Here is a 57,671-nt window from a genome sequence, read left to right on the forward strand (position 1 = left end):
AAATGTAGTCCCAGTTCCAAGTAAATTTAGTTCACGTTTATAATGCTTAAGTGCATAGTATAGATATAATGAATCAATATCCTCATTAGGAATAATACTTTTAAAACCTTGATTGGTGCAAACCTCAATATTGGTAACCGCTACTAGCCCGATGGGTGCTCGTGAACTAAACAGAATACTTCCTTTTGGAAGTATTCTTGCCGAACAAGATTTATAGCCTTCTTCCGTAATTTTCTCTTGGCTATCATTTAAATAAGGTGTATCTAATCGAGTTAACTCTTTAGGGGTTACCCAAGGAATATTGCCGTTCCAATACTCTTTCGTTGATCGACTTGGCGTCGATCCTGATACTATTTGCCCAATATCTTTTATTCTTAATCTTCTCATTATTATTTTAAATAGCTCTCTAACTCGTTTAATCCGGCCATAATCTCAGTTTCCAGCATTCGCAAATTGGCCAGGATAAGATTGGGCGCTTTATGTTCAAAGGCTACATAATTATCTTCTTTGTATTTACTGAGGCTAAGGTCATAGTTATTCTCAGCTAATTCTGTTTTAGGTACCATAAAATATTGGCCTTTACGGTCTTTAGGCTGAGTCTGAATTCGTTCGCTGTAACATGCCACGATATCCTGCAGATCACCGTAATTATCGAGTTTGGCTCGCTTATCATCTAAAGTGCGACCATCAGCCAGCATTTCGTAGAACCAGGTTTGGGTGGTAGTTCTCCCTTTTGTGAAAATTAGTATGGCTGTACTCACGCCCGCGTAAGGTTTAAATACACCACTCGGCATTGTAATCACAGCTTTTAATTCACACTGATCCACCATGATTTTTCGGGTTTCCACAAATGCCTTGCCAGAGCCGAATAGTACGCCTTGTGGCACAATAATGGCCGCTGTGCCACCTATACGTAGCATTCGGTAAATACCTGCTATAAAAAGCAATTCAGTTTTTCTGGTATCGGCTATTTGCAACAGATCATAATTGATGTCATTTTTATCGATATTACCCGTGAAGGGTGGATTTGCAAATACAAAATCATAGCTTTCTTCTGCGTCATACTTATTAGAAAGCGTGTCTTGATACTTAATTTGAGGATTATTAAAACCGTGCATCATGAGGTTCATCAACCCCATACGTACCATTGTCTGGTCAATGTCGAAGCCATGAAAGCACTCGTGTTCCCAATTCGCTCGTTGGGCAGAGTCGGTTAGTTTATCAGCCCGTGTTCCCCTTACAAAACCATCTTCATCTTTTTTGCGGTGGGCATCAGATGTAAGTTGCGTCAGTATATAGACATAAGCTGCTACTAAAAAACCACCTGTGCCGCAGGCCGGGTCGGCGATAGAAGCACCAAATTGTGGTTGCACCAATTCGACAATCAGATTGATGATATGACGAGGAGTGCGAAACTGTCCATTCTTCCCGGCTGATGCAATTTCCGAAAGCAAGTATTCATATACATCGCCCTGAATATCTTGTACCGAATGACCTCGGCCATCAACAGCCGAGTCATGAGCAATCTTGATATAGATTTCATCAATAATTCTCACTGCGTCCACCATCAGGGACGGTTTTGGAATGATGAATACTGCGTTTTTCATATGCTCTGCGAACGGCGAGTCGGCCGGAGAGAGCGTTTTTAGAAATGGAAAGACATCAGTCTGTATATGACTAAGTAACTTGTCGCCAGGCATATCTTTGAAGTAGAACCAACGAAGCTCTTGGCTAGGGAAAATGCTAACGTAGGTGTCATCATTTGTCATACGTTCCGCATCGTCTTCGTCTAGCCGACGCATGAAGAGCAGGTAGGTAATTTGCTCAATGGCAGTAATCGGATTACTAATTCCACCTGACCAAAACTTATTCCAAAGTTGTTTAATCAGTTGTTTAATATCAGAATTTTGAAGCATTATCGAATGAGTAGTATTATTAACTCTAAGGTTACTTCGTCATAGAAATTTACATGACTAGCATTGCTATGCAACTTGTCAGACCGTACGCTTAAAAAAGAGCAATTAAGCCTAATCTGCCAAATATAAATAGAATCACTTGTTTGCCATTACGTGATGATCGAGTGATTTGGCACTATTTTCGTATCTGATTGATTTTAAAGCAGGTCAGTTTTAGGAATGGAGTGATTTGTATTTTCATATATTTGCTCATTCCGTACCTTGTTCAACAATGCTAATTACTGACCCGTCGTACACACTGCCACGACTGATAGCCCTACGCTACGACAATACATTTACAAATGGTGCCAATCAACCTGGATTAGTCGCTGCTCGCGACCAACAAACTCGACAATTAATTGACTGTGTTGTAAAGTTTCGTGGTGGTGAGCGTATGACACCTGAAGCCTGCGCTCGCGAATTACTGGCTGCCTTTATTGCTAAGGAATGGGGAATTCGGGTTGTTGAACCTGTTTTAGTGGATATATTGCCTGAATTTTCGGAACTCGAACGAGGTAAAGCGCATTATCAACTGCTGGCAAAAAGCATTGGCTTAAATGTTGGCTCGGTTTACATACCTGGCTATGATACTATCCCTGTTCATCAGCCCCTGAGTGCCGTAGAACTACCACAAGCACAGCACATTTTTGTCTTTGATGTGTTTATTCAGAATGCAGATCGGCGTGTTGAAAAGCCTAATTTAATGGGGAATGGACAGGAGTTGGTTATATACGACCATGAATTGGCCTTTAGCTTTATTCAGGCTTTATTCAAAAATAAGACGCCATATCAGCTCCGCGAACAGGATCGTGTATGGATAGAAAACCTATTTTTGTTGGCTAAAATTAAACGCTTCCCATTGCCAGAATTGGCCATTAAGCAGGCGTTAGACCGTTTGGATAACAAATTTTGGGATAGGGCGTTTGAATTGATACCCCCGGAATGGCGAACTGACCAATTGCCGGAAATACGGAGTTTTTTGACCCAGATAGTCAACAACAGCGATTTGTTTGTGCAATCCGTTAAACCATTTTTAGTATGAAAACCTACGAATATCAGGTACTACGTTACCTGCCCGACCGCGTGAGCGGGGAGTTTGTCAACGTGGGTTTAGTCTTGTTTCAGGCAGAATCTCGTTTTGTAAAGGCTGGATTTATTCGCTCAGTCAGTCGTGTAAGTTCGTTTTTTCCTGGACTTGACGGTCGCAATTTGCAGCGTCGATTGCGGCATTTGGAAGCCATGCTGGAAGGCTATGCTGATCGTCTTAATATCGACCGTCAGGTGCGTTTAGAACGACCAACAAACTTGGAGTCGGTTACGAATCGTTTTTTAGTCAAGGACGACACGGCCCTTCAATTCTCTGAAGTGAAATACGGGTTAGATGATGATTTAGAATTGACTTTTGACGAACTATATGACCGCATGGTCGAGAATTATACGCCAGAAGTCAGTGAGGATATACGTACCGATTATGACGTTTGGAAAAAACTTTACCGACCACTTTTTGAAAAACGTAATATCACGGATCGTTTACAAGCTCATAAAGTAACGACTGCAAAGGATGTGATCGAATTTCCATATGCCTGGAAAAACGAAATTTGGCATTGCTATGAGCCGGTTACGTTTGATTTGAAGAAATCGGATTCCGTAAAAAATAAAGTCTACCGTTGGGTAGGACGCCTTGATGAACTACGTACTGCTGAGGAGCCGATAACGCTTCAACTATTGGCGGCTTTACCTACCGATGATCCTGAACTTATGGCTTTTGTTTTGGATAAACTGGATAATAAAGTATTTGGCTCAGCTACGGTTTCGGTGGTCAAACAGCAGGAAGCCGAACAGTTTACAAGACAGGTGCATGAAGAAATAATAGAGCACGAAACTAAATAAGCGAATAAGCCCGACCAATTGGCCGGGTTTATTCGCTTTGAACCGAACTGAAGAAGGTTGACATGATTTTAGTCAGCCTATTAATTGTAGTTTGGCCGTTCAGTCGCTACTATTTACAACAAACTTTTCACCGAATTATGACTGATACCTTCGATGAACTGACTCCTGACGAATCGCTTCGGGCCGATAATCAGATCAAATTGCTTAAACTCGAACTGGAGCATAACGTGCTGTTTGAGTCGTTTGATGAGGCAACCCCACCCGAAGAAGTGAGCGACTTCCTGGATGGCATTCTCGCGCTTGAAGAGATGCAGAGAAATCCGAAGGAAATTACGGTTTATGATAAAGTTGGTAGACCTCCATTTCTGCCCGAAATCGATCTGTCCGACAATGAGGTGGCACAGGCACTCGATACGTTGCTTCGCCAAATGGGTGAGCATAGAGTGGCATTGGACATTCTCGCGCCAGACGATTACGACGATCGAACTATGTATCGCTTCGTTACTGATGAGCTATTCGCGCACGAAACCACCGATTTGGGTGGAGGCTGGACAACCAACTTCATCTACGAAGAATTTCATCCCAACCACCGGTACGACATAATCAATCATTGCCATGATTTTATCCGTATGTTGTCGGAAGAGCGGTTCGATACTCTTGATCATTGCTTAGATGATCGTTTTTTCGACCGAGATACAGAGTTGTGGAGTTCTAGCGCCCGTCCCGAAGTGACCACTTGCCTGACTGAGTTGATTGAAAGCTGGTGGCCCAGAACTTTGCGAGAAGGATCAGTGTCAGAGGTAACGATTGCTGACGATACTGAAACCGCATAAGCTACATTGGTCGTACATCTCGGGGTTGAAGGTAATTCCGAATCCATTATCGAAAAAGGAACTGCTTTGCTACGTCGGTCCTACGACTGGTGGTCTATTGAACGAATTACATTTGGGAACTGGGAGTTAGCATAATATTTTACTCCTATGTTGTTTGCCGAATAGCTGCTTTTAAATACTCCCTGGCTGTACGGCTGATTGTCTCCTCATCGACGTCAATGACCAACTCGCCCCGGTGTTCGTAAGGAAACACCTCGCCTGTTAACGCGTCGAAAATGCCATAGGGCAACAGGTCGTATTCTTCGTAGCCCCAGAATAAAAAATCAACTGCGTCGGCGGAATCATCGAATCCTACGGCGTAGCCAATTTCCTGTTGGGCGAAAACAACAATGTAGCGCATATACTTATATACGGACAGATTATGCGTATGGTTGCGTCATGTTTTGTGACTTGGTCACAAATTACGGGTCTTAAAAGACAAGGCTTTTCCACTGATGAGTGCAGCAGAAAAGCCGGAAAACATTTCTATAGACGAAAATTTATTAGACGGTAGGTAATCGAAAGGTTTTGATTTATAAAAAGAAGTTGACAATAAAGTGATCTCGTTTTTTTACTTATCAACTATAGCAGGCACTGATTTCTAGTAGACTGCTATCTATTTTCTGGTTGATCATTTTAGTTATTATGCAGTTTATTTACATTATCTATCTCCTTTTTTTAGGAATTATCACACTAAATGTCTTGTACTGGGTCGTATTTGCTGTAGCTGGTCGATTGGGCAAGGCAGATGATACGGATCAACTTGAGACACCGCTTTTTTTTAGGAAAATTGGCGTTCTGATTCCTGCGTATAAAGAAGATGCGGTTATAGTTGACTCGGTTACCGAAAATCTGAAACAGATCTACCCGGCAGACCGATTTGACCTGATTATCATTGCCGACTCGTTTCATCCTCAAACACTTAGCCAATTAGCTACTTTACCAGTTAAGGTGCTCCCTGTTTCATTTGAGGTTTCGACAGTGGCCAAGGCCATTAATTCCGCTTTATCCAGGTTACCGATTGGTCAGTATGACATACTAGTTGTGTCTGACGCTGATAACCACATGGCGCCTGATTTTCTGAGTCGGATCAATATTGCTTTTGCGCAGGGATGGAAAGCAGTTCAGGGGCACCGGGTTGCCAAAAACATAAATACCAGTGTAGCCATTCTGGATGCTATCAGCGAAGAAATCAACAATCATATTTTTCGGAAAGCAAGCCGGGTAGTAGGGCTTTCGTCGGCAACAATTGGCTCGGGTATGGCCTTTGAACCAGCGCTAATGAAAGCGGCTATGGCCACACAGCATACGATGGGGGGGTATGATAAAGAGCTGGAAACCAACATTGTACTGAGTGGCCATAAAATAGGCTACCTGGAGAATGCCTTCATCTACGACGAAAAAGTGGCTCAGCGGGCAGTTTTCGAAAATCAACGTACTCGCTGGATTGCCGCTCAGTGGCAGTTCCTTACCTATTATTTCTGGAGCGGTGTACGCGAACTCTTCGCCGGACGATTTGCCAGTGGCTTTAAAGTAATGCAGGCGCTAATCTTACCTAAAATCCTTTTACTAGGCTTACTGATTATCACTGTGTTTATCAGCTTTCTAACGGGTAAGCAGGCCGTGTGGCAAATTCCACTTATACTCTTGGTTTTGCAAATAGCCAGCATGATCATTTCGGTACCGGCTTATTTATGGAAACGGGTGAGCATAAAAGAGTTACTACTTATCCCTGTCTTGTTACTCAGCTTTGTTCGAGCGATGATGAATATGCGGAAAGCCTTTAAGCGGTTTATGCACACTCCTCATAACGGCTCGCCCGACACACAAGCGCCTTAGTATAGTGCCTGGCCGAATTGTAACGTGACTTCAGTGTGACAAAGTAGTGATAAAATAGTCAAAAGCTAGAGTAGTTAGTTGAGCAATCGGGTAAAAATGCCAATTAACTCGGAGTTAGGGGTTTTTAAGTAAATGAAATAATAGGTTATTGAATTTAGAAAATAAGAAACTTATTGGGTTGGTACTTGTGTGGAGCGACTTGCGTAAATTTTTTTAAGAATGAGATTCCATTTATTCCAATTAAACAAAATACTGATTTGCCGAATTAGTCTCCTTTTTGTAGTTGGAGTTTTCGCAGTAACTGTTTGCCACGGACAAAACCGGAGCGCCCGGGGTTTGGTCTCATTTGGTGCCTCCTCTGGCCTTGCTGATGACACCTTATATCTTGATATTAACCAGGATGTTGCTGTTCAACTCCTTCCGTTCGACGATATAATGAAAGTGGCCGTGGCTCACTCTCCACTTGTAAAGTATCAGAATGAAGTAGCTAATTCGCTGAATGAAGGTTATGAGATAGCCAAGGTGCAAATTTTACAAAACGTTGCTGGTTTTGGCAACTATTCGACTGGTAACCAGATACTTATTTCGTCTGGTGGGACAACATTACCAGGGCAGGGTACCCTTGGACAGATTGCTAACGGTTACCGTGTGGGTGTTGATGTGCGACTTCCGCTTTATGAATTATTTGGACGGAAGCATCAGGTACGACAGGCACAATCTAATTACAAAGCCGCTGTACATCAGAAGGAAGTCGTTGAGTTGCAGCTGAAACGTGACCTGATCGGTATTTATCAGGATATGATTACGACGCAGCAACTCCTGAAGATTTTGTTAATAGATGAACAGGCTTCGCTAACCGCAATGCGTGTTGGTGAAGTCGAAATTCAGAAAGGTCAGATAACGGCCGACGCGATGGCTTCGACAACTAGCCGCTATGTTCAGGCAAAAACCGCATCAGAACAGGCGAAAGGTAATTTCCTGAAGAATGTCCATTACTTTGAAGCATTGGTGGGTATGCCTATTCAACGGTTGAGACGTAACTAAACGAATTGTATGACAATCGAGGTTTTTTTGCGGTTACTGAAGCAGCATATACTCTGGTTCATTCTTATTCCCTGCCTGACAGCAGCGACCGCTTTTTGGGCGACCCGGAATGAAGCGAAAGTATATAAATCGCAGGCAACACTCTATACAGGATTGGTTTCGCGCTATTCATTACTATCAGATCGAAATAGTGCGTTTCAGGATCGGTCGGCTAGTGCTTTCGATAATATTCTTACGACCCTTAATTCGCGGGAAACCCTGCTTCAGATTGGCATTGGTTTGCTCACCGATCATCTTCGACTACGTCAACCCGATTCACTGGTCTTAGGCAATGCGGGCTTTCAGAAATTACATAAAGCCATTACACCCGGCTGGGAAAACCTGTATTACATTGCTGCCGACTCTGCGCTGCTGCATATAACGATAGATAGCTTAGCCAAAACACCAACTGACAACCCGATAAAAACCTTACTGCTGAAATCAGACTCGTATTATTCTATTCAGCATCTGGGCGATAATATAAAAGGGTCGGCCCGGAAGAATACGAATGATGTTCTGCTGATGGAGTATGAGTCAGACGACCCAGCCGTATCCCAACGCACGCTACATTATGCCATTGAATTCCTGAACAAACGGTATTCAACTCTCAAAACATCCGAAACCAATTCGGTTATTGGTTATTACGAAGCAAAATTAGAAAAGGCGAAGGCAAAACTGGCTCAGGCAGAAGCTGACCTGCGGGCATTTAGTGAAAAACATCAGGTGTTGGATTATGACGAAGAAGCCCGGAATGTAGCGTCTTCGCGTGAGGCTCTGAAAGGCGAATACAATCAGGAGTTAATGCGTAAAAATGCGGCAAAAGCAGCGCTGGACGCACTGAACGGGCGCATGGGGCAACAAGGGAGCATCCGCGAAGCCAATAATGACCTGGCCGAAAAACAAAAGAAGCTGACCGAAGCGGAGAATAAATTAGCCAATGCCCGAGCGTATGGTCAACCTCAATCGGTAATTACGCAGCTGCAGGCTAACGTCAAACAGGCTTCGGAAGATTTGAAAGTTAGTGCGCAGAAATATGATGCCGCTGCGAATTCGAATGATGCTATCCCTGCGCAAACGATGGCCAATGACCGACTAACAAAGTCGTTGGAATATGAAGAATCAACTGCCCGATTAGAGCTTTACCAAAAGCGGATGGATGATTATGCGGCTAAAACAAACGAGTATGGGCCGTTGGGCTCGCAACTTCGTCAACTGAATCGGAATTTGTCTGTTGCTGAAAAAGAATATTTAGATCTGATTCAGAATGTAGATCAGTCACGAACACGGCGTCAGGACGTAACTATTGGGGGCACATTAGAAATTTTAGATGCGCCCGATTTTCCTTTACAACCCCTGCCATCCAAACGCTTTCAGCTAATTTCTATCGGTTTAGGGGTCGGTATCTTTATCGCCTTATTGCTTACCGCGTTGCGTTTCTGGTTAGACAAACGCATTCAATCGCCTGAGCAAGCCGAAGCCATGATCGGGATGCCTGTTACGGCTTTATTTCCGACGGTTAGAAAACCAAAGGTGTTTACGAGAGCAACGCTGGCATCCCGGAGCATGTTTGAACAGCTCTTAAATGCAATCAATATTGAAGTTTCGCAGAACGTAAGTAAACCGTATCCGCCTGTTATAACGCTGTTTAGTATCCGGTCTAAACAGGGTAAAACCTGGATAGCCAATGGCCTGATTCAATTGTATGAAAATGCCGATCAGAAAGTAGCCTATTGTTATCCGCGGGCAGCCGCTAACGAGCAGCGTGAACTACGGCATGGTGTAACTTATTTCCCGTATACCATTCGTCCAGATTTTATGAATGTTACGGGAGTCGATTATCTGGTTGATTACAATCAGGGCTTCGATAGCTCGCAGTTCGATCGAATTATTCTTGAACTCCCCGCTTTGATTAACAATCAGATCCCGGTTTATCTGCTCAAAAGCAGCGCTTTATCCCTATTAATAATTGATGCCAATAGTCCCTGGGCAAGGGCTGAGAAACAACTGTTAAGCATGTATGTACGCGTAACAAACCAACCTATACTGACGGTATTAAACCGCGTAGAAGGCAATTACGTAGACGTGCCACGCAAAGCTGATGTAGTTCAGAACCCCATTGCTCCGGAGCATTCCCTGCAGTCGCAGCGGAACGTCCATTAGGTGTCAAACAGGTAACGGTTAGTAAACACGCAGGCAGATTAATCCATCTACCAATGGGTTGATACTATACCTGTGGCGTTAAACGAGTTGCTGATCCTCAATCAATTAATGGTATGAATGTCTACAAAGACATAAGCCGGGGAAGACTCTCCCCACAGTTCGTTCATCAGCTTGTTGAACAAGTGTCGCTCGAAAACCAGGATCGCATTGCTGTGATCTTTGGTGAAGTTATGCTTACGTATCGTCAGCTAAATGATCGGGCAGAGGCACTTGCTCAGGCCATCCTGGCCGCTGATTCGGATGCTGAACAGATTGGCGTAAGCACGACTCGTAATCTGGAGATGATTGTTGGTGTGCTGGCTATCCTCAAAGCCGGCAAAGCTTACCTGCCCCTTGATCCAGCCTACCCAGAACATCGGTTGCAACAAATTAAAACGGATTCAGCCCTCCGAACGTGTTTGGCTACGGCACAGGATCAGCCGTTATTCAATCGCTTAGGATTTCAGGTAATTACGTCAGATCAGGAATATACATATACCGACCAATCAGTTAATTATCAGACAAGTACCGCCTACGTATTATATACATCAGGTTCGACCGGTAAGCCCAAAGGTGTTTGCATGGGTCACGGTCCGCTCATGAACTTGTTGCAATGGCAGGCTAAGCACTCAACGGCAGGGCTTGACACGCGAACGCTTCAGCTGGCACCATTAAGTTTTGACGTTTCGTTTCAGGAAATTTTTGCCACATTGAGTACAGGGGGCACCCTGATGCTGATTGACGAAACGCTTCGGCTAGACCTGAACGCGCTGCTACGATTCATTGACGAACAGGCCATTAATCGATTGTTCCTGCCCTTTGTCGCGCTTCAATATCTGGCCGAAACTGCTGTAAGTACGCAGCAGTTTCCGGTGCATTTGCGCGAAATTATGACCGCTGGTGAACAGCTGAAGATTACACCCCAAATCGCACAATTCTTTTCGGCGCTGCCGGGCTGTGTTTTATTCAACCAGTACGGCCCTACAGAATGTCACGTTATCACACAACTAACGTTAACGGGTGACCCCACCGAATGGCCTTTGTTGCCGACCATCGGTCAGGTAATTGATAACGTCAGCGTAGTTATTGTCGATGATAGCCTCGCTATTCTGCCCGACGGAGAAGTTGGAGAGCTTTGTTTTGGTGGTTCCTGCCTGGCTGAAGGCTATCTGAATCAACCCGCATTGACCAGCGAAAAATTTATTGAGCTGGATAGTCCGAAACAGGGCCAAATGCGGATTTACCGTACGGGCGACCTCGGACGTTTGTTACCTGATGGAACAATCGAGTTTTTAGGCCGTCGCGACGATCAGGTTAAAATTCGCGGGCACCGGGTCGAACTGGGCGAAGTTGAAGTTATTATCAATCAGCTTAACGGCGTCAAACAGGCTGTTGTAGTCGCTCGTGAAGGTACAGATGGCCACAAGCGGTTAGTGGCTTATGTGGTGGCAACCGATGGTCACGTTGCGAAGTCGGGTATACGAACACAGCTTGAGCAGCAACTGCCCGACTATATGATGCCATCTGCTTTTGTCTGGCTAGACGAACTGCCTAAGACCACCAGCGGTAAAGTTGATAAAAAGCAGTTGCCTGCGCCAGAACAAAAACGACCAGACCTGGCAGTTGCCTACCGAAAACCCAGAACCGATCTCGAGCGGACAATTGCTGGTTTATGGATTACCTTATTGCAGCTAGATAAGGTTGGACTGGACGATAATTTCTTTGAACTGGGAGGCAACTCCCTTCTGGCTCAGAAGACCGTAGCCTTGTTAAAGCAGCATCAGCAAACGCTACCAGTTACGAAGCTGTATCAGTATCCAACGATTGCTGGTATAGCTACTTACCTACAGCCGCAAAAAACAGAAAAAGCGGCCCACTTGCCGACTGACGTTACCAAGGCTCAGTCGGAAAAAAAGACAGAGACAAATCAACGAACCGATGTGGCTGTGATTGGTATGGCAGGTCGTTTTCCGGGAGCAAATACCATTGGTGCCCTTTGGGAATTACTGAAACAGGGCAAAGAAACAACTCGCTTTTTTACCGATAGTGAACTAGACGCCAGCATACCGGACAGCCTTAAAAATGATCCACTTTACGTAAAAGCGAGAGGGGTTATTGATCAGGCCGATCAGTTTGACGCACAATTTTTTGGGTTAACTCCCAATGTGGCGCAACTGATGGACCCACAACAACGCATCTTTCTGGAAATTGCCTGGGAAACGCTTGAACAAACAGGCTATTTACCGCAGCATTACAGTGGTCGCGTGGGGGTATTTGCCGGTTGCGGAAATAATACCTATTACCTGAACAATGTACTTGGTCACAAGAATCTAATTGATCAGGTAGGGGCTTTTCAGGTGATGACCCTGAATGAAAAAGATTATATAGCCTCTCGAACGGCCTATCAGCTGGATTTGAAAGGCCCGGCAGTCAGTGTTTATTCGGCCTGTTCTACATCGTTGCTGGCGATTTCACAGGCTGTTCAGAGTATTCGCGATGGACAGTGTGAGTTGGCACTGGCGGGCGGTGCCAGTATAACAACCCCGCTCAATAGTGGGCATTTGTACCAGGAGGGGGCCATGCTAAGCCAGGATGGACACTGCCGTTCGTTCGATGCAGATGCACAGGGGACCGTGTTCAGCGATGGGGCAGGGGTCGTTTTATTGAAAAATGTAGAGGCAGCCCTCCGCGACGGCGATACGATTTATGCCGTGATCAAAGGCGTTGGCGTAAACAACGATGGCGGTGGGAAAGGCAGTTTTACGGCTCCAAGTGCCGAAGGACAAGCCGGAGCCATTGCTATGGCGATAGCAGATGCCAATATTGATCCGGCAACGATTAGCTATATAGAAGCCCACGGAACAGCAACTCCTTTGGGTGATCCTATTGAGATTGACGGCTTAACGCAGGCATTTGGCGAACAGGTCGAAAAACAATACTGTGCCATTGGCTCCATTAAAAGCAATATGGGCCATTTGACGCAGGCGGCAGGTGTGGCAGGGCTGATTAAAACTACCCTAGCTTTGTATTATAAGCAGATTCCACCGTCGATAAATTATGAGGCTCCCAACCCAGCTATTGATTTCGCTAACAGTCCGTTCTTTGTTAACACGAAGCTTACCGATTGGGCAACTGCCGAGTCGAATACAGCCGAGCAACATTCAGCGAATCCGCGCCGGGCGGGTGTGAGCTCATTCGGGGTTGGGGGCACAAATGTCCATGTCGTGCTGGAAGAATTTGACCAGAAGCCTCTCGTTTCGGACAGTGGCCGTCCGGTTCAGTTAATTACGTGGTCGGCAAAAACGCCAGTTAGCCTGGATGCTTACGCCCGAAATCTGGCTGATGAGCTTACTCAAACCGAGTCACTGAATTTGGCCGATGTGGCGTTTACATTGCAAACAACACGCGCCAATTTCAAACATCGGCGATTTGTCGTAGCAGCCACACCCGCCGAACTTCGCGATAAATTGCTGGTTGATCCGAAACCTTCATCGTCAAAAATAGCTGGCGAAGCCAAATCGACAGACCGACCCGATGAAGTAGTCTTCCTATTTCCAGGCCAGGGATCGCAATACCTGAATATGGGACGAGCCCTGTACGAACAGGAAGCTGTATTCAGGCAGGCAATAGACACCTGCGCCGAACTCCTGAATCGGCATCTGGATACCGATATTCGCCAGGTTATGTATCCCGAAATACTTACGTCGGAGGTTGAACAGCGGTTGAAAAATACACGCTATACGCAACCGGCGCTCTTTGTTACGGAATATGCGCTGGCTACGTTATGGATGAGCTGGGGTATAGAGCCATCTGTCTTCTGCGGACATAGTATTGGCGAATTTGTTGCCGCTCATTTGGCCGGTGTGTTCACGTTATCGGATGCGTTGACACTGATTGCCGCTCGTGGGCAAATGGTGAGTGAATTACCGCGTGGTAGTATGCTTTCTGTGCGGAGATCAGCAAAGGCAGTTATGGAGATGATGCCGTCAACGATTTCGATGGCTGCCATTAACAGCTATGCGCTTTGCGTTGTGGCAGGACCCGATGAAGATATTGCTGATTTCTCCCGTGTGCTCGACGAACGGGAAATTCCGAACCAGCCACTACAGACCAGCCATGCGTTTCACTCTGCCATGATGGACCCAATTGTGGATGAGTTTAAGAAAATAGTTGCGGGAGTTTCCCTGAATCGCCCGCAAAAACCGATAGTATCGACTGTAAGTGGCACCTGGTTAACTGATACACAGGCGACCGATCCGACTTATTGGGCTACGCATCTTCGCGCTACGGTATGCTTCTCAGAAGCCCTCAATACACTTTTTACCTTCGATAATCCGCTCTTACTGGAAGCTGGGCCAGGTCATGTGACAGCCACACTCGCCCGGCAGCAAGCGGGTAAAAAGCCTATTACGGTATTGGCTGGTCTGGCTAATCAACCCGATTGGTCAGCCACCTGTCAGGCCGTTTTAACAACACTGGGCCAGTTATACATGGCGGGCCTGGAGCCAGACTGGAACGCTTTTTATGCGAGCCAGCAGCGAATAAACGTGTCGTTACCAACCTATGCATTTAACCGAAAGCGCTGCTGGGTCGATCCGGTAGCTATACATATACAACCTGAAATGTCAGTACCCCCGCATTTACTATATTCTAATCAATCAATGTCGACGAACGGACATACGTTGCTGCCTAACCCATTACCAGCGAACGGATCGTTATCGATTCCTTACACACCCGAAACGCAATCTACAGCGGTCGCTATGAGAAAAGACACCCTACTCAAGAAAATTAACCAACTACTCGAAGACGCATCCGGTATTGAAATGGATGGCGTATCCGCTGATACGAGCTTCCTGGAAATTGGCTTCGATTCATTGTTACTAACCCAGGTAGCACTGACGCTCAAAAAAGAATTTGGCTTACCGATAACCTTCCGCCAATTAACGAGCGAATACACATCGCCGGATCAACTGGTCAATTATATCGATCAATCATTGCCTGCTGAAGTTGTTCAGCAACCAGCACCTGCACCAGCGTCAGTCCCGGCACCAGTGTCAGTGCCAGTCAATCAGCATATCATGGTTCAGTCTACCGCAGGAACGGCTACATTCAATCCGGCTTTGGATCTGATTGCCCAGCAACTACAATTACTCGCCAAACAGATTGACTTACTTCAGGGAGGAAATACGGCTGCATCTGTGCCTGCGCCCGTAGTGCCTGCTACCATAAAGTCCATTTTGACTTCGGCTAATGGAGCGGTAAATGGGAACGGAAACTCGAACGATCATCCGAAAAATGGTCATTCAAAAGTCGATACGGCCGACTTAACCCCTGAAGAAAAAATTGAGCTGAAAAAGCCATTCGGGGCAACGGCCCGGATTGATCGACAGGCTTCGGAGCTAAGTACCAAACAACAGAATTTCTTAGAGCAGTTTACAGAACGATATACCCAGAAAACAGGTAAGAGCAAGGCATATGCCCAGGAACACCGTGCTCAAATGGCCGATCCTCGGGTCGTGTCTGGTTTCCGGCCGCTGACAAAAGAGATTGTCTATCCGCTGGTTGTGAATCGTTCGAAGGGTAGCCGCCTGTGGGATATTGATGGTAATGAATACATCGACGCCCTGAATGGATTTGGCTCCAATATGTTCGGTTACCAGCCCGATTGGGTTAAAGAAGCACTGCACGCACAAATTGAACTTGGTTTCGAAGTAGGTCCACAGCATGAACTTGCGGGCGAAGTTTGCCAACTCATTTGCGAACTAACGGGCACCGATCGGTCGGCTTTGTGCAATACCGGTTCAGAAGCCGTTTTGGGTGCGATGCGGATTGCCCGAACCGTTACGGGGCGGTCACTGATTGTTGCTTTTTCAGGTTCGTACCACGGTATTGCCGATGAGGTTCTGGTACGAGGAACTAAAAAACTCAAGTCATTTCCGGCAGCGCCTGGTATTATGCCTGAGTCTGTGCAGAACATGTTGATTTTGGACTATGGTACCGAGGAAAGTCTTCAGATCATTCGCGAGCGGGCGCATGAATTGGCGGCTGTTCTGGTAGAGCCTGTTCAAAGTCGCCGACCTGAGTTTGTTCCCATTGAGTTTCTAAAGCAGGTACGCGCCATCACTGAAAAATCCGGCACGGCTTTAATTTTCGACGAAGTAATCACCGGCTTCAGAACACATCCCGGCGGTGCTCAGGCTTTGTTTGGTATCAAGGCTGACTTGGGTTCGTATGGTAAAGTAGTCGGAGCGGGTTTGCCGATTGGTGTCATTGCGGGCAAACGTGAGTTTATGGATGCGCTCGACGGAGGCTTCTGGCAGTATGGCGACAGTTCTGTGCCAGAAGTGGGCGTCACGTATTTTGCCGGAACGTTTGTTCGGCATCCATTGGCGCTGGCCGCAGCCAAAGCCTCGTTAACCCACATGAAAGAGGTAGGGCCGGGTTTGCAACAGGAGCTAACCCGGAAGACACAACGGCTTGCCGATGCCCTGAATGCAGTTCTACTAGAACATCAATTGCCTATCGCTGTTGTTAATTTTGGCTCACTTTGGAAAATAAAGTTTAAAGAAGATATAATTTATGGTGAGTTGTTGTTTACTTTAATGCGAGATAAGGGAATTCATATTTGGGATGGATTTCCGTGCTTCCTGACAGAAGCCCATACTGATCAGGAAATAGATATACTAATTCGCCGGTTTACCGATAGTGTTCGGGAACTGATAGATGCTGGTTTTTTTAAAAAAGATTCAAATTCAATAACCAGCACTGGACAAGCTGGTGCAAGTTTTGTAAAGGATATGCCCCCTGCCCCCGGTGCCAGATTAGGTCGTGATCGGGAGGGAAATCCAGCTTGGTTTGTACCGAATCCAGATCAGCCCGGAAAATACCTTCAGATTGAATTAAATTGACTACCGATGGTGGAAAGCATTACAAACGTAAATCTGATTGCTGTTGACTTTAACCCGTTTGATGGCCCGGATATCGTGCGGTTGGCTCCCGCCACTGAACCACAAACAGAAATTTGGGCAACCTGTCAATTAGGTGGCGACGATGCCAGTCGGTCATTTAATGAATCGGTTTCATTGCGATTTAATGGCCTCTTAGATAAACGTGCTCTGGAACAGGCCTGGCACGCATTAGTACAACGCCACGAATCTCTGCATTCTGCTTTTAGTGCCGATGGAAGGCAGATCTGTGTATTTGGTCAGCTTTCCATTGATCTGGTTTATCAGGATTGTTCCAATAAAACCCAGGCAGAACAGACGCAAATTATCGAGGAGTATGTAAAACAGGATGCCTTATACCTGTTCGATCTGCTCAATGGTCCTTTGGCAAAAGTCGGACTGATTAAATTATCAGATACGGTTCATCATTTCACGTTAACAGCACACCACATTGTATGCGATGGCTGGTCGCTGGGCATTATGCTTCAGGACTTAAGTGCGCTCTATTCTGCGTATGCCCAACATCGTGTACCAACATTGCCCGAAGCTCCGACCTATAGCCAGTATGCCGCCGATCAGCTTCAGTTTCTGGCGAGCAAAGAGTATGCTCAAGTTGAGCGATTCTGGGTAAATCAGTATAAGGATTCCGTTCCCGTACTGGATCTGCCGACCGATTTTGCCCGGCCTGCGCTCCGTACCTACAAAATCGCTCGCCGGGATTATCCACTGAGCGACAAACTGGGGCTGGCAGTCAAAAAGATGGGCGCAAAGGCAGGGTGTAGTTTCGTTACAACCCTGCTGGCCAGTTTCGAGGTGTTTCTGCATCGATTAACGGGGCAGGACGACATTGTGGTTGGTTTGCCAACATCGGGGCAGTCGGCTACGGGTTATCTGGGTCTGGTTGGCCACTGTGTCAATTTGTTGCCGTTACGAAGTTTCCCCCGGTCAGAATTTAGCTTCCTTGAGTTTCTAAAACAGCGCAAAGAGGACGTACTTGACGCTTACGATAATCAGCAGCTAACATTTGGTAGCCTGATCAAGAAAATATCTGTTGTTAGAGATCCATCACGCACAACGCTGGTGCCCGTTATTTTCAACGTGGACATGGGGATCGACGATGGAGTGAACTTTTACGGCCTCGATTATGAGCTAATTAGCAACCCCCGAGAATATGGAGCGGTTGACTTATTCTTAAATATCAGCGGATCATCTACGACCGCTGAGTTGGTGCTTGAATGGTCGTACAACACGCAACTGTTCAAAGAAACCACCATTGACCGGATGATGGGCGAATTTGAAAACTTACTGGAAGCAGTAGTTGAGAATCCGTCGATTGGCATTGAGGATATTCTCCTGGCCGATCAGTTCGAACAACTCCGGAAGTTAACGCTCTGGAATGATACAAAGGCTGATTATCCGCGCACGAGTTCGTTACATGCGTTACTCGATCAAACAGCGGCTACCTATCCAGATAAAACGGCGCTGATTTTTACGAAGGGGCAAACGTTAACCTATCGTGAGCTGAACGAACAGGCCAACCAGATAGCCCATGCTATTCTGCAAAATGGCCTGGGTGCCAATCAGCAAAAAGCGGTGGTAGGGGTCGTAATGGACCGGTCGCCCGAGCTGGTTATTACGTTGCTGGCGGTGCTGAAAGCAGGGGCAGCTTATGTGCCCATTGATCCGGAGTACCCGCACGACCGGGTTGCATTTATGCTGGCCGATTCATCGGCTAGTCTGCTCATTACGTCTAAAAAATACCATACGGGCGAACAAATCAGCCATCAGTCTACCGGACGACAAGCTACCAAGACGTCCGTTTTATTGATTGAGCAGGTTCTGGCTAAACTGGATACATATCCCAAAGAAGCGCCTAGTGTGCCAGTTACGGGTAGCGACCTGGCGTATATTCTCTACACGTCCGGTTCAACAGGTCAGCCGAAAGGTGTACTGATTGAACATCATAACCTGGTCAACCTGCTGTATAGCATGATCGCCTGGCCCGGTATAACGAAGGATGATGCCTTGCTGGCCGTGACGACGGTTTCGTTCGATATTGCAGGCCTTGAGTTATACCTGCCCTTATTAGTTGGTGCTACGCTGGTGCTGGCCGATGCCGAAATGACCAAAGACGGTCGGGCTTTATTGGAGGCTATTCCAACCTGGAAAATCAGTATTATTCAGGCCACTCCGGTTACCTACAAAATGATGCTTGCTGCTGGCTGGGAACAACAGCTGCCAGTGAAAATTCTGTGTTGTGGTGAGCCTATGTCGAAAGACTTAGCCCAAAAATTAACCGCACGATGTGGCTCGCTCTGGAATATGTATGGGCCAACAGAAACGACTATCTATTCGACCGGGAAGCAGATTCTGGCCAGTGATGAGATCATTACCATTGGCCGACCAATACAGAATACACAAGTATACATCCTCGATGAACACCTGAACCCATTGCCTGAAGGCAGCATCGGCGAAATCTATCTCGCCGGTGAAGGCGTAGCGCGTGGCTATCTCAACCGGCCTGAACTGACAAAGGATAAATTTGTCCTCAACCCATTTGATAAGTCCCAAAAAAGGATGATGTATCGAACGGGCGACTTGGGTAAGTTTATGGCTGATGGCGAAATTCATTGCCTGGGTCGTATTGACCAGCAGGTAAAAGTCAGAGGCTACCGTATTGAACTGGGTGAAATTGAACACGCGCTCATCACACAGCCGGGTGTAAGTGAAGCTGTTGTGGTTGCTCGTGAAGAGCGGATTGGTGATCAACGCTTAATTGCCTACGTTGTAACCAATCCCCCGTTGGATAATGCTGCCTTTATGCGTCAGGTACTTGTGTGGCGAACGAAATTGCAGGACGTTTTGCCGGTGTACATGGTTCCGACTGATTTTGTCAGCCTTCCACAATTGCCCATTACGCCCAATGGAAAGATTGATCGCAACGCGCTGCCTAAACCAGCCAGTATGCTGGTGGCTCAAGGCGCTGAAGCCGAACCGGTTACAGAGACTGAAAAATTGATTACTGCCATCTGGAAAGACGCGCTTGGTCTGGAAAAAATAAGTATCGACGCTGATTTTTTTGAACTGGGGGGGCACTCTATGATCGCTGTTCAGGTAATGGTACAGCTTGAAAAGGAAACAGGTAAACGCCTGCCTTTATCGAACTTACTAACCTACCCGACCATTCGAAAACTGGCCGAAGTTGTTCAGACCGGCGATAAGCCAACAAAATGGAAGTCGCTGATTTCCATTCAACCAGCGGGTAATAAGATCCCCATCTATATTGTTCATGGAATTGGTTTGAATCTGTTGAATTTTAGCGGGATACTCAGTCATTTAGACCCTCAGCAGCCCATTTACGGATTCCAGGCCCGAGGGTTAGACGGCATTGATGAGCCGCTGGATAATATAGAAGATATTGCCGCCTTCTATTTAAGTGAAATGCTGGAACAAAATCCAACTGGGCCGTATGCCATAGCTGGATATTCGTTTGGAGGGTATGTCGCCCTGGAAATGGCCCGACAGCTCAAAGCCATGGGCAAAGAGATGAAATTACTGGCTATGTTCGATACCAACGCTCAGGAGTCAGATACCAATCGATCGATGCTGGGCTGGCTGCAACGAAAAATTCTCCGGCAGTTTCCAAAATTTATGTGGTTTACGCGTTCTTTCCTACGTCAGCCAATCTCAACCCTCCGGTATCAGCAGGTATATTTCGAGCAGAAGGCAGATGCGTTGCTCAAGAAAGTGGGCCTACGCGAAAAGCCCCAACCCAAGGAAGGGCTTGATCTCTTTGAGCAAATTATGGAAAAACATGAACGTGCTTTTGAAAAATATACCATGAAGACTTACGATGGAATCGTGGATCTGTTTAAAGCACAAGTGCGCATTTATTTTGTTGACGATAATAAGTATCTGGGCTGGAAAAAATATGCCTTGAAAGGAGTGCGCGTGCATAGTGTTCCTGGCGATCACGAACAGATGCTTTTACCGCCTAATGATAAGGAGTTTGCGCAGGCCCTTCAACGGGCTCTCGATAATTCATAGCTAGTATAATATACTGCAAAAGAATAATAAGTTAACTGTATACTTCATAGTGTAAATACGTTAAGGTATCTATCTATAAAACTGCTTCTAAGGCAGACAGAGTTTTAATTATTTTTTAAGATAAAGTTGCTTTTTTTTATTTGGTTTTTTTATTTGGCTTCAGAATTTGTAGCGGTAGCTGAACTATGCCTCAATAGTCCTCCTCTACAAATTTATAACTGACGACTTTTCGGGGTTCGTCGAATGGCCTCTTTTCTGAGCGCCTGAAGATTATTCTTCTTTATTCTTAAGAAACTATTGTCTGTTAGTCAACTAGTAGTCAGCGTTTACTATTGCCCATTTTGAAGTATTATATATAAACTTTTATCCACTAAATTAATCTTCTTGCAATGAATACCGCTCTAAAAAAGAACGTTCAAGAGTTTAATCGAAATGTGCGTGAAAATGGAGGATTTCTCTACACCACGAATGCTCAATTCTCTTCTGATGTTGCCAACAAACGTATCTCAGATGAAATCTTCAAATTCATCAAACCTTCCTACAAAACACTAGTGGATATTGGTTGTGGTGATGGGATGTACACCAATAATATCAAACAGAATTTTCCTGAATTGGATGTACATGGATTCGATCCCGCCGACTCTGCTATTCAGATCGCTAAACAGAATTATCCAGATGTAAAGTTTGAGACGATTAACTTACTCGATGATCAGCTGATAGCGCCCGCCAGGAAATACGATGTTGCCGTTATTCGGGGCGTGTTACATCATTTGTCCGATCAGCAGAAGGCTATCACAAATGCGTTTAAACTGGCCGACAATCTGATTATCATGGAGCCCAATGGGAACAACCCTATTTTGAAAGTCATTGAACGAACCTCTCAATATCACATTGAACATGAGGAACAGTCTTTCTTTGAATGGCAGTTAAAGCGGTGGATACGGAATGCTGGTGGTCAGGTAACATCCTGGAGCTACGTGGGTTATGTTCCGTTCTTCTTTCCGACAGGACCTGCCAAAGTGATTTATTTTTTTCAACCCTTCTTAGAAAAAATACCGCTCTTAAAGCATATCTTCTCGGCTCAGTTTATTATATCCTGTTCACAACGTAAATGAACATGATAGGGCGCTTTTAACACCTTTATGAAATTATTCAAGCCGACGAATGCAATCCTGGCGGTGATTCTGGCCCTGGCCTTTGGCTTGCGGGTGTATCATTCCAGCACATATGGCATTTACCTCGATGAAAAATATACGCTGGTTATCTCTCAGGGCATTTCTATGGAAGGAGCCAACCAACGAGATGTGTTTTTTACACCCGGAAAGACCTATTTTACGCCCAAAGAATTCTGGAAAGAAAAGTCTCTTGACGATTTTATAGGTGCCAATATCAGGGGTGATATTGGTAACAGCCCCAGTTATTATGCCGTCTTGTGGGGATGGACCAAGCTGTTTGGGCTAAGCGATTTTTCGCTTCGCTTTCCTTCTGTCGTGTTCAGTACGCTACTTGTCGGCCTGGTTTTCCTGTTTGTACGTCGGCATTTTCAATCCGAACGCCTGGCCTTACTCAGCGCTTTTCTGACGGCCATTGAGCCCTTTTTCATTGCCTACAGTCATATGGCTCGCAATTATTCGATGAGCTTTTTTCTGACATTGCTGGCAACGCACTTGCTTTTAATAATCCTGGATCGGAATCGATTGGGGCGACCAACCGGCAAACTCCTAGTGGCTTACGGGTTGATATTTGTGATTGCTTTGCTCTCACACTACCTGACCATTACCGTTTTTCTATGTCATGGTCTCTATGCACTGATCTATGTACGTCCAGCACGCCGTTGGGTACCTTTTCTGGTAGTGGGAGTAGTGGGCATAGCGCTGGTATCCTTATGGTTTCTATTTGGCGGAGGAGCTTATACGTTTAAAACACTTGCCTATCAGGCACAGTTTTATCGCAACCTTGCGCTGACTGATCCTTATAAAAACGGGTTTGGGATCATTCTGCCAGCGACGTTCATCAACGTTGCCGAACGTTCGGCACCCATTTGGGCGGATCTGTTTATTGTCTCAAATGGACTTGGGCAATTCGATACTCTGGGCGTTCGAAATTTAGCCATAGCGGGATTTTTTGGTTTAATCGCAGCCTGGCTCTTCGTTCGCTACCAACAGAGGAGTCCGATTCCAGTATGGATCTTCGTGGCTTACTTGTTATTACTGGTAGCCGCTTTGCCGTTAGTTACGGTCGCGAATCTTCAATACGTAGTAGCGGCCGCGCTCCCTTCGTTTGCTTATAGTCTACTACTGGCAATTCGCAGACAGGCAACGGAGGGTCGATTACCTCTCCTGGTCTTCGTTAGTTTACTGGCCGTTGTGCCTACCCTGTTCCTGATCGTGATGTCGTTTCGCAATGGGCATACGTATGGAATTACGCAACGCTATTCGGGCTTTTCCTTCCCATTTAGTGTTATTCTGGTCGCCTTGCTATTGGAGCAGGTCATGCGCGTCGCAACTGTATTTCGAGAAATACTATTGGTAGTTTTAGCCATCCAAAGCTTTTTTGTTGCTCGATTGCTGTACACTATTTACCAAGATCAGGCGCCCAAATACACGTACTTCGCTAACCCCCGTGAACCCAATCCGTACTACCTGGTTGCCCAGAAAATCAAGCAGGCGTACACGCCGGGCGATACCGTGCTTTATCCGTCCATTCGGCTTCACCCTCGTGACGAAATCGAAAAAACGTACTGGCCATTTTCAATTCAGGATGCCCAACTGACAAATATGTATTTGCCCAAAGATGCAGCGTACATACAGCGGATGGATACTACCGAGGTCGACAAAATCAGGCTCCTCAAAAAGTCAGGGCAGAAGATCCTGCTTTTTGATCTGAAAGGCAGTACATATCGCTATTAGTTTATTCAGACTGTTGAATTGCCTGGGCCTGTTGTGCGTTGAGGACAATACCTCGTATTTCAGGATAGCGTTCATCGATGATAGTCAGCGCGTCACGTACCCATACCTGTTCATGGCTATCAGGTGAGACTGCTCCAAAACGTGCAATCAAAATGGGTTTATGACGGATAGTATAGTCGGCATGCAGGCGAATTGTATTGTGAAGCAATTGGTACAAAGCCGCAAATGAATGGTTTTGATGGTCTTCGTCCAGGGCTGGATTATTGATGATTTCGAGGCCAAGCCAATCGACATACTCATTGCCGGGGAAGTGTGACACAATGGTTGACGATTGAGTAGGATACCAGACCCAGATTACATTATTGACCTGTTGCTGCTGAAGCAATTTCACCATATACTGCCAGGCTTGCTGATAGCGTACCAGCGTGCTTTCCTGCTTTGTACCCCACGCTCGGGTTGTATCGTCAAATTCGGGTGCGAAACTGAGTAAAACGGGCTCCTTGTAGTGTTTGATCGTACCAATCAACTTCAGTATATCTCTATTGTAGTGGCCCTGTTTAAGGTTGCCTAGAAATGATTGCAACGTTGCTTCTGACTGATGTGCCTGGGCAGTTGTTTCGGCAAGGGCAGGTTCCAGATACAAGAGGGGCAATTGATTGGGAGTCGCTGCTAATTTGGGTAACGTAATCGTACTTTCATCGTTAGCGTTAACTGACCACATCAGATGTTGGGGAATAATCACCTGATTGGGCAGGACGACAGGCTTAGGAAGGTTCGTTGCGGAAGTTGACTGGTCTGTTGTTTCCAATCCATAATAGAACGGCTGAGTCGTTGCAAAGCGAATTTCGCGTGGGAGCGTTGACGTTTTTTTTCGGCCGGTATAGGCTACCAGACCGGTTGTTAAAATGACCAATCCACCAAACAACGGAATGGCTGAAAGGCGTATCCAGCTATATAGTCCGTAGCGCATTTGCCAGATGGCGATCCGTAGTGGCCAGACAATCGGCTTCTGAAATGACATTTTTGCGATCCAGTTTTTTACGCTGCCCAGTATTTTTTCCTGCCCGATCAATACATTCAGGCTCAATATGTATGCGTTCAGAATAGCAAACAGGATCATCAGCTCCGAGTAAATATTGCTAACGGCGAACCGGCCATAATGATACGTACTATAGCCGATAGCGCCTATCGTTATCAGCAACATCAGTATATTGGGCAGGCAGAGAATGAAGTTATTACGGGGTTGATCGCGTTTGGGCGTTGGTAGGTACGGGACGTCTACCCGGAAAATAGTGTAAATAAATCCTAAGGTATAAACCCACCAGGTGCCGCTACTAAGTATTCCCCCGAGCGTATGAAAGCCAGCTTCGTGTTTTTCAATTAGCCAGCGTTGCGCATATTGACGAATCAGAAAAGCGGTTATTAAGAGCGGTAGATAGGCGGTTCCAAATACGAGTAGGTCTAGTCGTAAGGGAAGTCGCATGGTTACCAGCGAGATGACTGGAATGAGGATATCAATCAGCTGAACAATACCTAGTAAATAATATAAGGGCATCGTCAGATAATGAAGCCGTTGCCGCCAGGTTAACTGACTAAATATCCTTGGATAGGTAGTTACCAGAAGCTCAAACGTTCCGCGTGCCCACTTGAGTTGTTGCTTATAATAAGCGGATAAGGTTGCTGGGACTAAGCCATAGGAGAGAGGAAGGGGAACATAAGCCGATGCCCATCCTTTGGCGTGTAGCTGCATAGCCGTGTGCATGTCTTCGGAAAGTCCGGCAGCATGTCCACCAATGGAATCAAGGGCAGCCCGACGAAATGTGCAGTTGGCACCAATAGCCTGAGCTGTTCCATAATTCCCCATGCAGGTCATCATGGGGCCATAAAACGTATACGTTTGCTCGGCTGCACCAAAAGCAACTAAGCTTTCCCGGTAATTATAATAAGCCTGTACACATTGCACAAAGCCAATGGAAGGATCTTCAAAATAGGGGAGTACATGATCCAGAAAGTCGGGTACTGCCACGTGGTCAGGGTCCAGAATCACACAGATTTCGCCAGTAGCCTGTTGCAGCGCGTTGTTGATGTTACCCGCTTTTGCATCTTTCTTGTCTGTGCGGGTTACGTGCCGAACACCCATTTGCTCGCAAACCTGGCGGAGGTAAGGGTCATTGGCCTCATCGCACAAATAGGTCGTATGTGGATAAGGAATCGCCTGAATCGCCCGGAGGGAATTTAGCACCATTTCGTAAGGTTCGCCGGGGCAGAAGGTCGTCATAATATCGACACTCCAGGTTCGGGTGACGGCCGGAGGGGTTACCGGAACGACATTCCAGTAATGATACCACTCGTGCAATAAACGAAGCAGCTTGAAACTGACGGATATGGTCAGCATGGCAAATAGCCAGGAATAACCCTGATTGCTCGGCTGGAGATACACCCATAAAAAAGCCACCATAAATAGGATACCAACCGAAATGAGTAGCCGTATTAGTCGTTTGTCGCTCTTTTTAAAGGAGAAGTTATAGGCTTCGTTGGGAGATGATTTAGTAAAAAGTTGCCAGTTCATGATGGGTTAGTACGTACTTAATTCTGGCGTCAGTAGCCTGACGGTAACATCAATCTGCCTTAATTGGAATGGCTGGATAAGCTGCCTTGACCAGTACATCCGTTTTATAGTCTGATGGGGATGTTTCTGAGCAGATGTTATTTAGACTTGATGCCTGCTATATGAGTCATTCTTTTTACTTCGAAAAGTTGAAGTAGTCAAAAAAAAATAACCATAAATTCTACGAGTAGCACTCGTTCAGACAAACAGTTAGCTGATTATGAAGAAATGACTACAAAAGCCCCTGTCGAAAGGCTTTTAGCTGGGCAAATGAGAGCTTGTAGGATAGCGTCAGAACGGCATAGGTAGCTCCGCCAAGTGCGACCTCCACTAAGGTATTGGCTAGACCGGTGTAGCCAACAAACGATTTATACAGGGCAATGATGCCGACCATGATCAGACAAAACGTAATTGGCTTCACTATGTTTTTTGAGAACTCGCCAATAAAATCACCGATTAGATAATGGACCATCCCAAAGTTAACGATCATATTGAGCAGGGTAGCCAGTAGAAAAGCAACAGCAATACCCGTTACCCCCCAATAAGTTCCGAGCACATAGACCAGGGGTATTTTCACCACTAACGTCCCTAAATTGAGAAAAAAGAGCAGGTTAGGTTTTCCTTTTGTGAATGCAATGGTGTAAAGGGGATGACTCACACAAATAAAGATTCCGACAAAGACGAAAATTCGGATGAGCTCGGTGGTTTGCTCCCAACCTGGGCCATAAATTAAGGGGACAACACCGTCGGCCGTAATGAATAAACCCGCCAGGAGGGGAAAGTTACAATAGCTGATAAAGTCCAGAATTTTCAGATAAGACTTCTTCAGATCGTCATTGTTCTCTTTCATTTTTGCCAGTATGGGATAAGCAACCTGCAAAATGATCGGGTTGAGTTTCATGATCGGAAAGACGCATAACTGATAGGCAATGGTGTAGTAACCAAGCATTTTTACGCCCAACATACCACCTAGAAAAATATTGTCGGCGTTGAACTGCACATAGCCTAAAAAGCCTTCGCCCATATTGAAAATTCCGAAACGAAGGTGCTCCTTGATATTGCTCAGATTAAAAAACAACTTAGGCGTGAACAGTCGGTGACCAAACGCAATTTGTAAAATTGCCTTCGTCAGCTGTGTGACTAATGAGCCAATAATTAATGATAGCTCATGGTAACCATTGTAAGCGAGAATAATCGTGACCGCCGAGCCGACGACCGTTCCGGTGATGTCAATAATAGCTACCGACTTGAACCGGAGTTCTTTCTCCAGCAAGAACATGTAGAGCTGGCCAAAGTAGACAATCAGAAAATAATAGGAGGACAGGTTAAGTACCTGTGCCAGCTTAGGTTCGTGATAGAATGAGATGATGTACGGAGAACTGATATGGATGGCGATAAAAAGGACAAAACCAACCAGCATATTAAGGTAATACAGGGTCGATAAAACGTTTCGGTCGCTTTCCTGCTTATAAATGATCGAGTTCGAAAAACCAAGGTTCGCGAAGACCTGGAAAAAAGCAATAATTAAATTGCTGAGACTGACAAGGCCAAAATCGGCCGGTGCCAATATGCGGGCGAGTACGGCTACCTGTACAAATTGAAACAGGGTTGAAACAATAGTGGAAACTGTGATCCACTTTCCCCCGTCCATTGCCTTTTGTGTATTACTCATGTGGTACGCTACTTCAATTACCTTGCTGGGTTACAAATCTATAGGGTCAATTTTTACCGGGCCCTCACAATTTTCCTGACAGTCCGTGCCTGTCCCTGATGAACGTCCAGTACATACGTTCCCTGTGGTAATGTACTTACGTCAAGCTGCGTGCGCAGTACTCGCCCCGACTTCGGCAAACTTATCTGCTTATGCCGCTGGCCAGCAGTCGTATATAAGCTAATTTCCAGTGGCCTCAAACTACTATTTTCGACTACTAGCTCTACATAATCTGCGGACGGGTTTGGGTATATCTGCAATGTACTCAAATCCGGAACTGCTTCTTTATTTGTTGCCGATATGGGTACTACGAATACCGGTGTTTCACCAACCGTAACGGCTATAGTACCTATTTGACTGATTTGCACCGTTCGGGTCATCTGATCACTGCCAGCAGTTGGCAAACAAACCTGCACGGTATCTCCTTTAGTCACCGGTAAATTATACGTACCTGTTCGACCTTTTTCATCGGGGATCACGAGCACATAAGACGAACGGCCATCTAATTCATAACGATCAACGATCAAATCATCAGGGCCGTCTGTAGGTTTAGGCGATTCTTTATACCGATAATCACCCAGTAGGTTCATGGCCTGATACAAATAATCGGCGGCTGGTTTACGGGTCTTATCTGCATTGAGTAAACCCATTGAGCTAAACTGAAGGGGATTTGATAGATTATCGTCGTAGGCCTGAAAGAAAAATACCCGATCGATACCGACCCGGCTGTATAGGAGTGCTGTTCGTAAAATCCAGTCAGCCTGTGTTTGTAGAGCTGATTTACTCCCAATAGGAATGGCATGGAATGGGCTTCCCTGATTAATATCGTAGCCGGTTTCGGTAATCCAGACAGGCATCCCGTTGGCATACTGGCGAGCCAGTTTCACAAAGGCTGCCGCCTGATCGCCAACCCCTGCCAGTTCGGGTGCCGCCCCCCGAGTTCCACCACCACCCTGCGACGATTGGGCATCGTTGGCGTACAGGTGCTGATTGATCACATCCCAGCAAAGATTCACAGAACCATCTGGATTATAACCCCTGAACTCTTTGCACCAGTCAATCATAGCCCGCACATAGTCGGTAGTGGCGGTCGACATTCCTCCGATGACAACGGTCACTGAAGGATCAGCGTTTTTAACCCCCACTCCAGGGCCGAGGGTATTTTTATGACCATCGTAAAAAGCAGATAGATTGGCAGCATACTCACGTGCCGACTGGTAGCCATTGCGCCCTTTCCAGGTCTTGTCGGGCTCATTGTTGCACTCAATGTAGCGAATCAGTCCTAAGCCGACCTTAACCGAATTGACCCCCGCCCAGGTAGTTACTGAACTGACAGATAATAAGGAAGGGGCAACCCGTTTATTATACCCGTAGCGAGCTATATATTGAAAAGCGACCTGTGCATGGGCGAGGTAAGATTTTGGGGAGGAGAGATCTGCGCCATAGGGTGCAGGAACATTGCTGTAATCGCGACCTTCCTCAGGATAGGTATTTTCCATCCATTTCGGGAGCGTTTGCAAACAGGCAAGTACGTCAATACCTTCTGCCTGTAGGCGTTCATACATGGCGTCGTAGTCCCAACTTCCGCTAAACGTAGGATTGTAAGTATAACTGCCCTGATCGGCTTCCAGCTTATCCCAGTCCATATAATGGCGCATCGATGAAAAGCTTTTCAGAGCGTTAACACGCGTATCGTCGACGGGCCGTAAGGCAGAGGGAGCATCAGGATTTTCGACGTACCACTCAAATCCATTGATGCCCAGCTTATTTCGGAAAGGAGTTGCTGACAGGGCAGTAAGTGCTGGCTCCTCTCCAGCCTGGTAAGTTCCATACAATTCCAGCTCAGTCGGGTAGTCTCCAGAAGTATTCAGCACTAGGTATCGAGCGTTGGAGATGGGTGTCTTGAGGTCAAATACAGTGGGCTGGTCCGGGTCTGGTCCAACCCAGGTCTGATAGTTGTCGCCGGTAAAGCGGGCAATCGGAATGCGTTCCCACTCATCTGTAATAATCGACAGGGTTACCGGCTTATCCGTATTGGTACCCGCCCCGTCGTAGAGACGAATGCTTTCGATGCTCATTTGTTCGCCTGCGAGTAGCGGGTAATAGGCATCATAATTTGACAATATCTTGCCCCAGCCTGTATTGACACTTTCGGTCGTTACGCCATCGAATAGAGCATCGAGTCCTGTTGATACGTTATTGACCTGATACCAGCGTTTGGGATCAATTGGTATTTTGGTAGAAGCGCTGTGCTGTAACACTAGTGTAGGCGATAGCGCACCACTACTTTCCTGGGTTCGGACGAAAAGTAGTAGAATGAGAAAGCCCCTTAATAGATTAAACACGTCTCTTTTCATGGGTTAGGCGACTTAACGAGCTCTACCTGCTAGTCAGATGATGAGTCAATCAAAGCCAGGACCGAAAAACGGGCCTTCAGCATGTCAACGCATCAGCAGAACATGGCCGGTCCGAACAATTTCATTCCTGGGTGATGTGCCTGACCGGTAGGCAATTACCCAGCTATAAGTACCCGACGCGCAAGCTACACCAGCATAGTTCCCATCCCACTTATGGGCTGGATCGGTGCTGGTGAAAATCAAACTTCCCCAGCGATTATATATTTTTAAGGAGAAAGAACTGGAAGCCGATGTACGAAGAAATATGGCTAATGTGTCGTTGATCCCATCGTTGTTAGGTGTAAATACATCCGGGACATACACCAATTCGGGCGGCCCGACACACTCACTACATTGTTTCACCTGTAAATCATCGATAAGCATATCATTTCCACAGCCCAAGTCACCCTGATTATTGATTAATTTTATGACCACTTCACCATCAGCAGTAGGGACAGTAAACAAAATAGAACAGCGACGCCAGGTAGGAATATCTGTTTGTTGAATTGGACCAATATTGGTCGATTGAATAATCAGTCCATCGTTCGTTTCTACATTTATTGACAGGTTAGGTATTAATGGATTCGAACAGGTTCCTGTTTTTAGCAGGTTTAGTACCCAAACCGAAACTTCATAACTTGTTCCTTTGCAAAGGCCAGAAACGGGTTGCCGATAAAAGATTCCGGCCTGGCTACCTCCGTTGATAACTAGCATATTACCCTGCACATCGCTGGGCGTATGATCTGTTGAAACAGCGTACCAGGTTGCATTAAAACAACTGTCATCGAGCACTGGTGCAATTGTATACTGGCCATCGCCGGGGCAATTTATTGGTTCATATTCGTACGGAGTTAAGCCTGCGATTGAAACCGGATTGCTGGCAGTGCCAAACGTTTGATTGAACACGAGTTCACCAGATGGGTCAGCACAGACTTGAGCAACAACGGGTTGGAAAAAGGTATAAAACAAACAGGTAACCAGGCAGATTGCTAAACGTAACTTGTTAGCTATCAGATAACTATTTCTGATAAATTTACGGATCGCAGAAGCCATACTTATTGCTTAAGACTAAAATTCCGCCCTTGGGTCACCATTTGTTTGATTGGGATGTCTAGTTGTAGTGATATGGCTTAACTTGGTAACTTGTCGATGCAAATAGTACATATGACAAGACCACCTATGTCTGATGTGATTGTAACCAATACGGTTTTGCCCAGTGTTTCGTGGCAACCGTTGTCTGTCTGTTCCTACAATGATCCAGTCGCTGTATTTCGGTTTCGAGTAGTGAGTAGCTCTCTCCCTGATAATCAGCAAACAGAACTACAACCTCACGAGATTAGTCAGGCACAGCGATACCATCGGCAGGAGGATCGAAATCGATATATCTACACTCGGCGTATGGTACGAATTCTGGTTGGGCATTATATCAACCAGGAGCCCAGTGAGATAGAATTTACACTAGGTATCAATAAAAAACCTGAAATTAACGGCAATACATCCTGGCACCTAAATGTGTCCCACTCAGGTGATTGTATTGTCGTGGCTATCGGAAACGCCAGCGTTGGAGTCGATACAGAGCGAATAAACCCTGATTTTATGTTTCAGGATATGCTGTTCCAAAGCTTCAGCCAGCCTGAACAGGCGTATATCAAAGCCAGCCACGACAGTCGTTTCGCATTTTACGACTTATGGACACGGAAAGAGGCTCTGGTTAAAGCGACTGCCAAAGGCCTGGATGATGATTTTCAACATATACCCTCATTGAATGGGATTCACCCAATTGGAAGCGATTTGATAGGGGCATCGGGCAACTGGACGGTTACAAGTTTTATGGTTTTTGATGAGTATCCGGCAGCGGTTGCCCATAGACCCATAGCCGAACTGCCTACCTTTTACACGCTTGATCACAGCGTGTTTGGCTAGCCTGAGCCATTAACCACACTACTTATAACCTTCGGTGATGCGCCAGAAGAACAGGGCACCCGTGCGCTTGCCAGAACCACAGTTGGATTATATTACGCCATTATTATTGACTTTTTGTCTATAATACTTGACAAAATGAAATGTTTACCTATCTTTGTGAGGAGCTAAACAAGTAAACATGATGGAACAATCTAAAAAAAACGCGAACCAAAACTCTGTTATCTTCGCTCTCATACACGGAGCCACCTATTTGCCAGCAACATGGCTGTTAAAACATCGTATAGTTGACCAGCCTGTTTCGGTGATTATTGCGATAGTGCCAATTATTACGTTCGCTATTTTTATTTTTAAATTAATCAAAGCCTTTTCGGTAATGGACGAAGTGAAGCAACGGGTCCAGTTAGAAGCCGTAGTTATCGGTTTTTCATTGACGGTAATGTTGATGATGCTTTTGTTTTTGCTTAGCCTGTGTGATATTTCGAGCCCGACCTGGTTTGGCTATGGGTATCTGGTGGCTTATTGCTGGGTCTTTTATTTTGTTGGTTGGTTCATTTCGAAACAAAAGTACGGGGTATGAAAAACACGATTAAGGTGGAGCGAGCTAAGAAAAACTGGACACAGGCCGACCTTGCCAAGCACATTGGGATATCACGACAGGGTTTAAATTCTATTGAAACCGGGAAATTTATCCCCTCCACTGTACTTGCCTTACGGATGGCGAAAGCCTTTAATACGACTGTCGAAGTTTTGTTTCAATTAGATGATATAGAGGCCTGAGGTCGCCAATAAGTAGATTTTTTAGCCACCTGGGACAGTGGGTTATGTGCGTAAAAAGCGGTAGCGTTCCTAGCCCCGACCATCCATTCCTTTTGGGAAAATATGTATCTTTGAAAAGTCGATAATTTAACTATTTCTAGTAATTATTAACTTTTACTCAGCAGCTTTTCCCATGCAACGACTAGCCTCCGCGCTAACCATCGGTATTGCTTTGATTGGTTTATGGGCATTCTCATTCGTAGATGATGCCCGGTTACGTAGCAATCTGTTTTCGGGAAAGCCGCCGGAAGAAAACCGATTTACCAAGGTCATAGTAGCCGATAAGCTGGACGAACCAATGGCCTTGACGACGTTTAAAGACGGTCGGGTGCTGTTCATCGAGCGAAAAGGAAAAATTCATCTGTTCAGACCAGCCACGGGGCAAATCAAACTCATTGCTACCATTCCGGTAAGCACGAAATATACGAGCAGTGAGGGTAAAGTTTCCGAAGCTGAAGATGGCTTGTTAGGTGTCGTTCAGGACCCGCAGTTTGAACAGAACCACTGGCTTTACCTCTATTATTCGCCTGAGGGCAGCGAGCCTAAAAATATATTGGCCCGCTATGAACTACGCGGGGATGCGCTGTTGATGGAATCCCGAAAGGTGTTGCTGGAAATTCCAACCCAGCGCGAACAGTGCTGTCATACGGGCGGAGGCATGGTGTTTGACGATTCGGGAAATCTATATCTGGCTACCGGAGATAACACGAGCCCCCGCGTAACAGGCTATACACCTATTGATGAACGACCGGGCCGTTCTCCCTGGGATGCCCAGAAATCATCGGCAAATACGAATGACCTGCGTGGTAAAATTATTCGTGTTCATCCCAACGCTGACGGACCTGCGGGCGCTCTCGCCTACACGATTCCAGAAGGTAATCTATTCGCCAAAGGCATGCCTAAAACCCGTCCTGAAATCTATGTGATGGGCCTGCGTAACCCGTGGCGGTTATCGATTGATAGTAAAACGGGCTACCTGTATTGGGGCGAAGTCGGACCTGATATGCGGGATTCGGTAACGATTGGTCCGAATGGCTATGATGATTTCAATCAGGCCCGAGCTGCTGGTAATTTTGGCTGGCCCTATTTCGTGGGCGACAATGCAGCTTACTGGGACCGGGATTTTGCTACTGGCAAATCAGGAGAACGTTTTGATCCGGCAAAGCCAGTCAATAACTCCCCCAATAACACGGGTCTAACACAATTGCCTCCTGCCCAGGGCGCGTTCATCTGGTATTCTTACGGAGCCTCGGAGAAATTTCCGCTCATGGGAAGCGGAGGTCGCAGTGCCGTGGGTGGGCCAATTTTCCACAAGGCAGATTTCAAAAACGCCCCGCGACTATTCCCCGATTATTACGAAGGTAAATGGTTCATCACCGATTTCATTCGGGGTTGGATTATGGCCGTTACTATGGATGAAAAGAGCAACTATGTGTCGATGGAGCGATTCCTGCCCAGCGAACGGTTCGATAGTCCAATTGATATGAAGTTTGCTGCTGATGGCGATTTGTACTTATTAGAGTATGGTAGCGCTTGGTTTCGGGGGAATGATAATGCCCGCCTGGTGCGGATCGAATACAACGGTGGCAATCGCAAACCCGTAGTGCAGGTATCGGCTGACAAAACAGGCGGGTCCATCCCTCTTCAGGTGAGCTTGTCATCGAAAGGAACAAAAGATTACGACGGGGATGCGCTGACTTACCAGTGGACCATTACGTCGAAAAACGGCCAAAACCAAACGGTAGCTGGTGCTAATCCGACGATCACGCTTGATAAAGCTGGCATATATACCGCTACCCTTACTGTAAGCGACGCCAAAGGGGACAAAAACAGCAAATCGTTGGAGTTGACAGCTGGTAATGAACCGCCTTCTGTATCGTTTGCCATTACGAAAGGGAATAAAACCTTCTTTTTTCCCGGTAAAACAATCGACTATACTGTTGACGTAACCGACAAAGAAGATGGCAGTTTGGCTGATGGCCGAATTGCATCCGCTCAAGTCGCGGTTAACATCAATTACGTGCCTGAGAGCTTCGATAAGGTCGAGCTAGCCGCTGGACACCGCTATGCCGATGCGACTGCTAATCTGGCTTCTACGGCGAAGCAGTTGATGGCGGCTAGTGATTGCAGGGCCTGTCATACGGTAGAAACCAAGTCGGTGGGACCAGCGTATAAAGAAATCGCTGAAAAATATAAAAGCGACAGAACTGCTTCGGAACGACTGGCGAAGAAAGTAATTGCGGGTGGTAACGGCGTATGGGGCGAATCGAGCATGAGTGCTCACCCAGGGTTATCGATTGCAGATGCTACCCAGATTGTCAATTATATTCTGAGCTTGTCAGAAGACAAAGCTGTTGTCAAGGCGCTACCCGCAAAGGGAAGCTATACGACGACCGTTCCAATGGGTGAAAGTGCCAAAGGGTCGTTTGTGTTGCGGGCCGCCTATACCGATAAAGGGAACGCCAGTTTGCCCGCCAGTATAGGGGAGAGTGTGGTTGTATTGCGTAGCTCGGTGCTGGCCCCTGAAACCGCCGATGAATCGAAAAGCACCGAGTTTATTACCGCACAAGGTAAGTCGTTCTATGTGGTTGGTTCGGGTGCTTACCTGGGCTATCACACCATTGACTTAGGCGGAATCAACCAAATTGATTTCATGGTTCAGGCTTCTCCTAAGGTCGATGCGGCTGGTGGTACGATTGAAGTTCGCCTGGATTCGCCGACGGGTAAACTCATTGGCGAAACGCCTTTGGTTGAGGTTCGGGACCCGGCTCGTTCAATAGCTTCTATAAAAGCGACGATCACACCTACGGAGGGATTCCATACGCTCTTCTTCGTATTCAAGAATACCAGAGCAAAGAGCAATCAGATTCTGATGCGGGTATCCGCCATTCAATTTGTTCCCGACGAGTCAACTCTTCGGTAAAGCCTCGACCCTTTTTATCCTATTCCTTATGCATTCATCAAGACGTGATTTTCTCAAAAACATGGGCCTGACCACTGCCGGACTTGGCCTATTCACTGGTCTTCCGATAGAAATAGCCAGCGCAGCTCCTGCCAAGAAGCTATTTTTTGAGATTTCTCTGGCTGAGTGGTCGTTGCACCGAACATTGAAAGAGGGCAAACTAAGTAATATAGATTTTCCTGCTAAAGCCAAAAACGACTTTGGTATTAGCGCGGTGGAATACGTCGATCAGTTTTTTAAGGATAAAGCGAAAGACCAGCAATACTTGAGCGAGCTAAAGAAACGTTCTGATGATTTAGGCGTTCGCAATGTGCTGATTATGGTCGATACCGCAGGGCCGCTGGCTGACCTGGACGATGCAAAACGGAAAGAGGGGGTAGAAAGCCATTATCAGTGGATTGATGCCGCTAAATTCCTGGGCTGTCATTCGATCCGGGTTAATCTTCGCGGAAAAGGTACCGCCGAAGAGGTTGCTAAAGCCAGCGTCGACGGTCTGGGTCGTCTGGCCGAATACGGGGCTAAAAATAAGATTGGGGTAATCGTAGAGAATCACGGCGGCTATTCGTCCGATGGGAAGTGGCTTGCCAATGTAATGAAGCAGGTAAATAATCCCTATGCAGGTACCTTACCCGATTTCGACAATTTTAAGCTAAACGAGACCGAGGTGTACGACCGCTACCTGGGCGTTGAAGAAATGATGCCATTTGCTAAAGGAATTAGTGCCAAGGCGCGAGATTTTGACGCGCAGGGGAACGAAACCACAATCGACTATACACGGTTGCTTCAGATCGTTAAAAAAGGTAAAACACTGGCTTTCAATGGATACGCAGGCATTGAATACTCCGGAAATCGCCTAAGTGAAGACGATGGAATTCGTGCCACCAAGCAATTATTAGAACGAGTAGGGCAAACTGTTTAATACAAGTTTTTTGACAGGATTGACAGGATGAACAGGATTTCTAATGGCAAAACCAATTCTGTTCATCCTGTCAATCCTGTCAAGAAACGTAATCTCATCGCATTTAAATTTTATACCAATTATGCAACGACGTTCCGTACTGAAAAACTTAGCCATGACATTCGGGGGCTTAGTTAGCCTGCCAGCCTGGGCCTCCGGCTGGACACCCGAAACCCTTGGGCAGATTTCTGGTCTGTCTGTAGATAATGAGGCCCTTCTCGGGGAAATTGTCGGGACAATTATCCCGGAAACGACTACGCCAGGAGCTAAATCGCTCAAGGTTCACCAGTTCGCGATGCGGATGATCAATGACTGCTACGGTGAGCCTGCCCAGACGTTGTTGGCGCAGGGCCTTACGTTGGCAGATTCAACCGCTCAGCAAACCTATAGCAAGCCGTTCACTGATTGCGACGCGCCCCAACGCATGGATATACTGGCTAAAATGACGGCTTCAACAGATCCAAATGGAAAATCCTTTGTCGACATGATGAAACGATTGACCATTCAGGGCTATACAAACTCAGAGTATTACCTGGTTAATGTGGCGAAGTTCAACATGGCTCCCGGTTTTTATCATGGCTGTGTACCCGTGCCCAAGTTGGCTGCCGATGGTAGTCGATAAACACTTCAACAACAAATTTTCAATAACTCAAATCGATCCTCATGTCTTTTTTAAATATAGATTCAGTTAAAGCCCGAACATTCGATGCCATTGTTATTGGCTCTGGAATTAGCGGTGGCTGGGCGGCCAAAGAGTTGACCGGTAAAGGTTTACGTACGTTGGTTCTGGAACGTGGTCGCGATGTAAAACACATTACCGACTATCCAACCACGATGATGCAGCCCTGGGAGTTTCAGCACCTGGGCCAGTTAACCAAGGAAATGAGAGAGGCTAACCCAATTGCCAGCCGATGTTACGCCTTCCGGGAAGATGCCACCCATTTCTTCATTAAAGACAACGAGCACCCCTATGTGCAGGAAAAACCGTTCGACTGGATTCGGGGGTATCAGGTTGGCGGAAAATCGCTGATGTGGGCACGGGGTACGCAACGCTGGTCGGATTTTGATTTTGAAGGCCCCGCCCGCGATGGTTTCGCTGTGGACTGGCCAATCCGGTATGCCGATATTGCTCCCTGGTATAGCTATGTAGAGAAGTTTGCCGGTATTTCGGGCAACAAAGATGGTCTGGCGACCTTGCCCGATGGCGAATTTTTGCCACCACATGAACAGTCCTGTGTTGAGAAGCACTTCACGGACGAAATGGCCAGACATTATAACGGTACGCGCCCCATAATCATAGGCCGTTGCGCGCACCTGACCAAGCCGCAACCCATTCACTATCAGCAAGGCAGAGCGCAATGTCAAAATCGCTCCTTATGTCAGCGGGGTTGCCCTTATGGCGGGTATTTCAGTAGTAACTCCTCGACCTTGCCCTGGGCTGCTAAAACTGGTAAAATGACTTTGAGGCCCGACTCGGTGGTTCATTCTATTATCTTCGACGAAAAGAAGAATAAGGCTACAGGTGTGCGGGTGGTTGATGCCCATACAAAAGAAACGACCGAGTATTACGCCCGAATCATCTTCGTTAATGCCGCCTGTTTGAACTCGAACTTAGTACTACTAAACTCGAAGTCAAGCCGTTTTCCGAATGGCCTGGGCAACGATAATGGGCTACTGGGTAAATATGTAGCGTTTCACAATTTCCGGACTACTATTTCGGCTGAGCACGAGGGCTTTCAGGATACGACTACAGAAGGGATTCGGCCAAACAGTAGCTATATTCCTCGTTTTCGCAACGTACATAAACAGGAAACAGATTTTCTACGTGGGTATGCAGCGGGTTTTGGTTCAAGCCGTGCTACTAACGTAGATACGTCAGGAATGGGCGAAGGTCTGAAATCGAGCCTGATGCAACCCAAATACGGTAACTGGCGAGTAGGGTCGCATATGATGGGCGAAACCATTCCGAAAGAAAGCAACTACGTAGCCCTCGACTCCAATCTGACTGATGCCTGGGGGATTCCTCAGTTGAAGATTTCGGTGGCGTATGACGATAATGATGAAAAGATGATCCGGGATTTTCACGAGCAGATGTCAGAAATGTTGACTGTGGCCGGCTTCAAAAACATTCAGACGCATGACGTGCCCGATAAAGCGCCGGGGCTTGATATTCACGAGATGGGTGGCGTACGAATGGGTAAAGATCCAAAAACGTCAATGTTGAACAAGTGGAATCAATTACACGCCTGCAAAAATGTATTCGTGACGGATGGGGCTTGTATGACATCGACCTCAACCCAAAACCCTTCCCTGACCTTCATGGCGATCACCGCACGAGCTGCCGATCATGCCGTAAAAGAAATGCGGAAGGGACTTTTGTAGGAGAAGCGTATTAACCACAGAGGCACAAAGAGCACAGAGATCTAAATAATTATTTACCTCTGTGCTCTTTGTGCCTCTGTGGTTAATAAACTAAGTGGCGCTACGTTTAACCAGCAACCGATTCGGTTATCCACGCATTCGGAACCTTCTGAATAACAGCCTCAAATTCTTCGGCCCGCCGGGTCCAGGAGTTATTCTTTGCCATAGTGATGCGCTCGTTCACCCGTTGGGGACTATCGTCGGATAAGGCACGGCGTAGTGCCTGAGCAAATTCTTCCGGACTTGCGGCCAAGTCAACCACTCCGTCAAAATCATCGAGAATAGAGAACGGAGTTGACACAACGGGCAAACCAGCCGCTAAGTATTCGTTGATTTTAAGCGGGTAAATGGTGTAAGTGTGTTCATTGCAGACAAACGGAATCATAGCAGCTTTCATCTTTGCCAGCAAAGGAGGGAGGTCTGCCGGTTGATGAGGAGGAGTGAAGACAATGTTTGGATAAACGGACGAGAGCTTGGTTAAGCCGGGTTCGTGAACTTCACCGATAAACTGAAACGTAACATCCGGCATCGTACGTACACAATACGCTACCAACTCAAGATTGACCCGGTTATCGGCAGTGCCCAAATACCCTACAATAGGGTTAATTTGTTGGGGTTGCTGTTGAGCTAATTGGTAAGCCTGATTGAATAAATCAAAATTGACCCCATTTTTTACACAGTACGTGTTTGGCTGTAGGATCGACTTCGACCGGCGCAGTGTTTCTGACGTTGTGACAACTGCATCGACACCACGAAGATAATCCGGTTCATAGCGACTGCCGTGTCGACTCATCCAATTGATAATCGTTATTTCGTCGAAACAGTAATAGATGGTAGCGCATTCATTGAGCTTGTGCAGCATAGGAAGGCCAAACACCGGATTGAGCCCATTGATCACGAGCGGCCGAATCATGTTCAACTTTCGCATCACGCGCCGAAGCCCTTTCACTAACCGATTTACATTTTGCTGAACAAGTAAGTCATGTGGTTTGGGCGACATCCAGTTGACGGGCAGCATAAGGGGAGGAGTCCATACATGAACCTCATTACCGTTCGCAACGATTTTTTTCGTGAGAGGATTCTGCAGGCGAATTGATTTCTGAACAGGCATATCCTGACGTCCGGCAACACCCATCGCCCAGTCTTTTACGGTATATTGATAATCTACATATAAAACCCGGTGCCGAGCCGATAATTCGGTCATCAATTGTACAACTGCTTTCTGGAAATCACCCTCCCAAGTTGTCTGGCCAAGGCAAACTATACTGTCAAATTGTTGCATGTAAGCAGGAAAAACGGCCTTTAGGATAAGTTAGAGTAGTAAGAAAAATTGGTTAAAAAGAGGAAGAGAGGATATGAGTGATGTACAGATTTCGTAAACGTTAGTGATTCATCGAATTAGCATACACCGTGAGCAACTTATTGGCTGTGGCTTCCCAGGAAAATAGGGCTGCCCGTTGCAATCCTTTCGCGCGTAATTCAGCTCGAAGGGCAGGTTGTTTTATAAGTCGCTCGATGCCGCTTGCCATTTCTTCGACCGAATTAGGGTCGACCAGCAAGGCCGCATCACCCGCTACCTCTGGCATCGATGATGTCGACGAGGTTAAAACAGGCGTTCCGCAGGCCATGGCTTCCAGAATTGGCAACCCAAAACTTTCGCGCAGTGAGGGACATAAGAAAATGGTCGCAGCATTATAGACCAGCGGCAGAATATAGTTCGGGATATAACCACACAATATAATGTCGTTAGCCAGTTCCTGCCCGTCAATTTCACTAAGCTGATCGGTTAATGAAGCAGCGGGTAAGTTCGATATGACCACCGGAAGCGTAAGTTTTCCTTGTTTTTTTAGCGCTAATAACGATTTCAAAACACCTTTTACATTCTTCTTGGGATCAGTGTTGCCCAGGAAAAAAATAAATTCTTTAGGTAGTTTATACTTTAATCGAATAAGCTCAACTTGAGCGGTATCCTCAATAACCCGAAACTGGTCGCTTACCGCATTCCAAATGGCCACTACACGCTCGGGAGCCAAATGTAGATGGTCGACGATACGTTGCCTTTCAAAGTGTGATACGGTTATAATGCGCTCACATTCTGTTACAATTCGGGGTACATTCCAGCGTCGGTACTGATTCCCAAAGCGTTGATACCAACTGCCAGCCAACAAGGGCTGTTTTTCCAGAAAAATAATGTCGTGGAGTGTTAGCACTAATGGCACTGGACAGTGAAGAGGAGCTGTATTCGCTGTACAATGCAGTAAGTCAATTCCATACTGTTTCACCGCCTTGGGTAAGGCATACTGTTCCCACACAGGATAAGGCCCACCAGCCAGTTCGACAATTTTCATGTTTGGCGTATTGGGCAATCCATCGCGGTCTGCATCAGGCTTTACAAAAACGATAAATTCGTGTTGCGAACAGGTAGCTAAAGCTCGAATAGTTTCAAGCGCTACGATGTCCATACCATGTTTATGAGGCCGTAGGAGACGTTGTGCTTCGATTCCGATTCTCATGCTACTTAGTTTTTGTATCCCACCGATCGCAGGTGGTAAACAGAAATGAATTGATAAACAGAATGGTGCTGGTTGGAAACTGACCAAGTATTGGGTTGGTATAGCTCACGACACAGATGCCAACGAATTCGGCCAGCAGTGCAATCATCATCGTAGATACCCAGGGGTCTTTCAGTTGCCAGACTTTAAAGGTGCCGATCAGTATAAAACCGAGCAGCATCAGTAAATAGATCGTAAGGCCAACAACACCCGTTTCAATCCAGATTTGAACATACCAGCTATCTGTGGGTATCTGGGCCGCAAAATAGTTTGGTGAAAAGCGTTGTCCGGCACCCGATGAAGTGCCAATTCCTGCGCCGAAAGGCTTGTCTTTCAGGAAGTTTCGTAGTTTCTGCTGATTCTCCAGACGAACGATAAATGAAGCATCTTCTGTCGGGTGAAGGGCAGACCGAATCCGCCAGATCTGATACACAGAATCGCCGATGTGCGTAAATAACAGGAGAGCAAGCAAAGGGCCAGCCACCATAAGTGCCCGAAAAATGTGAAGTAGATTTCGCTTCAGGGCTAAATAGGTTGGGAAACCAGCCAGTATGACAAATAAGGCCCCTCTGGTTCCAGAAACGGCAAACCCCCAGAAAGCAATAACAGCCAGGCATATATACACGGCTCGGTATAGCCACGAATTCGTCTCAAAAAATAAGATGAGACAAAGGAGGGTGATGCCAGCCATCTCGGAGCCAAACTGACCCGCGTCGGAGTAAAATGAGAAACTACGTAGTTGCCCCCATAGAATGTGTTGCTTCTCAGCACCTGCAGCCAGCCATCTAAGTTCGGCCTGTTCAAGACCGATGTACTGTTGCTTAAAACCCCATAAAGCTGCGAAGAACGACCAGACAAGCCATAGCGCGCATAGGACTTTAATATCGTTTTTTGTAATCGGGTTAACAGATACGACAATTGCGATCAGGAACCAGCTTAATGAAAAGGAACGAGCGTGGTAAAACCAGGAGGAAGGGTGAGGATGTTCAGGATTAAAGTATTCCAGAATCGTAAATGATAGCCAGACAATTAATATCCAGAAAGCGGGTTGACGGAGCCGCTTCCAGTTCATTCGTTTGCCATTCAGAAAGGTACTTAGTAAAGTCAGTACCAATATGCCGTCGAGTCCTGTACCTACGGCTATATCGACTGTAAGAAAACGAGTAAAACCAATTAGAAAGCTTAAGTTGAGGTAGACCAATAAACCGAGTTTCGGCTCAACTAATATGCCTACCATAAGAAGTAGGCCCACTGGTACACCCACGGTCATGAGGGCACCCATAACACCCCACGAGCCAATCAGCCAGCCAGCCACTAAGGCACACAATACCCCCAAAAGCGTAAACAGCCAACGGTTATCGCGCAATTGGTTAATGGATAGGGCGGTATGGTCAAGCATAATTTTCATCAATTCTTCGATTAGCTAGTCAGCACCGCTGATTAGCTTGAAATCTGGCACTCGGCTAAACGGCTTTTCGAGTAGTTTTAGACTGTACTCGAAAAAACGAGTCACTGAGTTATTGACTTTGGTTTCTGTATGAGCTGGGTTTTAGAGTTGAGTTTGGTCTGTTAGAGGATTATACAGGTGATATACTGGTTGATGTCAGGTGCCAGAATGCCCCCCGGAGGAATGCGTTAGCGTGCTTTAACTTGCCGGTAATTGTGTATGAGATAAGGTGCTTAGGCAATACAAAAGCACCGAAGTACATATAGAAGATAAAACGCTGAAACGACGAGCAATGCCGTCGCATAAACAGAATCCGATTGCGGGTCAGATAGTAGGTACGTAGTGGACTATCCTGCCCAACCGAGACCGACTCTTTGTGCAGAATAGACGCAGTCGGCTGGTAATAAATGACAAAACCAGCGTTTCGAATACGCTGTGACCAGTCGAGTTCTTCGTAATACAGAAAAAAACGATCGGCAAATCGGCCAACCTGGTCTACAACCTTCCGGCTTACCATCATGGCACATCCATGGGCAAAATAGGTAGGGTGAGGCTTGTCAAACCGCCCATCATCTTCCTGATTAAAGCCAATGGCTCTTGCTTGTCCCGTATACAGATTGATCGGATTGTAGCCTGCATACTGAACCCGTTGGGGTGCATCGAAGAATCTGATTTTTGGGCAGGTGACCCCGACCTGCTTCTGTTCGCTGAACGGCTTCAGTAATTCATCGAGTAACGTTGGCGATAGCTCTGTGTCGTTATTGACAATAAAGAAAAAGTCGCCCTTTGCTTTCTGTATTCCTAGATTATTACCACCCGTAAAACCTAAATTTACTTCACTCCGAATCAGCTGAAGATGAGGAAACTGGCTCAGATCGAGATAATCACTCAAAGGCTGAATGGACGCATTATCCACCACGATAAGTTCGTAATTCGGATAAATAAGGTGCTTGGTCGATTCCAGAAATTGACGGGTAATTTCAGCCTGGTTGTAATTGATCGTAATGATCGATACGAGACCGGGCCCATCGTCTATACGTTCTCTTTTTGCCATAAACTGAAAAAGGTTCTCCAGATGATCTGAAGATCCGTCTTAAAGGAAAAATTATTTGTGTATTCAATATCGAGCAGTGTCCGTTCCCGGTCCGACATTGGACCTTGCCCCTTTGCCCGTTTTTTTACCTGCCACAAACCGGTTAAGCCGGCTGGGCCAGCAAATCGTTTCGCAAATTCATCGGAGGTTAGCTTTTCGGCTTCGTAAAGCGGTAGCGGTCGATTCCCAACCAGAGACATATCGCCCAACAAAATATTGACTAGCTGCGGGAGTTCGTCAATACTACTGTTCCGCAGGAAGGTGCCTAATCGGGTGATACGGGGATCATTTCGAAACTTCATGAACTTGGCCGAACCCTCCGTTTCCTCCAGATACAGTTTTTCACAAATCGACCTGTTATGATCAATCAGTAAACGTTGGCAGGTCAACCCTTGCTCTCGGCAAGTGCTGCAAAGCTTCATCGCACCGTTACTGGCTTCTCCATTAGGTTTGGTCTGGGCATAAATGTTTTGAGAGGAAAGTTGATTGAGTAGCTGATCGGCTTCTACGCTCATGGTCCGAAACTTATACATGTCGAACACATGAAAATTGGCACCAGCCCGCTTTGATCTGTAAATGATAGGCCCTTTAGAATCCAGAAATATGAGCAATGAAACCAGCAGCATTACTGGAGATAGCAGAATCAATATTGTTAGTGAGACACTTATGTCGATAAAACGTTTCCACCAGGGTAGCTTAAAATGATGTATGGAAGGTATCGATTCAGTAGGACTGAAAGTTTGAACCTGGCTGTTTAAACCAAGGTAGTAGTCGATTTTTGACTGAAGTTTATAGTTTTCCTCGTTGATGACTAATATATCTGTAACTCCGGATACAAGCGTTGTTTTAAGTAAATGGGTTTCGCCAAAGCGGCAGGTAATTAGAAAGGGAACCAGTTGATAATCAGATTTATTTCGTACCATGGAGACCATGGCGGGACCACTATTTTTATCGGAAATTATCAAGTCTACTTTCTGGCTGTCGGTTAACCATTTTTCTGCATCTTTCTCGTCCCTGAATCGCACGATTGAACAGGTTGCACCAACGATGGTGGCAAGCCGGTTGGCGATCAGATCATCTTCCATTACCAATAAGACACAAAATGACAGCATTCTATCTTCTGAAAAAGGAGTTGGACAAACTTCAGATCGTTGCTAACGCATTGGTAGTATCGAGCTCAATAACGAATCGTTATCGGTTAGATACATCCTTGTCGTTCGCTTAGGTGATACTTAAGTTTTGGTGGCGTAATTCGTATTATTTCTTGAAAAAATCCCAGAATTGTAGATGTGCTTTTATCAGATTCAGCTGGGGAAGGCTTTTGTGAATTGAATTAATGGATAGGCATAGGTTTTTAACTAATTGAGTTAACTGATGCGTGCTTTTAATAACGTATCACCTCAATTAGTTAAAAACTACGCGCTTTGCGATAGAGAGTAGCTGCCGAACAGCATCGAAAGAATTCGGGATTTGGGCAGCCAAAACGGTTTTGTTTCGGGCTGCATCCCTACAGAAACGGGTCGCTTAAGTGTTTCTTCAATCGGAGAGTCGGCACGCCGTAATAAAGCATGTAGCTTAGCTTTAACTTCAAGCGGATTAAATGGCTTTGCAAGAAAAGCATCGACCCCTTGTTCGAGACACTGAATACGGGTGGCGCTATCGGGTACATTTGAGAGAATGACCACGGGTGTCTGAGACGCTAACCGACTCATTCGAATAAGCTTGGTTAATTCAAGCCCATTAAAAAAAGCCAGATCTAGCTCAGTAAGTACGCAATCGAACCGATTACCTTGGATTAACAAACGCGCTGCTTCTTGGCCTGTATTGGCCACTGTAATCTTAAAATCTTTGTTGAGCGTTTGTATCAGTATATCTACCACATATGGATTTTCATCCACTATAAGTAGGTGGTGCTTAGCGTTCATTTTATTTATATTTAGAATTACTTATGGGTTAGATTCTAAATTTTTAGACTAGTGGCTAAATATCTGGTTACTTTTTATAGTAAAAAAAAACCATGAACGAACGATTGCCATAACAGGTACATAGGCTAAACGATAAGTCTATTAAATTAAATTATATTGATATATTGGTTGTTTAAATTATTGATAATGAGAAGGTTGATTAAATTTTTCTCTTGACTTTAGAATTTCCTGTTGCAGATTAGTCGCAATTGAGCGTCTACCTAGGTAAAATCCAAAATTGATTAAGCGGTAGGTAACTTCAAGTGAAGTTTACCACATTTAGTCCTATAAGCCAGGAATTTCGCCTGCCAACAATCCTCAGCCATCCTATCCGTTTTGGTACAAAGCCGTATCTTTGGGCTACGTATCAGTTGATTTTATGAACCAACCAACCCTTTTTCAAAGCCTGCGCCCACACCTGATTGCCGTGCTGGGACTACTTGTGCTGGCTATTATCTATTTCTCGCCGGTTTTGTCTGGTAAAACCCTTTCTATGCACGATGTGCAGGAAGCCTCTGCATCAGCGCGTGAAATTCGCGAAATCACCAAGCAGACCGGTCAAAAACCCCTCTGGACTGATGCGGTTTTCAGTGGAATGCCAGGCTACATGATCGATTTTAATTACCCTTATATTCTGGTTTATAAAGCGGTAATGAGTGTCGTAGACATATTGCCTAATACGGCCAGTATCATTTTTATGGTGATGCTAAGTATGTATATTCTGCTGATTGTACTTGGTTGTAATTCGTGGCTTTCTGTACTGGGTGCCGCTGCTTATGGGTTTGGCACATTCAGTATTGTGAGTCTCGAAGCTGGGCACGTTTCCAAACTTTTCGCATTGGCCTACGGAGCAGGCATGCTGGCGGGTGTCATTCTGGCACTCAGGGGACGCTACTGGATTGGCGCTGCCCTGATGGGGTTCTTTATGTGTATGGAATTAGGAGCCAATCACATTCAGATTACATACTACCTGTTCATGTCGATTGGGCTGTATGTGCTCATTGAGAGCATTGCCTTAGTACGGGCAGGTAAAGGGCGTCAGCTTGTTCTTGGTCTGGCCACACTGGCAGTAGCGGTTGGCCTGGGAGCTGGGAGCTTCGGGAAGCGATTGCTCGTACTCAATCAATATACAAAAGAAACGATCCGGGGCAAGTCGGAGTTGACGGCTAAAACAACTAATCCTGATGGAAAGGCGCCGAGTAGTGAATCGAAAGGTGGATTGGATAAAGACTATGCGTTTACATATAGCTATGGTAAAGCCGAAACATTAACGTTGCTCATACCGAATGCGGCTGGTGGTGCTTCATCGGGAGGAGGTTTATCAACTGATTCGGAATTTTATAAGGCGATGACAAACCGGGGTATTGATCCATCGGCAGCCAAGCAAATGGCCGAACTGGGCGCGCCAACCTATTGGGGCGATCAACCAATTGTAGGCGGGCCAGCCTATGCCGGAGCAGCTCTCCTGTTTTTGTTTGTACTCGGCATGTTCGTGATTCGTGGGTCGATTCGTTGGTGGTTGTTAAGCGCAACCTTATTGATGATCATGCTGGCCTGGGGGAAAAATCTGTTGTTTTTCAATGAGTTTCTGTTCGATCATCTGCCTTACCTGAATAAGTTTAGAGCCATGACAATGGCCCTCTGTCTGGCACAATTGTTTATTGCGGCTGGTGCTGCTCTAGGTCTTCAGACGATTATTAATCAGAAATTGACCTTGCCCCAACTTCGGCAACCGCTGCTGATTAGCCTGGGGCTTACGGCAGGTGTTGCGCTCGTACTGGCTGTGCTTGGTGGTGCGTTCTTTTCGTTTCAGTCGCCAAACGATGGCCGAATTTTATCCAGTATCTTCGGCGAAGCAGGCAAAGAATTCCAGGGGGCGCTTATTAGCGATCGGCAAAGTCTGATGCGGGCCGATGCGTTTCGGTCGATTATCATGATTCTATTGGCAGCTGGTGCTGTGTGGCTGTTCATTATCGATAAAATCAAATCAGTGATCTTCTATCCATTGATATTGACGATCGTGGTTTGCGATTTGTTCTCGGTCGATAAACGCTTTCTGAACAGTGCTGATTTTGTCTCAAAAACAGTGGCAAGTGTGCTTTTTGAGCCAACTGCGGCCGATCAGCAGATCTTGCAGGATAAATCGTCAGATTATCGGGTGTTCGATGCGACGGGGTCTTTTATGGAAACCAATCGGACATCGTATTTCCACCGATCAATTGGGGGGTATAACACGACCCGACTACGACGCTATAATGAGCTGATTAATCACGCATTTCAATCCAATACGCTGCATATTCTGAATATGCTGAATGCCAAATACGTCATTCAGCCTGGCCAACCCGATCCAGCTAACCCACAGCAGCAGGCTGCTCCCGTCGCTATTCCAAATCCTGACGTAATGGGTGCGGCCTGGTTTGTAGGAAATGTGCAGCAGGTGGCTAATGCCGACGAAGAAATGGCCGTGATGAAGACCTTGAATCCTCGGGACTCTGCAGTGGTGGATAAGCGATTTGCGGCTGAACTCAGCAATCTGCCAGCCAAAATGGATCATACAGGTAGCACGATTCAACTGACGAGCTATCGCCCCGATAAATTAATTTATCAGACTAATGCGGCCCGTGATGGGCTGGCCATTTTCTCGGAAGTTTACTACAGAGGTAACGAAGATTGGCAGGCGTTTATCGATGGTAAACCAGCTCCACACCTTCGGGCCGATTATGTACTACGAGCCATGCGTATTCCAGCGGGGAAACACACCATTGAGTTCCGGTTTGATCCACCATTAGCGCATACAGGCGACACGATTGATTTGATTTGCAACGTATTACTGATTTTGCTTATTGGCTTCGTTATCTTCTATGAAGGACGTAACCGGCGTTCAGTGTCTTTATCTGAGCCTATTCCTGTAGTGCCTTCAGCACCAGAAATACCAGGTACGACACCCCAAACGAAAGTAACTCCAACACAACGCAAGACTGGTGGGACGAAAACCCGTTGAGGCTTAAAAATCTCCATAAAAAAAGTCGTTCATGATTCATGAACGACTTTTTTTATGGAGTGAAATTACACGTTTCCAGTTGGCTCTGGTTCTTTTTTCGGGACTGTTAGTCTGTCTGATGTGCGCGGGCGGGAGATGCCAAATGATCCCATCGAAATTTTGCCTTTACGAGATTTTTGATCGCCTTTGCCCATAATCGAATCGGTTTACGTTTAGTTTATCTCATTGATACATGGAAACCACCCCCTTTGTTCACTTTAGCAATCAGGTATGTTAGCCATAAAGACAACACCTGTTATTTTAAGGCCTGTGCCTTCACGCCTTCTACCGTGATTTTTACGGGTTTAATAGCCCCCTGTTCATCAAAATACATTTGATCGATACAGGTTTCCCGATGATTGCCGTCGGTTTCAGTTAATGGGCGCCGATGATAAACAATGTACCAGGTGTCGGCTCCGGGCACCTGAATGACCGAATGGTGACCGGCCCCGGTTGCTACAGCAGGATCTTGTTGTAGAATCTTGCCTACCCGTTCAAACGGCCCAAAGGGCGAGTTGGCAACGGCATAGGCGACAGAATAGTTAGGTCCAGTCCATCCGCCTTCTGACCACATAAAATAGTACTTGCCGTTGCGGACGAACATCGTAGGACCTTCCACATACCCTTTAGGCGTAATTTCCCGAAACATAGTGCCGTCGGGAAATGGAAGAAACCCCGTGAAATCGTCTTTTAGGCGGGCAATATTGCAGTGGCTCCAACCACCGTAAAGTAGATAATATTGTCCGTCTTTATCTTTAAACACAAATTGGTCAATGGGTTGCGCTCCATTGTGAATCTGTCCAACTAAAGGCTTTCCTAAGTAATCACGGAATGGCCCGGCTGGATTATCGGCAATGGCAACACCAATACCACCTACTTCTTTTTTATCATCATGAATATCGTTAGCCCCGAAGAACAAATAGTACTTGCCGCTCTTCTCAAGAATAGCTGGTGCCCACATCGCCCGTTTTGCCCATTTTATGGCTGTTGAATCAAGAATTCGGCTGTGTTTCGTCCAGGTTACCAGATCGGGCGATGAAAAGGCGTCGAAAAATACCTGCTGGTTGTACGGTGCCGAATAGGTTGGATAAATCCAGTACGTTTTACCAAATATAACCCCCTCGGGATCAGCATACCAGCCCGGAAAAACGGGATTGCCCGATTTCTTTTCTGAAGACTTCAGAGGCTGGGCTTGTAATAAAGTTGCAGATAGAACAGTAAAAAGAATGGGTAGACAGAGTCGGGAAAAAGACATAAGCTGATTAAGTTGATAAAACAGGTAGTAAAAGTAAGACGGAATCAGCGATTTGAATATAGTGAGTCTCAGCAGTTGATCAGCCTAAAAGGAGAAAAGTTGACCCCTAAAGTTTTGGATCTGGGAATGACGAGGATAGTTGGGTTTTAGCCTGATATTGGATACTTTTACGAGATACAGGATACATATTGGACAATCGATTCCGCTTAACATTTAGAATCGTCTGGGTAGTTTACCAACGACACTCAACTACTAGAAAGTCAACTTGATTAGTTTAAATTCAGAAGTAGTTTTATGGATTTAGCTGCCTTTCTGTTCGCTAATTTGCTGAAATAGTAAATAAATGTTGACAATGTCTTTTAAATTTAAATTTAATTACTTTTTTGGGTAGTTTTGTTACTAAATAAATGGACTAATCTGTGGTTGTGTATTTCTTATAAGAGATATTTATGAAGCTAAGGCAAGCAAAGTTTTCGAACAACAATTGGGAATCAATTTCTGAAACCCCAGGCTTTCTGCCTGAAAAAGCATCTTTGGTGTTGGCGTTTGGTGAACGAAAGCTCCTGGAAGCCACAAATACCTATGAGCAATTGTATCAACTATACCCCACCGCTCAGATTGTTATTAACTCCACTTCTGGAGAAATTATTGGCGACAAGGTCTATGATGACACAATCGTTATTACAGCCATTGAGTTTGAAAAGACAACCGTCCGAACTGTCCAGTTTGATATTAGTAATCATAAAGAAAGCTATCAGGTAGGGGAGAAACTAGCTCGCGCCCTGGATGAGGAAAATTTACTCGCCATTATACTCATTTCTGATGGGGGCGTAGTTAATGGTAGTGAGTTAATAGGCGCTAGTAATCGATGGCTAAACCGTCCTGTTCCCGTTATAGGCGGTCTGGCTGGTGATGCAGATCGCTTCGAACGAACAGTGGTTGGTGCAAATCAGAACCCAACATCAGGTAAAGTAGTTGGCATTGGGTTGTACGGCACTGACTTGAAAATTGGGCATGGTACAATGGGCGGATGGGATGTATTTGGCCCTGAGCGCGAAGTGACCAAGTCTGTCTATAATGAATTATACCAGATTGACGACCGGGACGCCCTGGATCTATATAAAGACTATTTGGGAAGATACGCTGAAGGGTTGCCTGCATCGGCGCTGCTTTTCCCCTTATCCATCCGCATAACGCCAGATTCTCAACCACTTGTTCGGACGATCCTGTCGATCAATGAGACAACAAAAAGCATGACGTTTGCCGGCGATATTCCAGAAGGAGCGAGTGTTCGGTTTATGCGGGCCAATCTTGATCGATTAGTGGAGGCTTCGGCGCTGGCTGCTCAGAATGCGCTTACGCAATTAGGGAAAACGCCCGAACTGGCAATATTGATTAGCTGCGTCGGGCGTAAGCTGGTCCTAGGGCAACGTACCGAAGAAGAAGTAGAAGTAGCGTGTGATATTTTCGGTAGTGCTCCCTATATGACTGGTTTTTATTCCTATGGCGAGATTGCTCCAGCAGGCCCGGCTTCGCCAGGCGAACTTCATAACCAAACGATGACTATTACTATCCTTTCTGAACAGTAAATTATGGAAGAGAGTAAGCTACATAAGATATTATCCCGTCAGATTCATCGGCACCTGACAGGAGCGTGTTTGCAGGATAAAGGCGTGCAACAGTTTATTCAGGCAGTAAATGAATCGTATCAAAATTTTGATCGTGATAAAGAATTGCTGGAACATTCAGCCTTAGTCAACGATCGGGAATACAGTGCAATAAATCAAAAGCTTAAGGAAGAAGTTAGTCAGCGACGTCAATCCGTTGAAAAGCTAATTGAGGCAATTGAGCTAATTGAAGTTCCAGAGGGTGAAGCCATTGCCGATTTTGACCTCAATAATCTGGTTGGCTTAGTCAATTTTCTACAACGGCAGATTGAACACCGAAAAACAATTGAAGCCGAATTGCGACAAGCGAAAGAAGAGGCCGAAAAAGCAACCCTGGCCAAGTCGGATTTCCTATCGATGATGAGTCATGAAATCCGAACTCCGCTAAACGGAATTGTCGGTATGACCTATCTGATGTTGCAGGAAGAAGTGCCACCTTCCATGAATGAAAACTTGAAAACCCTTCAGTTTTCAATTGAGCATCTGCAAGCCTTAATCAACGATATTCTGGATTTCAGCAAGATAGAAGCCGGTAAAGTTGAACTGGAAGAAGTTACGTTCGATTTCAAGCAACTGATTTCGAACATTAAACGGGCGCAGCAGGCAAAAGCTCAGGAGAAAGGCAATCGCATTCGGTTAATGATCGACGACGATATTCCCAATTCGCTCATTGGTGATTCACTTCGAATTGGTCAGGTACTCACCAACCTGGTATCGAATGCTATTAAATTTACCCTACAAGGCACGGTAACCATTGAATTGGCACTTGAGCATCGAACAGAAGAAATGGCTTCGATCTATGTGTCTGTGCAGGATACCGGTATTGGCATTGCCCCCGATAAACAACAGGCAATTTTTACCATGTTTACCCAGGCCAACTCGGCAACAACCCGCAAGTTTGGCGGAACCGGACTAGGTTTGGTCATTACCAAAAAATTGCTGGAACTGCATGGGAGTGAGATTCATGTGCAAAGCCAGGAAGGCAAAGGAGCTACGTTCTCATTTACATTGAACTTGCCGATCAGCCATACTGCTCCAGTAGCCGTAGTTGCACCAGACGCTGTCGATGAGAAAACATTGAAAGGGTTGCGTATTCTGCTGGTAGAAGACTATCCTGTTAATGTAAAAGTGGCGTTGAAGTTCCTGCATAAGTGGGGTATCGACGTAGATACTGCCGAGAACGGACAGGTAGCTGTCGATAAATGCCAGGTAGGGCAGTACGATTTAATATTGATGGATTTGCAGATGCCTGTGATGGACGGGTATACGGCAGCCGCTGAAATTAGAAAGATGAATGCCTCAATTCCTATTATTGCCTTAACGGCCTCCGCTACATTCAGTAATCGGGATCGGGCCGTTTTGGTGGGTATGGACGATTACGTGACGAAGCCGTTTAATCCCAAAGATCTATTTAATAAAATCGCTAAGTATAGCCAGCGCCAATTAAGTATTTAGCACTTGCTATGATTCTGTGGATTCTCGGATAGGTTTGAGAATCCACAGAATTTAAAATGGCCTATAAACTTGCTTAGTTCAATATAATTCATTCAGAATAAATAGTGCTTGACGGTTATGGCAGACTCAGACCCAGTTGCTTTGCATATTATTGATTACCAAAGACTTAATGAATTATATGATGGCGATAATGAGCAGATTGCCAGCCTCTTTGAGTTATTTCTTGATGAAGTTTTTCCTGATTTTGATGAAATAGAAGCGGAAATCGATCAGCAGAACTGGCCGGAAGTAGCTCAGATTGCTCATAAGATGCTACCCTGGGTGGGTATGGTTGGCTTAACGGCGTTAGAGGCTAAATTGCGTACGATTGAAACGCAAGCTAAAGCTGGTGCGAACACCGATGATATTATGGCTACCTGGAATCAATTTAAAACAGGTCTCGATCAGGCCACGCCCTTAATTCGCCAGGAGTTAGTCAAGCTAACCAGCTAGAGCTTGGGGTCCTTTAGTAGTTGTGCTTTCTGGTTTCTCTCTAGCCCTATTAAGCCTGCTTGGCAACAGAGTCTTCGTAATTTTCTTTCTCCTTTGTCGGGTCAACAGGTTCAGTATGTGGCGTGTGTAAGAATTTTTTGCCTGCCTGCCTGAAATTTAATAACGTGCGCATCATGCTAAAGATGAGCGAAGGCAATACCGAAAAGTCACGCATCGAAATTGTTTGCCACAAATACAGCGGGATTGACAAAGCCAGGCTTATCACCAAGAGTCCCAGCATGCCCCCAGCTACCAGTTGAAATGTGTAAGTGCCAATGAGCAAGGTTGTTGCCACAAACAGGAATACGGCTACCAACAGGAGCGTTCTTGGCAATAATAATGATTTAACCAGGGCATTGAAGGCATGTATATTCCCACGAACCAGTTGTTGCATGCCTATCGCAAAATATTCTTTGATGAAGTAGACCTGGGCCGCCGTCCAGCGCGTACGCTGTTTCTCAAACACGGCTATATTCTGTACTTTCTCATCAAAGATGAAGGCTTTATGTAAATAGCCTATCTTGATACCCGCGACCAGAAGCAACATTTCAAGCTCTTTATCGTAGCCACTAACGGTCTGAATCTGATTCATCGCACGCTTCATGAGTACTGGCTCAAACCCCATACCAGAGCCAATAAGCGTTGCCGATAAGCCCAGCGCCCGTTGGCCCGCCCGGAATAAATTATTGTTTACTTCTTCATTCATGGCATCAAAAATGGCCACACTCGTGTTGGTATTTTTCGCCACCCGATGGCCCTGAATTGCCTGCCATCCATTCTCAAATGCCTGATTGATTCGCTGTAAAAAATCGGGGGCCATATGATTATCGGCATCAGAAATGACGACAATGTCATAGGCGTTGTCAGGAAGTGAGTTTAAGGCATAAGTAATGGATTTCTGAACCGTCGATTGCTCAAACTGCACGGGTATAACTTTGATGGGATAGGTAGAAAGCCGCTCCAATGTTTCGGGACGGAAGGAATCGGCTATGACAATCAGATCATATGAGGCCGCTGGATAAGATTGCTTTAAATTAGCAATTACCGATCCTATGATCACACTGTCTTCTTTATAGGCTGGAATAAGCACGGCAATACGCCGTGTAGGTATATCCTGCAGGATCAGCGAGTCGTCGGCTTTCCCTAAACGACCGGAAATTGCCGAAATGAAAATATATAAAACATTGAATAACAGGTAAATAGCTATGATGAATAAAACCAGATTGACCATGACCTATTATTTGAAGGTGTATAATTTATTGATAGGGCGTCTAGTAATTTTCTACTAATTAAAGCCAAATTAGCATACAAATCTACAAAAAAGTTGGCTTTAGTTTATTTTATTTTGTTTGTGTAAATAAAAAGTAACTATATTTCTGATACGTAAAAATGGGAATATGTAATAAATAATCCCATTTTTGTATTTGTTTATGTTGATGAATGTGCTGATTATCTGGATAGTAGTGTCTCTTTTGCCAGTATTATTCTTCCTGATTATCGCAAAAAAAGTGCCAGAGTAACGAGTATAATCTACATTAGTTTAGCCGCCCAAATATCATTGAAATGAAAAAAATTCTATTTTTCATTGGCCTTTTCTGTGCCACAGCAACAGTTACGGTTCTATCAAATTCTGCCAGGTTTAACTACCTGACGAATAGATTAACAAACTTTCTCGCCCTGGTCGAACACAGCAATCAGCTAATCGTTAGTGCGCTGCCAGGGCATGTCGAAGCCGAAAGCTACGCCAGCATGCAAGGTGTCCAACTCGAAACAACCTCCGACGATGGGGGAGGCCAGAATATTGGCAATATCGATGATGGCGACTGGATGGATTATTCGGTGACTGTACCTCAAAATGGCGTGTACAGCTTTAAATTCCGAGTGGCCAATGGCTGGGGCGACGGCGCAAAATTTGAGCTGCGTCAGGTGGATGGTACGGTGCTGGCGTCGGTCGATGTGCCTCGCACCGGTGGCCTGCAAAGTTGGCAAACCCTTGGGGCTATGGCCCATCTGACAGCGGGTAGCCAGACAATTCGACTTTATGTAGTTAAAGGCAACTGGAACCTGAACTGGTTCGACGTGGCGGCTGGCCAGAATTTGCCTGGAAAAATCGAGGCCGAGAGCTTTGACGTTGCCAGCGATGTACGGCCTGAAGCAACTTCCGACGATGGAGGGGGGCAGAATCTGGGGTATATCGACGATGGCGACTGGATGGACTATAACGTCAATGTGGCTGCGGCTGGGGATTATGTCTTTAAGTTTCGGGTTGCCAATAGTTACGGGAATGGCGTCATTTATATTAAATCGGAAGACGGTACCACGCTGGGAAGTGTGAGCGTTCCCCGCACCTACGATTGGCAGAACTGGACCACCATCAGCACCACGGCTACCCTGGCCGCCGGTAGCCAGGTGATTCGTATTTATACTAATCCAGGTACCTGGAATTTCAACTGGTTCAGCGTTTCTCAAAATAGCACTCCATTGCCCGGTCATATCGAAGCCGAAGATTATGTGGCTATGCAGGGTGTCCAGACTGAAACAACTTCGGATGCCGGTGGTGGGCTGAACGTCGGTAACATTGACGATGGTGATTGGCTGGATTACACCGTTTCGGTAGCTACAACGGGCGCTTATTCGCTCAAATTCCGGGTGGCCAATGCCTGGAGTGATGGTGCAAAATTCGAACTTCGCAAAAGCGATGGCACGGTGACGGCATCGGTCGATGTGCCCCGAACGGGTGGCTTGCAAAATTTCCAGACTATTGGTGCCATAGCGCATCTGACAGCGGGCACCCAGAAACTTCGACTCTATATCGTCAAAGGCGGCTGGAACCTGAATTGGTTTGAGGGCGCCCCCGGTCGGAATCTACCTGGAAAAATTGAGGCTGAGAGTTTTGACGTAGCTACCGATGTGCGACCCGAAACGGCTTCCGACGATGGGGGAGGCCTGAATCTGGGCTATATCGACGATGACGACTGGATGGATTACAATGTTATTGTACCTTCAGCAGGGATATATACATTCCAATTCCGGGTGGCCAACAGTTACGGCAATGGTGTCATTTCCATTAAATCGGAGGCTGGTGCTACGTTGGGAAGTGTAAGTGTTCCTCGTACGTATGGCTGGCAGAACTG

39 protein-coding genes (1 of these 39 running past the window's edge) are annotated in these 57,671 nt (G+C 46.0%); 23 read left to right on the forward strand and 16 right to left on the reverse strand.

The genetic code is table 11. The annotated features are described in order from the left end of the window. A partial coding sequence (locus GO755_RS32210; protein WP_198174999.1) for a restriction endonuclease subunit S occupies window positions 1–387 on the reverse strand: 387 nt, incomplete at its 3' end. A 2-nt stretch (window positions 388–389) separates the two neighbouring features. Continuing rightward, the gene (locus tag GO755_RS32215; RefSeq protein WP_157589559.1) at window positions 390–1,916 is read right to left on the reverse strand and encodes a type I restriction-modification system subunit M; all 1,527 of its coding nucleotides are present in this window, start codon (window positions 1,914–1,916) and stop codon (window positions 390–392) included. A gap of 271 nt (window positions 1,917–2,187) precedes the next feature. On the opposite strand from GO755_RS32215, the gene GO755_RS32220 reads away from it, so the two are divergent. The 4 genes from GO755_RS32220 to GO755_RS41915 all read left to right on the forward strand — a co-directional run bounded on the left by GO755_RS32220 (window position 2,188) and on the right by GO755_RS41915 (window position 4,813). Beyond that, window positions 2,188–2,997, forward strand: a complete 810-nt coding sequence (locus GO755_RS32220) for a HipA family kinase (RefSeq protein ID WP_157589560.1) — start codon at window positions 2,188–2,190, stop codon at window positions 2,995–2,997. Further along, window positions 2,994–3,845 carry a DUF3037 domain-containing protein gene (locus tag GO755_RS32225; RefSeq protein ID WP_157589561.1) on the forward strand — a complete coding sequence of 284 codons (852 nt, stop codon included), beginning with the start codon at window positions 2,994–2,996 and terminating at the stop codon, window positions 3,843–3,845. The genes GO755_RS32220 and GO755_RS32225 overlap by 4 nt, the downstream gene beginning before the upstream one ends. A gap of 137 nt (window positions 3,846–3,982) precedes the next feature. Next, window positions 3,983–4,678 carry a hypothetical protein gene (locus tag GO755_RS32230; protein ID WP_157589562.1) on the forward strand — a complete coding sequence of 232 codons (696 nt, stop codon included), beginning with the start codon at window positions 3,983–3,985 and terminating at the stop codon, window positions 4,676–4,678. 6 nt (window positions 4,679–4,684) lie between these two features. Then, complete coding sequence (locus tag GO755_RS41915) at window positions 4,685–4,813, forward strand: hypothetical protein (RefSeq protein WP_262887035.1); 129 nt, start codon at window positions 4,685–4,687, stop codon at window positions 4,811–4,813. Window positions 4,814–4,823: 10 nt separating this feature from the next. Here GO755_RS41915 and GO755_RS32235 read toward each other — a convergent pair whose 3' ends face one another. Next, the gene (locus GO755_RS32235) at window positions 4,824–5,078 is read right to left on the reverse strand and encodes a hypothetical protein (RefSeq protein WP_157589563.1); all 255 of its coding nucleotides are present in this window, start codon (window positions 5,076–5,078) and stop codon (window positions 4,824–4,826) included. Window positions 5,079–5,362: 284 nt separating this feature from the next. Here GO755_RS32235 and GO755_RS32240 point away from each other — a divergent pair, with 284 nt between their 5' ends. The 7 genes from GO755_RS32240 to GO755_RS32270 all read left to right on the forward strand — a co-directional run bounded on the left by GO755_RS32240 (window position 5,363) and on the right by GO755_RS32270 (window position 23,738). Then, the gene (locus GO755_RS32240) at window positions 5,363–6,556 is read left to right on the forward strand and encodes a glycosyltransferase (RefSeq protein ID WP_157589564.1); all 1,194 of its coding nucleotides are present in this window, start codon (window positions 5,363–5,365) and stop codon (window positions 6,554–6,556) included. A 336-nt stretch (window positions 6,557–6,892) separates the two neighbouring features. Then, on the forward strand, window positions 6,893–7,600 hold the full coding sequence (locus GO755_RS32245; RefSeq protein WP_227687173.1) for a TolC family protein: 708 nt from the start codon (window positions 6,893–6,895) through the stop codon (window positions 7,598–7,600). A 9-nt stretch (window positions 7,601–7,609) separates the two neighbouring features. After that, complete coding sequence (locus GO755_RS32250; protein ID WP_157589566.1) at window positions 7,610–9,799, forward strand: GumC family protein; 2,190 nt, start codon at window positions 7,610–7,612, stop codon at window positions 9,797–9,799. 113 nt (window positions 9,800–9,912) lie between these two features. Further along, window positions 9,913–16,746 (forward strand): polyketide synthase, encoded by a 6,834-nt coding sequence (locus tag GO755_RS32255; RefSeq protein ID WP_157589567.1) that lies wholly within the window; start codon window positions 9,913–9,915, stop codon window positions 16,744–16,746. Window positions 16,747–16,752: 6 nt separating this feature from the next. Beyond that, the gene (locus GO755_RS32260) at window positions 16,753–20,829 is read left to right on the forward strand and encodes a non-ribosomal peptide synthetase (protein ID WP_157589568.1); all 4,077 of its coding nucleotides are present in this window, start codon (window positions 16,753–16,755) and stop codon (window positions 20,827–20,829) included. Window positions 20,830–21,218: 389 nt separating this feature from the next. After that, window positions 21,219–21,944, forward strand: coding sequence for a class I SAM-dependent methyltransferase (locus GO755_RS32265; protein WP_157589569.1), 726 nt, complete (start codon window positions 21,219–21,221; stop codon window positions 21,942–21,944). A 27-nt stretch (window positions 21,945–21,971) separates the two neighbouring features. Continuing rightward, a complete protein-coding gene (locus GO755_RS32270) occupies window positions 21,972–23,738 on the forward strand; it encodes a glycosyltransferase family 39 protein (RefSeq protein ID WP_157589570.1) in 1,767 nt (588 codons plus the stop codon). A 1-nt stretch (window position 23,739) separates the two neighbouring features. On the opposite strand, the gene GO755_RS32275 is transcribed toward GO755_RS32270, so the two are convergent. From GO755_RS32275 to GO755_RS32290, 4 genes are all read right to left on the reverse strand, one after another. After that, a complete protein-coding gene (locus GO755_RS32275) occupies window positions 23,740–26,307 on the reverse strand; it encodes a glycosyltransferase (protein ID WP_157589571.1) in 2,568 nt (855 codons plus the stop codon). Between the two features lie 271 nt (window positions 26,308–26,578). Beyond that, window positions 26,579–28,018, reverse strand: coding sequence for an MOP flippase family protein (locus GO755_RS32280; protein WP_157589572.1), 1,440 nt, complete (start codon window positions 28,016–28,018; stop codon window positions 26,579–26,581). A 53-nt stretch (window positions 28,019–28,071) separates the two neighbouring features. After that, window positions 28,072–30,414: a T9SS type A sorting domain-containing protein gene (locus GO755_RS32285; RefSeq protein WP_157589573.1), complete on the reverse strand. Its 2,343-nt coding sequence runs from the start codon at window positions 30,412–30,414 to the stop codon at window positions 28,072–28,074. An 84-nt stretch (window positions 30,415–30,498) separates the two neighbouring features. Further along, window positions 30,499–31,506 carry a gliding motility-associated C-terminal domain-containing protein gene (locus GO755_RS32290; RefSeq protein WP_157589574.1) on the reverse strand — a complete coding sequence of 336 codons (1,008 nt, stop codon included), beginning with the start codon at window positions 31,504–31,506 and terminating at the stop codon, window positions 30,499–30,501. A gap of 126 nt (window positions 31,507–31,632) precedes the next feature. Between GO755_RS32290 and GO755_RS32295 the strand changes: the two genes are divergently transcribed. From GO755_RS32295 to GO755_RS32325, 7 genes are all read left to right on the forward strand, one after another. Further along, a complete protein-coding gene (locus GO755_RS32295) occupies window positions 31,633–32,376 on the forward strand; it encodes a 4'-phosphopantetheinyl transferase family protein (protein ID WP_227687174.1) in 744 nt (247 codons plus the stop codon). Window positions 32,377–32,554: 178 nt separating this feature from the next. Then, the gene (locus tag GO755_RS32300) at window positions 32,555–32,953 is read left to right on the forward strand and encodes a hypothetical protein (RefSeq protein WP_198175000.1); all 399 of its coding nucleotides are present in this window, start codon (window positions 32,555–32,557) and stop codon (window positions 32,951–32,953) included. Beyond that, window positions 32,950–33,153 (forward strand): helix-turn-helix transcriptional regulator, encoded by a 204-nt coding sequence (locus GO755_RS32305; RefSeq protein WP_157589577.1) that lies wholly within the window; start codon window positions 32,950–32,952, stop codon window positions 33,151–33,153. The genes GO755_RS32300 and GO755_RS32305 overlap by 4 nt, the downstream gene beginning before the upstream one ends. A gap of 172 nt (window positions 33,154–33,325) precedes the next feature. Continuing rightward, the gene (locus GO755_RS32310) at window positions 33,326–36,115 is read left to right on the forward strand and encodes a PQQ-dependent sugar dehydrogenase (protein WP_157589578.1); all 2,790 of its coding nucleotides are present in this window, start codon (window positions 33,326–33,328) and stop codon (window positions 36,113–36,115) included. A gap of 28 nt (window positions 36,116–36,143) precedes the next feature. Next, a complete protein-coding gene (locus GO755_RS32315; protein WP_157589579.1) occupies window positions 36,144–37,073 on the forward strand; it encodes a sugar phosphate isomerase/epimerase family protein in 930 nt (309 codons plus the stop codon). A gap of 121 nt (window positions 37,074–37,194) precedes the next feature. Next, a complete protein-coding gene (locus GO755_RS32320) occupies window positions 37,195–37,734 on the forward strand; it encodes a gluconate 2-dehydrogenase subunit 3 family protein (protein ID WP_157589580.1) in 540 nt (179 codons plus the stop codon). Between the two features lie 41 nt (window positions 37,735–37,775). Further along, window positions 37,776–39,494, forward strand: coding sequence for a GMC oxidoreductase (locus GO755_RS32325; RefSeq protein ID WP_157589581.1), 1,719 nt, complete (start codon window positions 37,776–37,778; stop codon window positions 39,492–39,494). 106 nt (window positions 39,495–39,600) lie between these two features. Here GO755_RS32325 and GO755_RS32330 read toward each other — a convergent pair whose 3' ends face one another. The 6 genes from GO755_RS32330 to GO755_RS32355 all read right to left on the reverse strand — a co-directional run bounded on the left by GO755_RS32330 (window position 39,601) and on the right by GO755_RS32355 (window position 46,550). Continuing rightward, window positions 39,601–40,815, reverse strand: coding sequence for a glycosyltransferase (locus GO755_RS32330; RefSeq protein ID WP_157589582.1), 1,215 nt, complete (start codon window positions 40,813–40,815; stop codon window positions 39,601–39,603). A gap of 100 nt (window positions 40,816–40,915) precedes the next feature. Further along, a complete protein-coding gene (locus tag GO755_RS32335; RefSeq protein ID WP_157589583.1) occupies window positions 40,916–42,046 on the reverse strand; it encodes a glycosyltransferase family 4 protein in 1,131 nt (376 codons plus the stop codon). 1 nt (window position 42,047) lies between these two features. Next, window positions 42,048–43,493 (reverse strand): O-antigen ligase family protein, encoded by a 1,446-nt coding sequence (locus GO755_RS32340; protein ID WP_317166004.1) that lies wholly within the window; start codon window positions 43,491–43,493, stop codon window positions 42,048–42,050. A 169-nt stretch (window positions 43,494–43,662) separates the two neighbouring features. Then, on the reverse strand, window positions 43,663–44,586 hold the full coding sequence (locus GO755_RS32345) for a glycosyltransferase family 2 protein (RefSeq protein ID WP_157589584.1): 924 nt from the start codon (window positions 44,584–44,586) through the stop codon (window positions 43,663–43,665). Continuing rightward, window positions 44,565–45,737 (reverse strand): sugar transferase, encoded by a 1,173-nt coding sequence (locus GO755_RS42075; RefSeq protein WP_317166005.1) that lies wholly within the window; start codon window positions 45,735–45,737, stop codon window positions 44,565–44,567. Before GO755_RS42075 ends, GO755_RS32345 begins: the two co-directional genes overlap by 22 nt. Before the next feature lie 303 nt (window positions 45,738–46,040). Then, window positions 46,041–46,550, reverse strand: coding sequence for a response regulator transcription factor (locus GO755_RS32355; RefSeq protein WP_157589585.1), 510 nt, complete (start codon window positions 46,548–46,550; stop codon window positions 46,041–46,043). A gap of 418 nt (window positions 46,551–46,968) precedes the next feature. Between GO755_RS32355 and GO755_RS32360 the strand changes: the two genes are divergently transcribed. After that, complete coding sequence (locus tag GO755_RS32360; RefSeq protein ID WP_227687175.1) at window positions 46,969–49,590, forward strand: hypothetical protein; 2,622 nt, start codon at window positions 46,969–46,971, stop codon at window positions 49,588–49,590. 65 nt (window positions 49,591–49,655) lie between these two features. Here GO755_RS32360 and GO755_RS42235 read toward each other — a convergent pair whose 3' ends face one another. Both GO755_RS42235 and GO755_RS32370 read right to left on the reverse strand, forming a co-directional pair. Further along, window positions 49,656–49,784, reverse strand: coding sequence for a 30S ribosomal protein THX (locus tag GO755_RS42235; protein ID WP_157589586.1), 129 nt, complete (start codon window positions 49,782–49,784; stop codon window positions 49,656–49,658). A gap of 101 nt (window positions 49,785–49,885) precedes the next feature. Then, window positions 49,886–50,884: a glycoside hydrolase family 43 protein gene (locus GO755_RS32370; RefSeq protein WP_157589587.1), complete on the reverse strand. Its 999-nt coding sequence runs from the start codon at window positions 50,882–50,884 to the stop codon at window positions 49,886–49,888. A 449-nt stretch (window positions 50,885–51,333) separates the two neighbouring features. On the opposite strand from GO755_RS32370, the gene GO755_RS32375 reads away from it, so the two are divergent. The 3 genes from GO755_RS32375 to GO755_RS32385 all read left to right on the forward strand — a co-directional run bounded on the left by GO755_RS32375 (window position 51,334) and on the right by GO755_RS32385 (window position 54,498). Further along, a complete protein-coding gene (locus GO755_RS32375) occupies window positions 51,334–52,473 on the forward strand; it encodes an FIST signal transduction protein (RefSeq protein WP_157589588.1) in 1,140 nt (379 codons plus the stop codon). 3 nt (window positions 52,474–52,476) lie between these two features. Continuing rightward, a complete protein-coding gene (locus GO755_RS32380) occupies window positions 52,477–54,006 on the forward strand; it encodes an ATP-binding protein (RefSeq protein WP_157589589.1) in 1,530 nt (509 codons plus the stop codon). Between the two features lie 117 nt (window positions 54,007–54,123). Further along, window positions 54,124–54,498 (forward strand): Hpt domain-containing protein, encoded by a 375-nt coding sequence (locus GO755_RS32385; protein ID WP_157589590.1) that lies wholly within the window; start codon window positions 54,124–54,126, stop codon window positions 54,496–54,498. A 49-nt stretch (window positions 54,499–54,547) separates the two neighbouring features. Here GO755_RS32385 and GO755_RS32390 read toward each other — a convergent pair whose 3' ends face one another. Next, a complete protein-coding gene (locus GO755_RS32390) occupies window positions 54,548–55,768 on the reverse strand; it encodes a glycosyltransferase (protein WP_157589591.1) in 1,221 nt (406 codons plus the stop codon). 332 nt (window positions 55,769–56,100) lie between these two features. Between GO755_RS32390 and GO755_RS32395 the strand changes: the two genes are divergently transcribed. Further along, on the forward strand, window positions 56,101–57,671 hold the 5' portion of the coding sequence (locus tag GO755_RS32395; RefSeq protein ID WP_157589592.1) for a carbohydrate-binding protein. Its footprint extends 2,662 nt past the window's final position; the window shows 1,571 of its 4,233 coding nt (coding positions 1–1,571); the start codon lies at window positions 56,101–56,103; its stop codon lies off the right edge, out of view.

This window comes from Spirosoma arboris (assembly GCF_009754945.1).
GTDB lineage: Bacteria > Bacteroidota > Bacteroidia > Cytophagales > Spirosomataceae > Spirosoma > Spirosoma arboris.

Coding starts and splice junctions, on each gene's coding strand:
- GO755_RS32380 (WP_157589589.1), top strand. CDS start 52,477: ATGGAAGAGAGTAAGCTACATAAGATATTATCCCGTCAGATTCATCGG.
- GO755_RS32255 (WP_157589567.1), top strand. CDS start 9,913: ATGAATGTCTACAAAGACATAAGCCGGGGAAGACTCTCCCCACAGTTC.
- GO755_RS32260 (WP_157589568.1), top strand. CDS start 16,753: ATGGTGGAAAGCATTACAAACGTAAATCTGATTGCTGTTGACTTTAAC.
- GO755_RS32285 (WP_157589573.1), bottom strand. CDS start 30,414: ATGAAAAGAGACGTGTTTAATCTATTAAGGGGCTTTCTCATTCTACTA.
- GO755_RS32220 (WP_157589560.1), top strand. CDS start 2,188: ATGCTAATTACTGACCCGTCGTACACACTGCCACGACTGATAGCCCTA.
- GO755_RS32300 (WP_198175000.1), top strand. CDS start 32,555: ATGATGGAACAATCTAAAAAAAACGCGAACCAAAACTCTGTTATCTTC.
- GO755_RS32370 (WP_157589587.1), bottom strand. CDS start 50,884: ATGTCTTTTTCCCGACTCTGTCTACCCATTCTTTTTACTGTTCTATCT.
- GO755_RS32355 (WP_157589585.1), bottom strand. CDS start 46,550: ATGAACGCTAAGCACCACCTACTTATAGTGGATGAAAATCCATATGTG.
- GO755_RS42075 (WP_317166005.1), bottom strand. CDS start 45,737: ATGCTGTCATTTTGTGTCTTATTGGTAATGGAAGATGATCTGATCGCC.
- GO755_RS32295 (WP_227687174.1), top strand. CDS start 31,633: ATGTCTGATGTGATTGTAACCAATACGGTTTTGCCCAGTGTTTCGTGG.
- GO755_RS32230 (WP_157589562.1), top strand. CDS start 3,983: ATGACTGATACCTTCGATGAACTGACTCCTGACGAATCGCTTCGGGCC.
- GO755_RS32270 (WP_157589570.1), top strand. CDS start 21,972: ATGAAATTATTCAAGCCGACGAATGCAATCCTGGCGGTGATTCTGGCC.
- GO755_RS32325 (WP_157589581.1), top strand. CDS start 37,776: ATGTCTTTTTTAAATATAGATTCAGTTAAAGCCCGAACATTCGATGCC.
- GO755_RS42235 (WP_157589586.1), bottom strand. CDS start 49,784: ATGGGCAAAGGCGATCAAAAATCTCGTAAAGGCAAAATTTCGATGGGA.
- GO755_RS32385 (WP_157589590.1), top strand. CDS start 54,124: ATGGCAGACTCAGACCCAGTTGCTTTGCATATTATTGATTACCAAAGA.
- GO755_RS32225 (WP_157589561.1), top strand. CDS start 2,994: ATGAAAACCTACGAATATCAGGTACTACGTTACCTGCCCGACCGCGTG.
- GO755_RS32335 (WP_157589583.1), bottom strand. CDS start 42,046: ATGAGAATCGGAATCGAAGCACAACGTCTCCTACGGCCTCATAAACAT.
- GO755_RS32360 (WP_227687175.1), top strand. CDS start 46,969: ATGAACCAACCAACCCTTTTTCAAAGCCTGCGCCCACACCTGATTGCC.
- GO755_RS32215 (WP_157589559.1), bottom strand. CDS start 1,916: ATGCTTCAAAATTCTGATATTAAACAACTGATTAAACAACTTTGGAAT.
- GO755_RS32345 (WP_157589584.1), bottom strand. CDS start 44,586: ATGGCAAAAAGAGAACGTATAGACGATGGGCCCGGTCTCGTATCGATC.
- GO755_RS32305 (WP_157589577.1), top strand. CDS start 32,950: ATGAAAAACACGATTAAGGTGGAGCGAGCTAAGAAAAACTGGACACAG.
- GO755_RS32375 (WP_157589588.1), top strand. CDS start 51,334: ATGAAGCTAAGGCAAGCAAAGTTTTCGAACAACAATTGGGAATCAATT.
- GO755_RS32320 (WP_157589580.1), top strand. CDS start 37,195: ATGCAACGACGTTCCGTACTGAAAAACTTAGCCATGACATTCGGGGGC.
- GO755_RS32330 (WP_157589582.1), bottom strand. CDS start 40,815: ATGCAACAATTTGACAGTATAGTTTGCCTTGGCCAGACAACTTGGGAG.
- GO755_RS32235 (WP_157589563.1), bottom strand. CDS start 5,078: ATGCGCTACATTGTTGTTTTCGCCCAACAGGAAATTGGCTACGCCGTA.
- GO755_RS32240 (WP_157589564.1), top strand. CDS start 5,363: ATGCAGTTTATTTACATTATCTATCTCCTTTTTTTAGGAATTATCACA.
- GO755_RS32250 (WP_157589566.1), top strand. CDS start 7,610: ATGACAATCGAGGTTTTTTTGCGGTTACTGAAGCAGCATATACTCTGG.
- GO755_RS32275 (WP_157589571.1), bottom strand. CDS start 26,307: ATGAACTGGCAACTTTTTACTAAATCATCTCCCAACGAAGCCTATAAC.
- GO755_RS32390 (WP_157589591.1), bottom strand. CDS start 55,768: ATGGTCAATCTGGTTTTATTCATCATAGCTATTTACCTGTTATTCAAT.
- GO755_RS32290 (WP_157589574.1), bottom strand. CDS start 31,506: ATGGCTTCTGCGATCCGTAAATTTATCAGAAATAGTTATCTGATAGCT.
- GO755_RS32340 (WP_317166004.1), bottom strand. CDS start 43,493: ATGAAAATTATGCTTGACCATACCGCCCTATCCATTAACCAATTGCGC.
- GO755_RS32315 (WP_157589579.1), top strand. CDS start 36,144: ATGCATTCATCAAGACGTGATTTTCTCAAAAACATGGGCCTGACCACT.
- GO755_RS32265 (WP_157589569.1), top strand. CDS start 21,219: ATGAATACCGCTCTAAAAAAGAACGTTCAAGAGTTTAATCGAAATGTG.
- GO755_RS32310 (WP_157589578.1), top strand. CDS start 33,326: ATGCAACGACTAGCCTCCGCGCTAACCATCGGTATTGCTTTGATTGGT.
- GO755_RS32280 (WP_157589572.1), bottom strand. CDS start 28,018: ATGAGTAATACACAAAAGGCAATGGACGGGGGAAAGTGGATCACAGTT.